The organism is Agrobacterium sp. AGB01, assembly GCF_014851585.1.
GTDB lineage: Bacteria > Pseudomonadota > Alphaproteobacteria > Rhizobiales > Rhizobiaceae > Agrobacterium.
The window spans coordinates 1-57,671 of sequence record NZ_JACVAB010000006.1 but is presented as its reverse complement, the minus strand read 5'-3'; the positions used below and the strand labels follow the sequence as shown (position 1 = coordinate 57,671).

Sequence of the window (57,671 nt, the reverse complement as noted above, 5' to 3'; positions counted from 1 at the left end):
GGCTGCGGCCTGTGCGTTGCCGCGCAATGAAATGTCGGCGCCATCGATCAGAAGCCGTGCCTGACCACCATCCATCGGCAGGCGGAAATCAACCGGGCCATTGGTACCAATCAAGTTGGCGCTCAAGTCGTTCATGCCTTGCGGATCAACGGTGCCGGAGGCTGCCAGCAGTAACGCGCCGGTTGTCAGATTTCCGGTTTCGATATCGATACGGCCACTTGGATCGAGCGCAACGTTGAAATCGATCTGTGTTTCGCCGTTAAAAAGCTGGCGGTACAGTGGGGGCAATAGCATGTCGGGCTGACCGCCACCTGTCAGTGCAATACGGCGCACGCCGGTGTCGGCAAGTTTATGCTGGCCGGTCAGGCTCAGGATGCGATTGCCATCGACGGCGCCGACCAATTGGCCGTTCCAGTCAGACAGCGGACCCTGACCATCAATGTCAAGTGAAACAGCGGGAGCGCCGGGCAACGCCAGAAGGTTTGCCAGCATACCGCCCTGTGGTTCGCTTAAATTGGCCTTGAGTTGCAGAACATTCTGCTCGGGCACATAGGTAAAATCGGCTGTGATGCCCGCCTGTGGCACATCCTTACGGTGAACGGCGATGTTGGCGGCCATGTCTTTGGATGACGCTTTGGCACTGCCTGCCGCCGTCAATTCAAACGGGCGCCCGGCCAAGGCTTCGCCCAGCTTGATATCATCGAAAGCCAGATTTTTGATATCGACCGCAATCGGCAGCGAGAAACTACCGCTTTCCTGTTTTGCCGGTTGTTCAGATGGCAAGGGAGTGCGGTCAAATTCGATTGTGCTGGCCGAGACCAAATCTGCACGGAAGGTGCCGGTGAGCAGCGCGGTTGGAGACCAGTCGACGGCAATGCCATAGATACGGGCGTAGACCCCTTCGCGGTCGGACAGCACGACGCTGTCAAGGCGCAGATTGCCTGTTAGGAGACCCTGTGGCGCAGAAATCTCAACCTTTTGATCGGCTGTGGATGCAAGGGATGAAATCTGGCGGGCCGCAAATCTTGAGCCCGATGCGGTAAAGCCTATGAACGATACAAACAAAACAATAAACAGCACCAACCCTGCGGCGATGTATAAAACCCATTTTAAAGGTTGAAGCAGTTTCTTCATGGTGGTGTTTTGCCTTGTTTCAGACGAACTGCAGCACGATCAGAACGATTGACCGATACCGGCATAAATGCCGTAACTGTTGCCGCCATCATATTTGTCGAGAGGCATTGCAACATCCAAACGCAAAGGACCGAAAGGAGTTGCATAGCGTAAGCCGATGCCTGCGCCTGCTCTTATATCTGAAAAATCCGGTGTCATGCGGGTAGAAACCGCAGCCGCGTCGATAAATGGCACAAGACCAATTGTTTCGGTGATCTTGATACGGGCTTCTACGGAGCCAAGAACGTAAGAGCGACCACCTGTCGCATCGCCATTGGCGTTATAGGGCGAAATTTCCTGATAGCTGTAACCGCGCACCGAGCCGCCGCCGCCGGCATAAAAACGTCGAGTTGCAGGTACATCCTGAAGGTCACTTGCACCCACCAAAACGCCCGCGCCAAGTTTACCGGCAAGCACAACGCGATCTTCCTGTCCAAGTCCCTTATAGGCGGTGGCTGAGCCTTCAAAGGTCGAGAAGAATGTGCCGTTCATTGCTTCATAGCTGGGCTTGGCGGCAATGGCTGCACGGAAGCCGGTTGTCGGATCAAGCTTGTTGTCACGGGTATCCCGCACATATTCCAGCGGTATGGATGTCGTCAGATACTTGTTGTTGCCATAGGCATCATCGGTATCCGTCCAGCTGACCTCAAGTCCGGCCGCTGCAGTATCGGTATCATTGACCTCATAACTGAAGCCTGCAGCACCTGTAATGGTCTTGGCTTCATAGGTGTCAGGATGCTCGGTCTTGGCGATAAGGCTTGCTTTGAATGTTGCCGAGGGATGGAAGACGCCTGGCTTCGTGAAGGTAATGCCTGCGGAATAATCCATGCCTTCGACGCTGGATGCCTCACCCAGTCGCGAAACAGAACCTTCGATGCGCAGGGTTTCCGCCTTGCCAAACAGGTTGCGGTGGCCCCAATAGCCTTGCAGGCCGGCACCTTCGGTTGTCGAGAATTGCGCACCGAGGCCGAAATAGCGATGTTTGCCTTCGGACACTTCGATGGTCAGCGGCAAGGAGCCGTTGGCCGCGAGTTGCTCGGATTCGCGAACTGTGACGCTGGAGAAGACACCAAGCTGGCGCAGCCGCTCGGATGCCTTGCGCAGGCTTTCTGGCGAATAGGGCTGTCCGGCATTCAGTCTGGAGTAATAACGGATAAAGTCCGGATCAACGCTTTGCTGACCCTTGATGCCGATCATGCCAACCGGTGCAACTGGCCCTGCTTCTGCCGCCATGGTCACATCAACGGTGTTGGTAGCGTGGTCGGCGACCGCCTGTCTTTTGGTCAGCTTGGCCAGCGGGCGGCCTTCGGATTTCAGCTGCTCAATCAGCTTTTCGCCACCACGGATAATATTGAGCGAGCCGGCCTTGCCGCCGCGCACCAGACCAAACTCTTCCAGGTTGCGCCCTGCGGCGTCACCTTCCAGAATTATATTGCCGAGTGAAAACTCAGGGCCGGGGGTGATCTGGATATGCACAGGAACCGGCTTTGAATGATCAAACACCGGATTGGGCGGAAGATTTTCAATGTCTGTGCCAGCGATGCTGACTTTGACGACGCCGGAATAACGGGCATTTTCATAAAGAGAGGCGACGAGACGGTCACGGTCGTCGCGCGCCTTTATGACGAGGCCAAGATCGCCCGATACGGGTTTGTCCTGATCGGAAATCAGAAATGACGCGTTTTCCAGATTTTCGTAGAACTTGGGATCGACGAGCGGAACATCCATGGTTGCGCTGTAGCGTACCGGATTGATGATCTCGAGTTCAGGTTCGTCTGATCCCCAAAGTGTAATGCCAAACAGCTTGAAAGCGTTCGCTTCCCGCACAAACGCAGGGTATAAAACCACTGTTGCCGCAACCGCCAGTGCGGTGCCTGCCTTCCGGTACGCAATACTCAATCTCGGGTCAGTCCGTTTTGTCGGCATCTGCTACTTTATGGTTGAGCATTTATTATCGCTCTCACCGGTTTCCCGTTCGTTAATATAATAACCTAAGCATAAAAGACCGATTTTGATACGCAGAATCAACTTTTCCGATGTTAAAATGCAAAAGCCCCGGAAAACCGGGGCCTGCATTCTGCATAAATCTGCAATCGAGATTAGCAACGGTCTACGTAGCGGTTACCATAACGGTCACGGTAGTAGCATTTGCCAGGTTCATTGGCATTACCAATGAGTGCGCCGCCAACACCGCCGATAGCAGCGCCAACTGCTGCGCCGCGAACGTTGCCGGTGATTGCGCCACCGAGAACAGCTCCGGAAACGGCACCGATTGATGCGCCTTTTTCAGTTTGTGTGCAGCTTGCGAGCGCTAAGCCAACCAGTGCAAATACGATGGCCTTCTTCATTTACTCTCTCCAACGTTACAATGAGCCTCAGCTCCGATAGGCGTCCCAGTTTTTTATGCGGTGACTGCTTGTCCTCCGACCGCTACGGATTGCTTTAACAATTCACCGTCATTTATGGAAGCCTGATTAGCTGGCTGATGAACCGGAATTGCCGACAGGTTTCAAACGCATGCTGCCGGTTTTCGTTCCAATCTTTTTCTGAATTTGATGTGAATCAAGTTCAGGCCATCGCGAAAGCGCTAAAAGAAGTATATTGGAATCGTTCAAAAGAGTAGGCGAATTGCCGCAGGCTATGTAAAGTTGGTCTGTCGGGGTTGACGGTTCGAAGGGGAGAACTCAAAACTCCCTCAAGAATTCTGGAGCAAGGCATGGATTTCGAGGCATATTTCAAGGGCGAACTGGACAGCTTACACACAGAGGGGCGGTACAGGGTTTTTGCGGATCTGGAACGCCATCAGGGGCAGTTCCCGCGGGCCACTCGCTACAATGCAAATGGTGAAAAACGCGACGTAACAGTCTGGTGTTCTAACGACTACCTCGGAATGGGGCAGAACCCGAAAGTTATCGAGGCCATGAAAGCGGCGATCGATCACTGTGGCGCGGGTGCGGGAGGCACCCGGAATATTTCTGGTACCAGTCACTATCACGTCCTGCTTGAGCAGGAACTTGCTGACTTGCACGGCAAGGAAGCTTCACTGATCTTTACGTCGGGCTATATTTCCAACTGGGCAACCCTTGGAACGCTCGGACAGAAAATTCCTGGTCTGATCATCTTCTCCGACGCGCTGAACCATGCGTCGATGATTGAAGGTATTCGGTACGGCAAGTGTGAAAAGGTCATCTGGAAGCATAATGATCTCGAAGACCTCGAGGCAAAGCTGAAGGCTGCTGATCCGAAGGCGCCAAAGCTGATCGCTTTTGAATCCGTCTATTCGATGGATGGCGACATTGCCCCGATCAAGGAAATCTGTGATCTGGCCGACAAATATGGCGCAATGACCTACCTGGACGAAGTGCATGCCGTTGGCATGTATGGTCCGCGCGGCGGCGGCATTGCCGAACGTGAAGGTCTGATGCATCGCCTGACCATCATCGAAGGAACGCTTGGCAAGGCATTCGGCGTAATGGGCGGCTACATTGCCGGTTCCACAGCACTTTGCGACTTCATCCGTTCGTTTGCTTCGGGCTTCATTTTCACGACTGCGCTTCCGCCATCATTGGCTGCGGGTGCCGTGGCGTCCATCCAGCACCTGAAGTCCAGCCCGTTCGAGCGTGCACGTCATCAGGACCGGGTTCGCAAATTGCGCGCGCTCCTGGATGCCAGCGGGATTCCACATATGCCAAACCCAAGCCATATCGTGCCCGTCATGGTTGGCGACGCTGCCAAGTGCAAATGGATTTCGGATATTCTGCTGGATAACCACGACATCTATGTCCAGCCGATCAACTATCCGACGGTGCCGCGCAAAACAGAGCGTCTGCGCATTACACCGACGCCGCTACACAGCGATGCGGATATCGAGCATCTGGTGGGTTCGCTGCATCAGCTGTGGGCACGTTGCGCACTGGCACGTGCCGTCGCGTAAGATAAGGCTCAGCCTTAACTCGCTGAAACATGTGGAATGGCCGCCTCTCAGGCGGCCTTTTCTGTTTGGGCGATATAATCTTCAGCCAGAAGACGGGCATGCTGGTCTGCTGCAATAATGTCATCCATGTTATCCGCCGTGCGCCCGTCAGACATCCGGTCCATCGCAAATTCGACCGCTTCAGCCATGTGCAGGAAACCGATTCGGCCTTCAACAAAGGCATGGAAAGCAGTTTCATCAGCGGCACTCAGCACAGCGCCCTGCACGCCACCACGTTCCAGAGCGGTGCGGGCCAGACGCAATGCCGGGAAGCGTTGTTCATCGGGTGCTTCGAAATCCAGCTTGGCAAGTTTCGCAAAGTCCAGACGATCAACGTTGAGCGGCGCGCGCTCCGGGTAGGTCAGAGCATAAGCAATGGCGGTGCGCATATCCGGGCAGCCGAGCTGAGCAATCACCGAACCATCGTGGTAGCTGACCATCGAATGTACGATGGACTGCGGATGGATAATCACCTCGATCTGTTCAGGCGAAACATCAAACAGGAATTTCGCTTCAATCATTTCCAGCGCCTTGTTGAACATGGTGGCGCTGCCAATCGAAACCTTCAGGCCCATTGACCAGTTGGGATGGGCTTTGGCCGCTTCCACTGTCACGCCAGCCATTTGTTCCTTGCTCCAGGTGCGGAATGGTCCACCGGACGCAGTCAGCAGAATACGCTCCAGGGATTGGCGTGGATTTCCTTCAAGGCACTGGAAGATAGCACTATGTTCGCTATCGACAGGGATGAGCTTGCCGCCGCCCTGCTTGATAGTGCGAATGAACACATCACCTGCCGACACAAGGCATTCCTTGTTGGCAAGTGCGATGTCAGCGCCGCGTTTTGCTGCTGTGATCGTTGGGGCAAGACCGGGTGTTCCGGCAATGGCCGCCATAACCCAACCGGCATCCATCTCGGCTGCTTCCGTCAGGCCATTTTTCCCAGCCGCAACTGCAATGCGGGTGCCGGCAAGCGCCACCTTAAGCGCTTCATATTTTTCCTCATTGGCAGTAACGGCCAGCTTTGCACCAAATTCCTTTGCCTGCGCTGCAAGCAGCTCGACATTGTCTGCTCCGGTTAACGCCAGTATGTCGAATGCGTCACGGCCGCCGAGTTGGCGCAGAACATCGAGAGTGCTGGTGCCGATAGAGCCTGTCGAGCCAAGTATTGTCAGGCTGCGTGGTGTGGTCATGCCGGGTATCATCGTTGCAATCCGGTATCTTTTACGTTGTGATGGCTCTACCTGCGAAAACAGGACGGAACAAGAAGAAACCATCGCCATTGTTTTCCTGAACGGCGAAAGCCATATGCTGAAGAGCGGTAAGGTCAGACCAACAGGAGTTGCATGAACAGATTTATTGTTTCCAGTGGTTGGGTGTTTCTGGCCTCTATTGTTCTGGTTCTGGTTTTCATGCCGTTTGATGCCTCTCTTTCCGAGAGAGCGCAGGGTTTGCCGGGCAGGGTTGTCGGCTTCAACAGCGCCATTACCGATCTTGGTACATTTCGGTGGATGCTTTATTCGTCGGGTTTGGTGATCATTATCGCCTTCATTGCCGGGAAGGTTTATCGCAACACGACCTATGTCGGAAAATTGCGAACGGGTTACCGGCTGTTTTTGTATTTCTTCCTGACAATTGCGTCTGCCGGAATTCTGGTCCATCTGCTCAAGTTTCTGATCGGTCGGGCAAGGCCGGAACTGTTCAGTGAACTCGGTGCCTTCAGCCTCACACCTTTTGCAGGTCAATGGTCTTACGAGAGTTTTCCATCCGGCCATTCGACGGCTATCGGAGCGCTGTGTGGCGCGCTTGCCATGCTGACCCCGCGTCTGCGGCCGGTCTTTCTCTTGCTTGCCCTCATCATCGGAATTTCACGTGTCATCGTTGGGGCGCATTATCCAAGTGATGTCGCTGCCGGTCTGTTGCTTGGTGTGTGGACGGCTATGGCCTTTGCCTTTATCTTTGCGCGGTACAACTGGTTGTTCCGGTTTGATGACAAGGGCTGGCCACAGCCCAAATCAGTTTTTACTGCGAAAACGGCCGATAGGGTGCAGTGACTGGCAACAGGTCTGGGGAGTGGAATGAACGTTCAGCAGAGCCTTTCCGACAATCCTCCAGCCGTGCGGCGTTTGGAAACCACTGTTGCGATTGCCGGCGGCGGACCTGCCGGCATGATGCTGGGTTTGCTGCTGGCGCGTGCCGGCATTGATGTGACAGTCATTGAAAAACACGGAGATTTCCTGCGTGATTTTCGTGGCGATACCATCCATCCATCAACGCTTGAGGTGATCGAGCAGCTTGGTTTCATCAAGGAATTTCTGGAACTGCCGCACACCAAGGCAGAAAAACTGCATGCGCAGATCGGCGATGACACGATCACCATTGCCGATTTCTCATGGTTGCCGGTCAAGAACCGCTTCATTGCTTTCATGCCGCAGTGGGATTTCCTGAACTTTCTTGCAGGCAAAGCTGGGCAATACGAGAACTTCCGCTTGTTGATGAATGCGCCTGTGACTGGCCTATCGATAAAAGACGGTCGCGTTTGCGGGCTGGAGATCTCAACACCGGAAGGCGATGTTGTCATCGAGAGTGCGCTCGTCATTGGTGCGGATGGTCGAAACTCCGTCGTGCGAGACAAGGCCGGCCTTGAGGTTGAACAGTTTGGTGTGCCAACCGAAGTCTTGTGGATGCGACTTTCCAAACAGCCGGGTGATCCCAACGAGACGATGGGACATGCCGGCCCCCAACAAGGTCTGGTGTTGATCGATCGCGGTGACTATTGGCAATGCGGTTTTGTGGTGCGCAAGGGTACATTTGCCGAGCTGCAACATAGGGGTATCGAAGCATTTTGGGATGCAGTTGCGTCTGTCAGTCCTCTGCCGAAGGACAGGATGCGGGAAATTGCGTCATGGGATGATGTACATCTGCTGACCGTGCGGATCGATCGTCTGAAACGCTGGTGGCGACAAGGTCTGCTTTGTATTGGTGATGCCGCCCATGCCATGTCGCCGATTGGCGGTGTCGGGGTCAACCTTGCCATTCAGGATGCGGTTGCTGCCGCCAATATTTTGACACCTGCACTCAGGACCAGAGGTACCGTTTTAGATATTGACCTTGTAGCTGTTGAAGCACGACGCTCCTTCCCGACCAAGGCGACGCAGAAACTTCAATTGATGATGCGCAGCCGGCGAAAGGCACCGAAAGCCAATGCGGGCAAGCCATCGGGACCGCCAGGTTTTGTAAAGGCGATCATCAAATTCCCGCTTCTTGCCCATTTGGCCGGCCGCTTGATCGGCCTTGGTTTCCGGCGGGAAAAGCTGAAATAGGCTATATCTGTCAGCGTGATTGATAGAGCTTGTGCAGAATTGCAGCGGTGCCTTGCGCGCCATTGAGATCAAGGTTCTGACTATCAGGTGATGGAAGTGCCAGGGCCTGTCTGATGGCATCTGCCATGGCCGGGCCGGAGATTTGGTCTTCCTGCAGGACATGGGCTAGCTGTAACTTCGCCAGCCGCTCGGCACGGGCACCCTGTTCGGTTTCACCGCCGACAGCGAAGGGAATAAGAAGCGAGCGGCATTTTGCCCGCAAAATATCGCAGACCGTATTATAGCCCGCCTGAGAGACCGACAGTTTAGCCGCTGACAGCAGGCTTGGAAAATCCTTGCGGAAACGGAAAACGGAAACCTTGTCATTGGCCTGAGCGGAAATCGCGTCGAAGTCGGGCTGCGGCATGTTGGGGCCTGTTATCAAGCACCAGCTGTTTACATCGTCAACGATGTTTGATGCTTCTAATGCACTTTTGATGAGCTGCGCACCGACGGCGCCACCACCTGCGGAAACGACCACGTCATACTGCTCCGTTGGTGCTGGCGGTGGTTCCGGGGCAACGAGGCCAGTGTAAACCACGCGTGCAGAAATCTCGTGCGCGAGCGGGAACGTGTCCTCAAGCTTCACGAAATTCGGGTCGCCATGCACCAGAATGGTGTCAAAGTGCTTCTTCACCAGTTCGATTGTTTCTTCGTCGCGGCCAGGTTTGTTGCGTTCCTGTAAGATATCGCGCAGCGACGTCATGAGCAGTGGGCGTGGCCGTGATTGTTCGATGGCTTGCAGCAAGGGCAAAAGCTCAAACCGCACCTGCCGCCGACCGAACGGGAAGGCCTCGATAATAACGATATCCGGTTTCACCTCTTCAAAGGTGTTTAAAAGCAGTGTGGTGCGCAGCTGCTTGAAGCTGTCATCGACAGCCTTACCGTTGATATCGACCAGACCGGAAAATCCGCTGTCGCCAACTGCGATCGGCGGCAATGCCACGTGCTTCAAACCGTCAGCCGGAAAACCGGGGACCGGCAGACCACCGGTTACCAGCGTGACATCAAAACCGTCTCTCTGCATGGCATTGGCGACGCGGCTTGCCCGCGCAATGTGACCGATACCGAGTAGATGCTGGACGTAAAATAAAACGCGTGGTCCCGGCGTGGCGGTTTCTGTGGTCATACGCCTTTTCCCCACTCTTGTTCGAACAGGGATTTGAGATGGGCAATGCTGGTATTGTTATCGAATGCGGTGCGCACTTTTTGCTCGGCGGTAGCACCAAGTCTTGTGCGCAGGGCGGGATCGGTGATCAAAGTATGTAGTGCTGTGGTGAACGCGGCGACATCTTCCTGATTGGTCAACAGGCCGTTTTCACCTGAGATGAAGAATTCCGGGATACCTGAAATGTTGGTAGACAGACAGGCGAGCTTCTGGCTAGCAGCCTCAACCAACACGTTCGGCAGACCGTCGCGGTCACCATCCTGCGTGATGCGACAGGCAAGTGCGAACAGGTCGGCTTTGCGGTAATGGTCCAGAACCTCCTTCTGATCCATCGCGCCTTTCCAGGTCACCCGGTCAGCAAGGCCAAGCGAGTTTGACAAAGCCTTGAGGCTTTCCAGCTTCTCACCTCCGCCGATGTGAACGAGTTGCCAGTGCAGAGATGGGGGCAATGAGGCCAGCGCTTTCAGCAGAATATCGATGCCCTTTTTCTCGACGGCGCGACCTACACTCAAAATGGTGATCGGCTGGGCAGCATCCGAGCCGTCATTGGCTGGACGGTCGGCATCAAAATGCGGAAAACGTGTCAGATCCAGCCCGTGATAGCTTAAGTGAACCGTGTCCTTCTGCCGGGCCAGATTACGCAAATGCTCATAACCGCTGGCGGTGCAGGTAACCGCCCAGCGCGCGCTGTTGAGCTTGCCCGAGAGATCGCGGTCGTTGGACGTCCAGATATCCTTGGCATGGGCAGAGATTGTCCAGGGAATATCCGTCAGTAGGTGAGTATAGGCGGCGACGGAGGCGGGCGTGTGTATGAAATGCACATGCAGCCATCCGCCATTGTCTGGCCACTCGGCAGCAAGAACGGCTGCCTGACCAAAGCGGCGAATGCGGTTGCGGTTCACGTCATGGCGAAAATCGCACAGAAAGCGTTTGAAGGCTTTGCCAAAACCAGGCCGTTTGCGGCAGGCCCAAAGCGCCCGCAAAACCCTTATCGGTTCTTCATGCAGATATTCTGGCAGGTAAGAAACCGGAGCCTTGATTTCATCATGGACGGGATGGCGTTTCTTGTCGGTAGGACGCCGCATGGCGACCAGTTCCAGCTCCAGCCCGGCTTTCTCCAGCCCAAGCAATTCCTGTGCAATGAACGTCTCAGAAAGCCGCGGATATCCCTTCAAAAGGACGACGATTTTTTTCTTGTCGCTCAAGCTCTTACAATCTCTTTTTTCTCGGAAGGCTATCGGCTGCTTTGTGGTGTTCAAAAGCGCTTAGCCTGTCGCCTTGGCGGCGTTGATGTCTTCGCTGGCATGCAGCCATTCTGCTATTCTGCGCGAAATGTTGTGCAAACCATCGAGCTGCAAGTTCTGGGAGTTTGCGGAGGGCGGCTGTCGGTGTGGCAGGGCCTTCAGCGCCTCTGCCATAAGCTGAGGATTTTCTGCTTCTTCCGGCAACAGCATGTCCAACAGGCCCAGTTCCTTAGCACGGCTGGCGCGGATCAGCTGTTCTTCGCGGGGCACGACGCGGGGCACGATGAGAGCCGGTTTGTCGAACGAAAAGATTTCGCAAACGGTGTTATAGCCACCCATGGAAACAACGGCCTTCGCGCCGGCAACCAGATCTTCCATACGGTTGTCGAACTGGATGATTTCCAGATGCGGAATGTGGGCAGCCTTGCTCAACAGCCTGTCGCGTTGCTCGGTCGGCATGTAGGGGCCGAGAACAACAAGAGCCTTGTGGGTCAGTGTCTTGTCATAGTCATAGGCGTTCAGAACATCATCAATCAGTTCGCTGCCATCACCGCCGCCGCCGGTAGTAACGAGGATGTAGTCATCCTTGGGGCGAGGGTTGTCGATTTCACTTTGCGTTTGTGATCGTTGCAGGAAGCCAACGAACTCCATGCGATCGCGTACAGCTTGGGGAACATCGAGGCCATTGAGCGGATCGTGGAAATCGGGCGGCCCGTAGACCCAGACATTGTCGTAGAATTTCGCAATCTTGTTCATCACATCATTGCGTTTCCATTCGGCATCAAGAAGCTGTGGCGCATCCATGACGTCACGTAGGCCAATGACCAGCTTCGTGCCTTGCGATTTCAGATATTCAAGCGTTTCCTCGACTTCGCCGCGCAGGCCCATAGGCTCCTTGTCGACGATGAAAACATCCGGCTGGAAGCTTTCTGCGGTGTGGCGAATGATCGACCGGCGCATTTTCAGCGTGTCCTGAAGGTCGATATGACGATCCAGCGAAGTGTATTCGCCATTGCGCAGCTTGATGATACTGGGAATTTTGACGAAATCGACGCGGGCGCGATAATCGAAAGCCCCGGCTATCGTGGCGCCGGAAATGATCAGCACGTTTAGGCCACGGTAGTCTTCTACCAGCGCATGGGCAATCGTGCGGCACCGGCGCAAATGGCCAAGGCCGAACGTATCATGACTGTACATCAGGATGCGTGCATCGTTCAGACGGGATGTCACTGAGAATGCCTCATGGTGTTTGGACAGATGATGGCGAGGTGCCGGACTACCGGTTTTTGCTTATTTGAAAGGATCTGCAGCATCTCGTAGACCGTCACCCAGAAAATTGAAAGCCAGTATCACAAGGACAACCGGTAGCGTTGGTAGCAGGAGCCAAGGATATAACGCAATAACGCTGACACTGCGCGCCTCAGTGAGCAGAATTCCCCAACTTGTGATCGGAGGGCGCAAACCAAGGCCGAGGAAGCTGAGGGCAGTTTCGCCCAGGATCATGCCGGGGATAGTCAGTGTTGCCGAAGCGATAAGATGCGACATGAAGCCGGGAATAAGGTGCAGGCCAATAATGCGGCGGGTGCTTGCACCCATCAATTGCGCAGCAAGAACATAGTCTTCCTCGCGCAATGCCAACAGTTTGGAGCGCACCGCTCGTGCAAGTCCCGTCCAGTCCAGCATGCCGAGAATGACGGTGATGCCGAGATAAACGAGGATTGGGCTCCAGGTGACTGGCATGATTGCGGCAAGCGCCAACCACAGCGGAATGCTTGGAATGGACTGCAGAACCTCGATGATGCGCTGAACGATCAGGTCGAATACGCCACCGCGATAACCGGCAAGACCGCCAATCACAATTCCGAGAATGAAGCTCATGGTCACGCCAAACAGGCCGATTGTGAGCGAGATGCGTGCGCCGTAGATGATGCGCGACAGCACGTCACGACCCAGCCGGTCTGTTCCCAGGAAAAAGAACTCGCCATCTTTGGCAGGGCAGACCAGATGCGTATTTGACTCGAAAAGCCCCCAGAACCGATAGCTGTCGCCACGGCAGAAGAACCGTAGCTGCTGAATGTCGTTGGGGTTGTCAGTATAGACGCGTTTTAAATCTTCCATTTCCAGCGACATGGTCCGTCCGTAGACGAAGGGACCAATAAATTTGCCGTCATGGAACAAATGCACGCTTTGTGGTGGCGCATAAATCTGCTCAACATTTCTGGTGTGCAGATTATAGGGTGCAAGAAACTCCGCAATGATGATGGCGAAATACGCCAGGATCAGAAAGATGCCGGAAAACAGCGCCAGCTTGTGCTGTTTGAACTGCCACCACATCAGCTTTAGCTGTGAAGCCCGTGCAATTCCTGCCATGCCGCTGGTGTTCGGTTCGACCAGATAGGGGTCGAATGGCGCGGTTGATACATAATGCTGCAACGGTTCACCGGGACCGGGAATAGGCGCGCTCATTTATGGCTCCCTCCGCCCAGGCGAATACGCGGATCAAGGATGGCAAGCGCAATATCCGACACCAGGACACCGATGACCGTCAGGAATGCCAGGAACATCAGAAATGACCCTGCCAGATACATGTCCTGACTTTGCAGCGCTTTGATGAGCATCGGTCCGGTGGTTTCCAGAGACAGCACGACGGCGGTGATTTCCGCGCCTGATATGATCGATGGCAGGATGGAGCCGATGTCGGAAATGAAGAAGTTGAGGGCCATGCGCAGCGGATATTTGGTGAGAACGCGAAACGGGTGCAGGCCCTTGGCGCGGGCGGTGACAACATATTGTTTCTGCAACTCATCCAACAGGTTGGCGCGCAGTCTGCGGATCATGCCAGCCGTTCCGGCGGTGCCAATGATCAGAACCGGGATCCACAGATGTTCAAGAATGGATTTGAACTTGGCCCAACTCATCGCCTGACCGAGATATTCGCGGTCCATCAGATGGCCGATCGATGTGCCGAACCAGATATTGGCGAAATACATCAGAATCAACGCGAGCATGAAGTTGGGAATGGCAATGCCAAGCAGACCGAGGAATGTCAGGCCGTAGTCACCCCAGCTGTATTTGTGGGTTGCTGAGTAGATGCCGATAGGGAATGCGAGAATCCAGGTGACGATAATGGTGACGAAAGAGACGAGAACCGTCAGCCAAAGACGGTCGCCAACCACGTCACTGACCGGCAACTGGTATTCGAACGAATAACCGAAATCACCAACCAGCATGCCCGATACCCAGCGCAGATAGCGGATCGGGGCGGGCTGGTCAAAACCGTAGCGGATGCGAAGGTCTTCGATTTCTGCCATGTCGGCGGTCTCGCCCATGGCGCGGACTTCTGCGACATAACTTTCGAAATAATCGCCGGGTGGAAGCTCTATGATCGTGAAAACCAGCATGGAAATCAGGATCAGCGTCGGGATCATGAATAGGATGCGGCCGAGAATATAGCGCAGCATATTATGCCCCTTCCCCGTACCAGAATGTATCGGGCATATAGACACCAAGGTAGGATGTCGGGTCGTAACCGAACAATCCCTTCGGCGGAATGTTGTTCAACCTCGATGAATGCACGAGCGGTTGCAGCGCGCCATTCACGGTGCCGATCGAAAAGACCTGCTGCGAATAAAGTGACAACATCTGCTGCCAGATTGCGGTGCGGTCTTCGAGCGTGGTGCTGGTTCTCCACTGCTTGAGAAGTTGCAGCAACTGGTTGACCTCGGGTAGATCCGGCGCTTTGCCCTCGCGGCCGCCAGACAGGTAGTGCACGCCCCACAGTGGCCATTGCAATTGATCTGTGTCGGTGGGAGCAAGACCTGATGGCAGCATTTCCGCTGTCGGAATGCCATTGTCCATGCCCATCCACACGGCCATCGTCACTTCGCCACCCATTGCGCGGCTGCGGAATACGTCGCGCTGTGTAACGCGGACAGAAAGTGAGATGCCGACGTCTTTCCAGTGATCGGTCACCAGTTCCATCACGTCGGTTTCGAGCGTGCTTTCACCTGAGGATTCGACAACGATATGGGCAGGACGACCATCGGGCAGCAAACGTATGCCGGATGAATTTCTGGCTTGGAGACCCGCTTCATCAAGTAGTGCATTTGCTGCCTCTGGATCAAACTGGGCCCAGGCTTGCGCAAATTCCGGCTTATAAAGCGGGCTTTCCGGCAGCACTGTGTCAGAGCTTTCTGTGCCCAGACCATAAAAACAGGCCATATTGATTTCGTGGCGATTGATGGCGATCGACAAGGCGCGCCGCACCCGAACATCCTGAAACAGCGTGCGCCATTGGCTGTCACCGCAGGTCAGATTTGGCAACAGGGCAATTCGCGATCCTTGGGTACGCTTCCACAGGTTGACCTTGAGAGGGTAGCGGTTTTCCGCGTCCTTCAGGAAGGTGTAGTCGGAGAAGTCCAGGCCGAGCAGCTGCAGGTCACTGTCACCCGACGCTGTTTTGGCTGCGATGATTTCGGACGAGGAAACGTTGAGGACAAAACGGTCGAGATAAGGTAGCTGTAAGCCGTTTTCATCGATCCGATGATAATAGGGATTGCGCTCAAAAACGAACTGTTCGGCTGGCGGCGCAGTCAGCGGACGCCAAGCGTCAAGCGTCGGCAGATCAGGGTTTTCCGGTCTGTTCTGGCGTGACATCTTGATGTGGAGGCCACTCCAGTCATCAACTTTGTTCTTCTTGATAAGGGCCGCAAGTTTTTCAGGTGTCTGGTACTTGCTGTGGAACTGCTTCATGTAGGCGGAGGGCAGATAGAGGCGGGCCGGTGAGGGAGCTGCAAGCTTGGCCAGAAAGTCTGGATTTACCCCCTCCCAGGTATAGCGCACCGTCAGTTTGTCGATAATTTCGACGGTAGGTGGCAGATCATGCACCTTGAGGTCGATGGGCGGACCGCCCTTATGGATTTCCTTGTTCAGCGCTACGTCTTCCCAGAAATAGCGAAAATCTTCGGTCGTAAAGTCACTGCCATCGGACCATTTGTGGCCCTCGCGCAGACGCAGGGTGAAAATACGTCCTTCGGATATATCGTAGCTTTCCAGAATATCCGGCTGGAAACTGAACTTTTCGTCGTAACCAACCAGACGGGCATAGGCATTGATCGGCATCAGGCGGGTATCGCGTTGCCCACCAATTAGCATTCGCACCGAACCGCCGTGTTTTCCGGGCATGCGACCAAGTGATTTTAGGTCGAGGACGCGGGGATTTTTTGGTAGACGATTGGCAATGTCAGGCAGTTCGCCGGCCTGTACTTTTTGCTTGAGGCTTTCCGGTTCCACCAGCGCGGCACGGGCGGTCGCCGGGACAAGAGCCGAAGCAAGCAGCATCAAGGTGGTGCGCCGGGTTATCATGAGCGCAACTCCGTTACGTCGACATTGCGGTTGGCAAGCACGACATGTCCATTGCCCAGGTCAGCGGGCGCGAGACTGTGGCTGCCTTCCGACTGGAACTGGCGGCCCCAGCTGGCACGGTTGGTAAAGCCCGATTTTCCAAGTTTGGCATAATCCAGCGGACGATCCAGATCAGGGAAGGGAACCGCTGTCAAAAGTGCCCTGGTGTACGGGTGAACCGGGTTCTGCATCAGGATTTCACGGGGCGCGATCTCAACAATGCGGCCGTCGCACATTACGGCAACGCGGTCAGCCATGTAGTCGACCACAGCCAGATTGTGGGAGATAAACAGATATGTCAGCCCCAGATCCCGCTGCAAATCTTTCAGTAGATTGAGGATCTGCGCTTGTACGGAAACGTCAAGCGCTGAAACAGGCTCGTCGCAGATCAGCAGTTCAGGCCCAAGTGCCAGAGCGCGGGCGATGCCAATTCTCTGTCTTTGGCCACCGGAAAAACTGTGCGGGTAACGATTAAGGGCGCTGTCACCAAGTCCGATGGCTTTCAGCAGCGCACGCACGGCTTCTTTCCGGGTGCTGGCATTGCCGCGATTGTGGATTTCCAGCGGTTCACTCAAGATATTGCCGACAGTCATGCGTGGCGACAGTGAGGACACCGGATCCTGAAACACCATTTGGATTTTGGTACGCAATGTCTTGAGGTCATCGCCGGCGGCATTCAGCACATCGATATCGCCGGCATCATCATGAAAGGTGACGCTGCCGGCATCGGGCTTTACGGCACGCATCAAAATCTTGCTGACCGTGGTTTTACCACTTCCGCTTTCCCCAACCAGACCGAGGCACTCTCCACGACGAATATCGAAACTGACATTGTCGACGGCGAGGGTCTTGGTCGCAGAGGCTTTTTCAAACCAGCCGGCTTTGCGGATGGTGAAAGACTTTTCGATGTTATCCACCGAAAGCAGGACGCCGTCCTTCTTGTGTTGCTTTGTGGTGCTGCGCCCGATCAGGCTGTGTTTGTCGATAGTGACTTCACGCAACGCCTTCAGCCGTTCTCCCGGCTTCATATCAAAATGCGGAACGGCCGCCATCAGTCCCTTGAGGTAAGGATGGGACGGTGAGCGGAAAATCTCGTTGACCGGGCCGGCCTCCATGATCTCACCCTGATAAATCACGGCAACTTCGTCGGCTATATTGGCAACGACGCCGAGATCATGGGTGATGAGCAACATGCTCATGTTGAGACGTTCCTGTAGGTCCCTTAGCAATTTGAGGATTTGCGCCTGGATCGTCACGTCGAGAGCCGTCGTGGGTTCATCGGCGATTAGCAAAGCCGGGCGGCAGATCAGTGCCATGGCAATCATCGCTCTTTGCCGCATGCCGCCGGATAGCTCGAACGGGTACATGTTGCAGACTTTGGCCGGGTTAGAGAAACCCACCAGATCAAGTGTATCGAGCAATGTTTCGTAACGCTCTTTTGGCGAGAGCGTCGTGTGAATTCTCAAGGCCTCATCTATCTGATTGCTGATGGTGTGCAGGGGCGAGAAGGATGTCATCGGCTCCTGAAAGACCAGGCCGATACGGTTGCCGCGGATGGAGCGCATTTCTCGCCCATCCTGGGGAAGCGATAACAGATCGACCGGGCCTGCCGATTTCTCAGTGTCATTAAACAGGATACGGCCGCTGGTGTGTGCTGTTCTTGGGTGCAGACCCATGATGGTCTGGCCGAGAACGGACTTTCCGGAACCGGATTCTCCGACCAGTGCGGTGACCTTGCCTGGCAGAATACGCAGGCTGACATCGCGAACGGCATCTATGGTTCCACCCATCAAAGAAAACGAGACGCGCACATTTTCAACGCGCAGCAAATCGACGCCTGTTTTCATGCCAATGGGTTCCCTGTCTCGATCCTTTTGTTTACCTGTAATACGAATGGGTAATCAGGATGTTACAGTCACGTTATCGCAGGGCCATTGGTCTGTCTATGCTTGCGTATGGGCAAAAGCGGAATGACGTTACATCCGCATTTGAACGGGACCAAAGGAAACATGGCGGACAAGACCTATTATGACGCTCTGCTCGCCGATGTCAGAAGATTTCAGAAGGAAAATCGCCTTGATGAGGCGAGGTCTCTGCTGCGAGACTTGCAAAAAGAACCAGATAACGGCCTGATGGGTCCCAAAACCGTGTTTGGTTTGCCGCGCAGGCTGCATGCGGCCTTGCTGCGGCAGGCCAAAGTGGAAAAAGACGCACTCAAACGCATTGGTTATCAATACACTCTCGTTCCACCACCTGAGGTGCTGGCTCCCTATGGTCTCTTTGATGTTAGCGGACATCGCGCGCTTGCAGAGGCAAACCGAAAGCCGGTCCCGAAGATCATTCACCAGATTTGGATTGGATCAAAAGAGCCTCCGGTCAGCATCGAGGCGTGGCGTAAACACGCTGAAGACCATGGCTACGAATTCAGGCTGTGGCGCGAAGCCGACATTGACCGTGAGGGTATTACGGATAATCCGGTCTTTGCCGACATGTTGAGACGCGGAGATTATCCCGGGGCGGTTGACGTGGCTCGTTATGTCATTCTTGAGCGCTTTGGTGGGATCTATCTTGATTGTGACTGGTACCCGGCGCGCGATGATATCAGCTTTCATGACCTGTTGCCGCTGCAGGGCCTGACCGCTTTTGCCGAAGAGGTGCCACGCGATACGGGACGAGGAAGTGTGCTTCTGGCCAACTCTTTTATCGCCGCACCGCCACAGCATCCGGTGTTCACCCGTATGCTGACAGCCATTCCGGCGGCGTTACAGGATATGCCACGGGCACCAGCTTGGTGGGCAACGGGTCCGTTGCTGTTTACAGTTGTTGCGCGCGCGGCATCGATCTGCCTTGCAGGGGCGGATTTTGTCGCCGGTTCGTTGCCGGACAAGGCACCACTTGATGACGTGCTGGCAGTGCGCGCTGCAATTGATGAAAACTCGTCCGGTCTGCTTATCGCCTGGAAATCATGGTGACAGTGTCGCCATCAGCTGTCGTGAAGCGCGCCAGTTGCAGGCAGGATGGTTGGCGGTAAGCTCAAACAGCTTTTCCAGAAACGCCCAGGCACTCTCATCATGCACAAGGTGATGGGTCAGAATACCGGTGATACTGCCACCATGCGGTTCTGATCGCAGCCGCGTGGCGATTTCCTCAAACAGCGCGTGGTGTGGTCGTCCGCCGCCGGTGCCGTGCCAATCCATCAGATCGATATGGGTGTTCAGAAGCGGCAAACTTGCCGGTTTGTTTCGCCCAAACACCGACAGTGTCTGATAGCCGATATCCGGCAATCCATCGACGATACCGTCATCGATCCGGTTCCACGGCGGTACCAGCATGGAAATGAACTGGTTGGAATAGAGGTCGTGCAGTTTTTCAAAGCCATCGCTCAGTTCGGACAGAACGATTTCTTTCGGCCTGTGCAGACCGAGTTCGCGCTTTTTCTCAGTTTCTGCCGCGTAATTGCGGTGCGACCAGCCATGCACTGCCACATCAATATGTCGGTAATCCCGCAGATAGGTTGCCAGTCTCTCGCCGGCATATTCAGGAATCACCGCCAGCGTCAGGGGAACAGCATACTGCTGCGTCAGACGAACGAGTTTTTCCAGAGCGGCTGTCGGTTCAATCGCGTCGTCATCCCTTAACCACAGATCAACCGATTTTCCCTGACTTGCGAATTCATCCAAAGTTTCACGAAGGGAGATGGCTGTCATCGGTGGTTCCAATATCGTTCGTGAGAATGGTGTTGAGGTTCTGGCTTGCACGATCAAGCGAACGTTCCGTCGTTGCGAATAAACGTGCATTACTTGCCAGCGTTTGCCTGTCGTCGTCATGACGTAGCAGATGTTCTATTGCCGCAGCATAGGCATTCACATCATTTGCCGGCGTCAAAAAGCCAGTCTTGCCATGCTGGACCACTTCCGGGACACCGGCTGTGTGTTCTGCGACAACAGGAAGTCCCGCCGCCTGCGCCTCCAGATAGGCCAGGCCATAGGCTTCGCCATGACCCGGCCAAACATAGATGGCGGCATTGGCCAATATGACTGCGATGTCTTCGGGCTTTTTTTCGCCATGCCAATGAAGACGTGACGGGTCAAACCCATTAAACAAAACCTCGACGTTTTTACGCTCCGGACCATCTCCAATGATATCCAGTGTCCATGGCAGGTTGGGCGGTAGTTGTGCCAGGGCGCTTGCCAGCGCAGCATAGCTTTCCAGCTTGTCGCCAGCGCGCATCATCGCCACCGTTACCAGCCGGAAAGGGTGAGGTGCCGGTTTTTGTGCAAGGAAAATGGCGGGATCAATAAATGGCGGCAGCATCGCCAACCGGGCGTCAGGTGCGGCCGTCAGCAGGCCGTCATGATCGCGTTTGGTAAAGCAAAGATTGACGGTCGCACGCTTTATACCATCCAGCAGACGGCACTGGTTTTCAGCCCAGTTGCCGATGTTGCGCCGGTTTGAATAGGACGCTTCCGATGTGATGTAGGCAATGCCAAATTCATCACACAGCAAAGGACCAAGCAGGTCCGGCGCCTTGTAATAGGGATGGTAGCAGAACCAGACGTCCGGTTTGCCACTTGTATGCCATTGCTGCCTGATCCGGCCAATTTCCTCCCTCGCACTTTGCAGCAAAGTCTCGTAATCGGGGTCGTCGGCATTTCGCAGAAAGCTGCGCAGCTCCGAGACCACAGATACATCATGGCCAGCCATCGACATGGCTTGCATGAGTAATTGCGCCATCAGCCGGTCGCCGGAGGGGACGGGATGATTGGGCGATTTGAGCGGAGCGTAGAAAGCAATTTTCATAATGGAGACTGGATTTACGCCGGAGTTGGCAGGAAACGAGCACTTTCCTGCTCCGAGATAACATAAACGCGCATTTGGGACGACCGTCCGCGCACTGTGATATCGTGTTTTTGCAGATCGCTTATCGGCGCGCCTGACTGGACGATAGCGGGTTCCGAGACAACGATGGTGGCATTCAATTCCTTTGCCACACTTTCCAGGCGGCTCGCGACATTGACCGTGTCGCCGATCGCCGTCAGCGATTTGGCCTGGCCATATCCCATTACGCCGACGATGGATGGGCCGGTATGAACGCCAATGGCAATACGAAGATGTACCGAGAATTCTTTCTCCAGTTCCTCATTCAGACGCTCTATGTCCTGCACGATCGTCGCTGCTGCTCGCATGGCATCCCGGCAGGCGTTTGCCGAATTACCATCGAGGCCGAACAGAGCCATTGCGCCATCGCCGATAAATTTGTCCAGCCTGCCACCGGATTGCTCGATGGCCTGGCCAACAATCGCAAAATAGCGGTTGAGCAGGAACACGATGTCATAGGGAAGGCGGGCTTCCGTCAACGTCGTAAAGTTCCGCAGATCACAGAACAGGACAGCAATTTCCTCTTCGCGACCTGGACGGATTGGCTCACTTTCGGCTGGGGCGACCTGCTGGTGGTTTTGCGAAAGAAGCAGCGCAACACGAAGGTTGGACTGTGGTCGCAACTGACAGCCAAGTCGAATATCCTGATCTGCATGGATACGTTGGAGAGTGGCTCTCTCAATATCACCGGGTGGCGGGAGGGGGGCGTCACTTTCGAGAATTCTCACTCGGCAGGTGGAACAGCGACCCCGTCCACCGCAAACCGAATAATGAGAAATGCCATTCAGTCGGCTCGCCTCCAGCAGTGTCATGTCCTTTGGAGCGCGAACCGTTGCGCCATGCTCATAATGAATATCGATCGATGTCGAGTTCTGCCGCAAAGTGCGTGCACCACGCAGCAGGAACACTGTGCAGACCATGCCGACGAATGTCAGTTGGATGGATTTGACGATGTTGTTGATGTTGTCATCAATGCTTGCCTGCCGGGGGTCCAGACGGTGCAATTCATTCGGCGCCGCAATGATGGGGTTGGGCAAGGCCCTGTAGCTCTGGGCGCTTTCAAGCTCGCGTCCGGCACTGCTGAAGCCGAGCAGTGCCATAACCGGTACCAGAACGGCGATTGTCAGGAAATAGGGTGCGACACGCGGATACCAGGAGCGGTATCGCAGCCAGAAAAACAGGCCGATACAGCCATGGCTCCAGATGACAACAACAGCCACGCTTTGCCGTACGCCCGCCACAGGCGCATTGATCCACAGACGGCGGATGACATTCTCATAGGTAATGGGAATGCTATAGAGCATGCTTGAAAATCTGAGACTTGCGGCATGCTCGATAATCAATAGTGGAATGAGAAGCCCGAATATCAGCTGCAGGGCCTCACGCATCGGCATGTTCAGGGTTCTGCGTTTATAAAGCGCATGCAGCACGAGCAGAACATGGGTCAGAACTGCGCCATAAAAGACGCTGAGACTGACTGGGTTCATCCAGACAGCAGAGAACCAGCGTTTTCCGTGCTCGGCCGCTTCAATGGAGATCAGGCCAAGCGCGTGATTGAGCAAATGCATGCTCAAAAACGAGAACATAATCAGTCCGCTGAGCAGACGCAGTTTTTGCAGTTGTAGCGATGCAGGAAGATTATCGGAGTTCATCTGCTGTTGCCCGATGATAAACGGTCTTTTGGGTCATGACGGGAACAGAATATTCCTGGTGTTTCGGTTGCCGTTTGTTGCCCAAAGATGCCGACTTCCTAAAGACAGTATGACTGATGGTGTTGAATAGCAAACAGCATTGCTGTGCGCCTCGAATATGAACCACAGTGAACAGCATAGTGAGGTTATGGTGGCGAAAAAACAGCAGGCACGTTTCATACCTGCCAAATCTGCATCACGGCCCATCACATGATTGGCATTAAAAATACTTAGAGTTCAATGGTCTGGCCATCAAGGGCAGCAAATGCGCCATTAAATTCCAGTCTAGCTTGCGTATCGATCTTGTCGAGATCTTCGTCACTGCGCCACGGAGAGTGATGGATGAAACCGACACGGGAAGCATTGGCAAGTTTTGCCAGACGAATGGCCTGCTGCCAGGACGAGTGCCCATAGCCCTTGAACTGTTGCATTTCATCATCTGTGAAAGAACAGTCATAGAGGAACAGATCAACATCCTTGATCAGTTCCAGAACATTGGGATCATTGATGCCTGGCGTGTGTTCGGTGTCGGTGATGATGGCCATTGTCCGGCCTGCCCATTCGATACGATAGCCGATGGCGTTACCGGGATGGTTGAGCATGCCGGTCTTGATGACCAAGCCCGGTCGAACATCAAGCGTGTCGCCAGCCTTGAAATCCTGTGGGTCGATCTTGGCGCAGCATATGTCGAGCGGTGCCGGAAACCACGGCGGGCTCATGAATTCGTTGAGCATCTGGCGCGTAGTCTTGATGCCGGCCATATGGCCCGACCAGATGGCAACCTTATTGGCCTGATTGAAGAACGGCTTGAAATAGGGGAAGCCGACAATATGGTCGTAGTGACAGTGGCTGAAAAACAAATTTATGTCGGAGACACCCTCAGCCTTCAGCGACATGCCGGCTGGCATGATGCCCGATCCGGCATCAAAAATGAGAACGTGCTCTCCGCAGCGAACTTCGATGCAGATGGTATTGCCGCCATATTTGGAGAAATTTTCGCCTGATACGGGCAAGGTGCCTCGTGCACCCCATATTTTCACGCGGAATAAGTCTGCACTCTTTTCCCGACTTGTTTCGCCGGAACTCGCTACCATGATCCACCTCTACTCACCACGGTTCCCATGATACTCTGTGTTTCATGGTGCCGTGCCGCAAGCTCCATCCTGATGATGCCCTGCGGTTGAAATGCTGTCTCTTTAATTCAGTCAGCATTTCAGTTTTATTACAACAAAAAATATTCTTCCTTTTTAATTGTTCCGGTTATTTTCTGCCTCAAAGCGCATGTGAACGAAAATATCCGGTGAGGATAGGGTGCGTGTCACGCAATAAACTTAATGTTCGAGCCGTGCTCTTGCCTTGCCCAGCTCCGTTGTGGTGCTCGTAAGACGTTCTGCGAGAACGCGCATGACCTTGATGGTTACATCCGGGAAGTCTGACATCAGCTTGAAGAATTGTTCCTTGCCGATGCGAAGAGCTTCAACCGAGGTTGATGCGCGAACCGTTGCTGTTCTGACACCGTCACACAGAATGGCAATTTCACCGACGATGGCATTGCCGCTCATTTCGGTCAGCTTGATCTGGCCGGACGGCGAATCCACGAGAACATCAACCTTGCCGGTCAGAAGTACGTAAGCGGCATCACCCATATCGCCCTGACGAAACAGATCTTCGCCAGCCATATAGCTCACACGGTCGGATGAAAAAGCGAGAAGCTTCAGCTTGGATGGCTCCATTTCCGAAAAAAACGGAACACGCCGCAGCATCTGTATTTCATCTTTGAAAAGCATTGCCTTGTCCTATCCGGTTCTTTGTCAGCTTTCGGCTGTCATGCGCTTAAGTCGCTACCATCTTTTGAAATATAGCGTTTTCTTCGTTAAGAGTCTCGTATGTTCCATCTGCCGCCAGAGCGCCTTGATTGAAGACAACCACGCGGTCAAACATACGCGTTAGTGAAACATTCGACAGAACCCATATGATCGCTGGCTTGTCATCTTCGCGGTGCAGAAAGGTCATGACGCTTTCAACGATTGCTTCTTGCAGGCGGTGGTCGAGACCTGGCAGCGGGCGATTGAAGATATAATAATCGGAACGTCGTATCAGCGCGCGTGCCAGATTGAGTTTCTGTCTTTGTAGTGGCGACAGACGTTTTCCGCCCGCACCGACATTAAAGTTCAAACCAACTGCCAGAACACGTTCATAAAGACCTTGATCATGCAGCACATTCGCGACGATGCTGCGAATACGTCGCGATGCATCTGTGTGTCGGTGGCTAATCTTGCCAAACAGAATGTTATCCAGCAGGCTTGTAGAGCTTAGATAGCGATCCGGGTCATAAAGTTCAATGAGACTGCGCAAGTCGTCCGGCAGGCCATCATGGAACTGGTGACGCACCTCGACGATCTGCTTCATCAGATCAGGTGTCAGCAAACCAAAACGATGGCGTGGTTCGATGTAGAAAAAGCTCAAACGCAGCATGGCGCGTTTTTCAGTGTCAGTTGCGCCGTTGTATTTGTCTTCGCCAACGTTTTGCAGACGCTGCAGTATCTGCTGATAGGCCGGAATTTCTTCCGCCGTCAGGAAGGTCACCTGCTGGAAGAATGGGTGGTCTGCCGGCAGATCGCCGAAGATTTCGATCAGGTTTTCCGCAATCGTATAGCCCATGTCGAACAGCGTGCGTGACAGGCCGGTTTCGATCATCAACTTGCGGAAATACTCACTCTCGACAATCGTGCGGCCTGTCAGGGTGGTATCACGCATGGTGCCGAACAGCAGGTTTTCACCGACCGTTGCTTCTGTGTTGTAGCTTTCCAGCTCAAACGGCACGATGATGTTGCTGAGATTTTCGCGCTGCAATTCGCCACGCAAGGCCTGACGCATTTCAACAATTCGGGCAGCAAGATGCAGGTCAGACAGCGGGTCGATGGATGAGCGAAGCGCAAACTCGAGAATGTCCGACGAAAGCTGAACTTTCTCGAGAACCGTGAACATGTCATGCGCTAGGCTGCCCGGCTTATCACTGCCGCTAGGTGTGGATTCGTAATCGATCCAGTCTCCGCGCAGATCCATGTCGGTGTTACCGGCAAGCTTGGCTTCCAGAATTTCCCATTTGCGGGTGTCCGCTTCCTTGCCAACATAGGACTTCGACTTCAGCGGCGCATGTTTGAGACCGTAAAGCAGGTTGTCCTTCAGGCTGCCGTGGAAGAAGTAGGTGTCGGAAGAGACATAGGAAATGCGCCGCCCAGTGGTGGATTCGGGTATTTCGAGTATGTCGTCCGAAGCGATACAGATCTTGCCGCTGGCGGGACGAATGGTGCGTCCAATTGCTTCGGCAAGTGCTTCAGCCGCCGCACCGCCGACAATGGCGATTTTTTCGCCGCGCTCGATACTAAGTGAGGTCGGCTCGAGAATGCGCGCACCGCTGTCGTCGTCGAGAACCAGCTTGTCGATGGTGATGGCAGCCGTCAAAGTGCCAGCCGCCGCCAGCGAAACTGTCTGGATTTCCGGCGGGATCATGTTCGACGAATCGAATTGTTCGATGACCTGCTCGTATTTGACCTGCACATCCTGGCGTGCCTGATCCCAGTCGATCAGCTCCTTGAGCGGTCCCGGCAGTTCCTTATAGGCGTTGATGACGGCAACCAACTGACCGACGTCAAGGCTACCCTTGAGGGTCAGATAACCACCGATCGCGTAGAAAAAGAACGGTGTCAGCTGTGCCAGGAAGTTGTTGATGAACTTGACCAGAAACTTCCATTGGTAGAGGTCATAACGAATCCTGAAAATCTCACCAAGCCGATGGGCAGCGTCGGCGCGTTCATAATTCGATGTGTCGTAGGCATGGATTGTGCCAATACCATCAACGATTTCACCGATGCGGCCGGCCAGAAGACGGGCGCTCAACTGGCGCTGACGACCCAAATCGATCAGGCGACGACGCATCTTTGGAATGATGCCGACCTGTATCGCCGCCATAAAAGCAGCAATCAGCCCGAGCCACAGGTTCTGTACAAGGATGAAGAACAGCGCCGAAAATGCCTGTCCGCCAAGAAGGGCGGGCTGCACGAAGGCGTCGCCGGTAAAACCACCCAGCGGCTCCACTTCGTCTTTCACCATACTTGATATTTCCGACCCCTTCACTCGCTTGAAGTGAGAAGGCGGAAAACGCAGGATACGGTCGATCAAGTCAAAACGAATGCGGCGAAGCAGACGCTCGCCAAGCCGGCCCTTAAAGGTGTTGATGTAATATTTGAACAGGCCGTTGATGATGACGAGGACGAGGAAGGTAAAACTCAACCCCATAAGGGTCATCATTCGGTTGAGTTCGACGCCGGGAAAAAGCGTCACGGTACCCCAGAATGGAAGATCGACTTCCAGATGCATGAACAGCTGGGTGGCGTTTACGCCTTCAAACCCGCCGCCCTGAATCGGACCGTTGACAATCTGCTTTGGCAGATCAAAAGACAGGAAGTATGGAATCATCGACAGGGCGACGATGAACAAAATCCAGAGTTGCTGCCGCCTGGTGTGGGTCCAGATATAGCGGGCGAGGCTTTTTTCCATGTATGCTTAAATGCCCTGTCGGAGTGAAGGTGACTATAATTAATGCCTTGGGTGGCGTCAAAGCCATCCTCGCAAACATGTGAGCTTTATTGGTTGAGGAAATAGGTTCTGAGCGGTGAGATTGCCAGAGCAAGATATTATTCTCGGTGAACTAACTGCGATGCTGATTAACTGCAAGCGTGACGCGGTTCAAATTTATGTAAGCGACCGGTGTGATGATTTGCGTGCATATTACCCTAAGATTCGCGCCAGGGTTTTATGCTTTGAAGAAACACACTATGCAATGTGCTAATATTTAAGCTATTTGCGGCAAGGTATGTGGAAATCAGAGCGGTACGGTTTGGATATGGTAGACACCTCGCAGATCAAGACTGATCTTCCTCAGAATATTGATATTCAAGCGAAAAGCAGGCTGCTTGTTTCCTATGCCGCGAGGCCGGTGGTTTTTTCGCAGTGCGCAGGCATTTTTCATTTTCCCGATGAAAACAATCTCACGGATACGGCTGTGCTTTTCCTCAGTCCTTGGGGAATGGAAGAACTGTGCACGCGCAAACTGCAGCGTATCATGGCGGAGCGCCTGTCGGACGTCGGCATCGCAAGTCTGCGTTTTGATTATCCGGGCACGGGTGATTCCCTTGATCCTGATGGGAGCGATGCGGGTGCTGAGGTCTGGATCCAAAGTGTTGTGGATGCTGCCCAAACCCTTCAAGCTTCATCCGGCTGCCGGAAACTGGTGGTGATCGCGCAGGGCCTTGGTTGCATCATGGCCTGCGAAGCCTTGACGAAAGCGGGTAAAATCGACGCGTTGGTCATGATGGCGCCGGTTGTTTCCGGTCGCAATTATCTGCGTGAAACAGCCATGTGGTCTTCAATGATCGATGACGGGCTTGGTTTGCCTGCAGATCAGCGGTTGAAAGATCCCGGTTCCATAGCAGGTCTTCTAATGCCGGCTGGCGTTGCGGATGCGATCAAAAAAATCAATCTGCTCAAGCTTGAAACCATCCTGTCCTTCGATTGTCTGTTTGTGACGCGGCCCGAGCGCATTGCCGAGGACGATCTTCTTAAACATTTCAAGGCTTTGGATGCCAAAGCCGACGCCATTGCGTTTGCCGGATATGATGCGCTGGTGTCCTCTCCAACCCAATCCATCATTCCCGATGGTCTCGTTGAGAATATTGTCTCATGGGTGAAGGAGCGGTCAGAACCTTGCGCTGACGGACCTATCCATGCAGATCAGCCACAAAACGCGGTGCTGACCGGGCCTGGATTTACCGAGACGCCGGTTCAATTCGGTGAAAGAGGTCGTCTGTTTGGGGTGGTGTGTGAGCCACTTGGCCAGCCGCGAGGCGCCAATGTCGTCTTCCTCAACTCAGCCTATGACCGCCATTCTGGCTGGGGACGGCTGACTGCGCGCATGGCCCGCGATCTGGCGAAAGAAGGCATAACCTCCTTGCGATTTGACGGCGCGAATATTGCCGACAGTCCACCGCTACCGGGTGTTCCGCAACAGGTTCTCTATGAAGAAGCGCAAAATATCGACGTGATCGAAGCGGTCGATTTCATGCAGAGCCGCGGCAAGAGACCGGTGATTGCGGCTGGGCGGTGCAGTGGTGCGTTTGTGGCCTTTAGCAGTGCACTGGCCGATGAGCGCATCAGGGGGGCCATCGTGGTGAATGCGGATTGTTTCCGCTGGGAGAAAGGGCGTTCTGTCGAGGATAGCCTTGATCATAAACCGCGGTCGTTTGGCGAATATCGCGAACGCATGTTGAACCGGGGCACCTTTACCCGGATCCTGAAGGGTGAAGTGGATTTGCCGAGTGCTGCCATTAACATTGGCAAGGCGGTCGGCAAACAGATTGGCGTCAGGACAGCACGACTGTTCCGCTCACATAATGAGTTTGGTCGTTCGGTCTATGCGGCGTTTGATACTTTGAAGGCCCAGAAAACCAAGGTGGCGCTTCTCTACAGCGAAAATGATGCCGGACTTGATCACTTCAATTATTATTTTGACGTGAGCGGGCGGGGGCTGAAGGCCTACCCCAATGTGTCCTTCGCAATCATGCCAAATGCAGATCACAATCTTTCGCCGGAACATGCGCGCAAGATTTATCTCGACAAGGTCAGGGAGCTGGCGCTGGCGGCGGATTAAAACCGCAGCACCTGTTTTGAGGACAGTGTGGTGATTTCACCCGATGGCAGCATTTCGTCACCGCTTCTGGCGACCAGTTCAATCGTCTTGGCGGCACCCGGTGCGAGATGGAACCAGTCGTCCGAGGCGCGGAAATTATCCACCTGGACACGAACGGACTGTGCCAGCCGATTGGTTGTCAGTTTCAGACACCAGTTTCCCTTGTCGTTTCGCAGCAGATGGACCTCGATATCGGGCGCGTGCATCGCCCATGACCGGCCCAGCGGGAAATGAAACGCTTCTGACATGACCTCCTCGTCAGCAGCATTTTTGAGCCGCGCTACAGTGACATCATGGGACGGCGGACCGAAGCGATAGGCATAGGTCGTATCAAAAAATGCCCCGAACAGATCGCTCGCTGCGATGGTTGTGGTCTGTCTTGCCGCAAGATGTAACTCTCGCCGTGCGCTTACGACCGGCTGGCTGCCATCTCTCAGGCAGGTCAGTTCAACAATCAAATCCTGCGCAGCTGAGGTCTCGTTGATGACGTGGACGTCCAGCCCATTGGTGCCTTCATCGCTCAACAGCAGTTGTACCGGGCGGAATGCTCTTTTCAGACCATACCAAGCCGGTTTTGGTTCGCCGGTTGCGTCAATCACGCCCCAGCCGGCACCCGGCATCAGGTCTTGCAATGTCCAGACGAGGGCACCGTTGCAGGATGAACCGGGCCGGCGCCATTCAGCAAATGTCGCCTCCATCACGTCAGCGGTGACGGCGCGGGAGTAGTCGAGATAACGGCTTGGATCTTCACGGCGCAATCGGTTTGGAACGACGTCATAAAGCTCTGTCACGTAATGCTCACGGATATCTTCAAAATCCCAGGATGCGCTGCGGTCACGGGGGACTTGCTTTTTCCATGTGGGGTCAATCACTGCTGGCACCGATAGATGCCGATCAAGCGTCTGTTGTTGCGGCACGTTGGAAAATGCTAGGCATTCGGCTGCAAAACGCACATTGGCGCGACGGGCATCGTCCAAAGGGCGGCAGTACGCGCCGACACCGTAATAATGGGCTATTCCAGAATTCGGATAAAACGGTAATGCACCGCCGCTGGGTGAATTGGCAACCAATGGCACATCAGGACGTTGGCGGGTTGCCAGTTCCGGCAGGATTTCCTGTGTTAGCGAGCCATTCCAGATTGTTTCCGGCAGGCCAAGCATGGCGCCTTGCTGGTGCATTTCACTGCCACCGCAGAGGATGGTCAGCGAGGGAGACGAGGCCGTTCCCGCAAGAAATTGCGACACTTCAGTTTTGACGTGCTCGCAAAATGTTTCATCCTTTGCCGGATAATCAAAATTCGCAAACATCAGATCCTGCCAGACCATGAGGCCCAATTCGTCGCAGAGTTTGAAGAACTCAGGCGTTTCATAGGTCATGGTTCCGCCGATGCGGATCATGTTCATGCCGGCATCTGCAGCCAGTTTCAGCCATGGCTCGTAATCGGTGCGCGCTCCGGGAAGCCGCATGATATCGGCATTGGTCCATACGGCGCCACGGCAGAAGATGCGCTCACCATTTATCTTGATGGTAAAGTCATTGCCGTCAGAACCGCTATCGACCTCAATGCGGCGAAACCCCGTCTGACCCAGAGGGTATGTTTCGCCACCGATCTTCAGTGTGACGTCATGCAGTTGCGGTGTGCCATGCGTGTGTGGCCACCATTGCGCAACGCTGGGAATGGTCAACTGGCCAGCGATATCGCCGTCGTCGTTCTGTTGCAGCGTCAGCGAATGATCGGCACAATGAACTGAAATCGTATCAGTGCGGTTTTGCAGTTTGAAGGCGATCGAGAGAAGGCCATCACCTTTGTCTGAAAGGTCGGATCTGAGCACCAGATCCTTGATTGCCTGCTCGGCGGGGCGCGAATAGCTGATTGGCCGCCAAGGACCTACGGCGTGGATCTCCGGGCACCAGCCGGGCATATAACCGAGCGCCGTGGTTCTGATTAGCCGTAACCCTTGTGTGTTCATCATTTGCGGCCGCCAACTCGCCCTTGGTCCCTTGCGGGCAAGGTGTGGCGCGAGGGCGCGAAAACATATCGCCAAATTGTCGTTACCGCTCAAATGGACGGAAACATCGTGACTTTCAAACATGCTTTCGGATGACAGGATCAGCGTGTCGTTCAGAAACACCTCTGCCACGGTGGCAAGGCCAGCAAAGTGCAGCATGACATCAGCCGGCGCATCAGTTTTCAGGGCAAGCCTGTACCACGCATCGTGCGTATCAAGTGGGTGCGGGTTGTTTCGGTCGAACATGCCGGCATTTTCCAGCGCTTCGGCAACGGTGCCGGGAACACATGCCGTGATCTGCTGTGTCTCTGCGGAAATGTCCGATGGTTTCTCGAAAGCGTTGGCAGGTGTGGTCGTCAGCATCCATCCATCTGAAAGGAGGGTATGAATCATGCTTTCAGTCAGGATTGGGGGTGTCACGCTGCCTCGCTTGCCGCACCGACGGATCTTGTCAGATCCTGCATCAGCAAATCCCAGGCATCGACTGCAGGATCAAGGACGGTGGTGAGAGCATCAAATTTACGGCGAGTAATGGCGCGAGCAAGCTGGAATTGCACAGTCTTGGAGATTTCTGCGATGCGCAGCGCATGTTGTTGTGCTTCGCCAAAACGGACTTCTCCACCCAGCCATTGTAGATGGCTGGCGGTCAGTTCGAAGTTGGCGCCAAGCTGCCGCAGGGTATTGAACGCGTACTTGTGGAAAAAGCCGAACGGCCTGTCGGCCATCGCTTCAACCTGCGCAGGGAATACCTTGGCAAAGGCCCGGACCGGATTTTTGGACGGACGCCGCGCAAAGTGGTGTCGCAGCAGCTGCTCGGCAACCGTGCGAATATGATGCTGCGAAACAGGTGCGTCCGGAAATTTGGCAAATTCCGTATAGGGCAGAAAGGGTGGTGCAGTCTCTTCGAGATGATGCTGGAACAGCCCTGAGAAATCATCGCCCTCCAGGTGGAAGAAACCGGCATTGTGGAAATAATCGAGAGAGCGATTTTTGACGTCGAGCCGGTTTATCGCAACGGTGGTCTTGCCATGCTCCTTGCCATAACCGACCCCCTGGGTATCCGGCATGTAGAAACTGTCCATTTCCAGCAGGCACAGACGGCCACGCTCAATCTGGGCCAGCACATGATTTTCCACGTTGTCGAAGATCGCAAGTTCGGACACGCGGATGCCGTAGAGCGCCTCAAGATCCTCAAGGGGCACCTTGAAGAAGGTGAACTGGTCTCCTTCGAAGTCTTGCGACAGGGTAAAACCGAGCATGGCTTCCGGTGGCAGGCCAGCGGCTGACAAGACCTCGATCCACAGATCGACATAACAATTGGTTTCCGGCCACATGCGCTCGGACGCGTGCAGCGGATGCTGGATGTAACCATCCGGATTTATAGCCGGAAAAACCTTTGTCATGTCATCAGCCCCAGAGCGTTTCACGAACCGTTGCTGGCCACTCCTGAACGTCGAGACCATGTTTGGCGAACAAAGCAAGCGCAATACGCTCCAGTCCGAAGCCGACACAGGCGGTGTGCGCAACTTGTCCATTGTCGAGGTTGAGCCCCCATTTCGTGCCGAATGCATCCTGATGGTAATTGAAGCTCATGCAGGCAGTCTTGTTGGCTGCCGACGTAACCGGGATGAGCAGTTCAAATTTCAGGTTCTGGTCACGCTGGTTGTTGGCCAGCATTTTACCGGCACGACCAAAGAACGGATCGTTGGCAACGTCAATTTCAACGTCCAGGCCAACGGCTTCCATCATTTTCACACCGCGATCCATCCAGGTCTGACGGAAATCGGTCACGTCTTTTTCAGTGCCCATACGGACATATTCGCGCATGCGGAACAGTTGCTGACGGGCCGGGTCCTTGGAGGGCTCATGCCGGAAACAATAGGACTGAATATCGTAGAGACCGCCGTCTTTTGGCAGGTTTCCGCGCTTGGCGATGGTAGGGTACAGCGGATAGCAGGCCGCTGGTGTCAAGACGATATCGGTCGCCTTCTGTTCCTTTGTCCAGTCATCACCCTCATCCATGCATTTCAGCAGGTTGATGTGATCCAGTTCACAGCCGCAGAACGAATGAACTGTGCCCGCCAGTTGCGGGAAACTTTTCATGTAGCCACTTTTTTCAAAATGGGCGCGGTTGATGCCGGGCGGAAAACGAATGGCTTCCGCACCATCAATGCCGCCGGTGCGGTCAATCAGACGTTCAAAAGCGGTGATGACATCCTCGAACTGGCCGCTTCGGCCATAGAGACCATCAACACCCGTATCAATCAGCAGGCCCTTCTCGAAGAGACGGTCCAGAAATGAGGTTTGCATATCCATTTTTTTATCCCAACAGGCTGGTGTCTTGCTTGTGAACAAGCAACAGATTTGCCGTATTGCCCAAAATACGATCGTTCGAGATCATCAATTGTGCGGAATGTGCATCGCGCAGATGGCGTCCGACACTATAGGGCGTACCGTTTTTGTAACCCATGATGCCGCAGATCAGCAGGGCATGGTTGATGATGTCGAGTATGGTCTCCGACGAGCAGATCTTCACATTGTTCATGGTGACCGCAAAACCCATGGACATCAGTGCGTCAGGGTCTTTTTTGGTCTCGGCATAGGCTCTAAGGCCGGCAATGACGTTAGAGCGAACCGTTTGCAGTTTGCTCGATACTTCTGCCAGCCGGATGGCGCCGGGCGGTACGATGCCGGGTGAACGGCGTGCTGCGGCGCGGACAAAGCTTTGTGCCCGCATGACTGCGTCGGCTGCGATGCCGTGCCAGACGGCACTCCACAACAAGTGGGAGGTGGCCAACATGGACTGGGCGGCGATTTCGGCAAAAGGCTTGGCAAATATCTGTACGGCAGGCGCTTCTGCCTTGAACAGGAAGCCATCCGAACAGGTGCCACGCATGCCGAGCGTGTCCCAGACATGGGTTTTTTCCAAGGAATACTGATCTTTCAAAAAGACCGTCATTACCTGATCGGAAGAACTGGCTTCTGCATGGGCACGGGACGTGACGAGAATGGCATCGGCGTCACTGCCGTAGGAAATAACTGTCGCGTCTTTTTGCAGGCGGCAGATCGTTCCCTCGCGCTCAATGGCGCAGATGGAATTACGCAGGTTTCCGCCGATACCGCCTTCGGTGGTTGCGGAGCCAAGCAGCAGTTGTTCTGCCGCGATGCGGCGCATGAATTGTGTATGCCATTCACTTTCTTCGCCATGTTCCACAAGGCTGGATGCCTTGATCTGGTGCATGGCAAAAATCATGGCGACGGCCGAGCACGCCTGCCCGAGTGTCGAGCAAACTTCGGCAATCTGTTCAAGGGAGGCGCCTTCGCCACCCAGATGAACCGGAATCTGAATGCCAAGCAGCCGTTCAGCTTTCAGCGCGTCAACGGCTTCCTTGGGAAAACGTCCGGCATGATCGACATCATCGGCATGTTTGGCCGCGATAACTGCCACCCGCGCAGTCCGGGCTGCAAGCGCGGTTTCCGGCAGGGCAACAGAAACGTTCATCAGGCTGCCTCTTGGTCCTTGATAATAAGGGTCACTGTGTCTTCGATAGCCTTGATGCTCGCAAAGGATTTGCGGTTCAAAAGATTATCAGGGAATTCGATATCGAATGCTTCTTCAATTCCAAGCATCAGTTGAACCGACGCGAAAGAAGAAAGCCCGGCTGCATAAAGATCAGCTTCATCGGCAATCGTATCAACGGAAACCGGCAACTGGCCGAACTTTGACAGTATTTCACGGATCTTCGCGTTCATCTCGACTGTATCTCCCTTCAAACTTCTGGATATCCTAGTCATTTGGATAATACTGAAAACATAAGATTCACCTAAACCATTAGGTTAATTGCTGATAACCATGCAGCCAAACAGGGGAATCTCAGACCGGCTGTAGACCTGTATATTGATGTTACAGGGCGGTGCAGGATGGCTGAGACAAAGAGGATATCATGGCGCAATTGCACAATTTGCTGACAGATGTTGCAGGTGTCCGTGTCGGGCATGCAACGGACCTCGCGCTTGGGTCCGGCGTCACGGCGATTGTTTTTGACCAACCGGCTGTTGCATCCGGTTCGGTTCTCGGCGGTGCGCCGGGTGGCCGTGATACCGATCTGCTCAATCCGGCAATGACCGTTGAAACTGTTGATGCTTTTGTATTGTCGGGTGGCTCTGCATTCGGATTGGATGCGGCGGGTGGCGTGCAGGCGGGGTTGCGTGAACAGGGGCGCGGTCTGCAGGTTGGCACAACACGGGTGCCGATTGTTCCGCAGGCGATCCTGATGGACCTGCTCAATGGCGGCAACAAGGATTGGGGTCGGCATTCGCCCTATCGCGACATGGGTTATGCGGCCTTCACGGCTGCTGACGACACGGCATTTTCGCTGGGAACGGTTGGTGCTGGCACAGGTGCCACCACTGCGACTTTTAAGGGTGGTCTTGGCTCGGCAAGTGCGGTGGCGTCAGGTGGATACGTGGTTGCGGCACTGGTTGCCGTCAACGCGCTCGGCTCAGCAACGGTCGGCGATGGTCCGCACTTTTGGGCCGCACCGTTTGAGCAGGCGGGCGAATTTGGCAACAAGGGGATTCCGAGCGGTTTTTCAGCGTCTGATACTGCCATGCGCTTGAAAGGTGTTACCCTAACGGCAACCACTATCGGTGCCGTTGTTACGGACGCGACGCTGAGCAAGGCGCAGGCGCATCGGATGTCGATCTTGGCCCATGACGGCCTAGCTCGGGCCGTATTGCCCGCACATCTTTCCAGTGACGGCGACACAATGTTTGCAGCGGCGACCGGTTTGAAACCGTTGGAAGCCGGGGCTCATTTTGCCGAGATTTGTCATCTTGCCAGCATCGTCATGGCCCGGGCGATTGCCCGGGGTATCTATGAAGCGACGGCGTTGCCAGTTGCCGGGGCGCAACCGGCCTGGCGTGATCGGTTTGCATGAAACCGGTCACACCTCCGAGGCAAACAGCCGCAAACGCCGCAGTACGATTTTTTCGATCTCCAGAACGATCATCAGCACGATGCCTGTTGAAACCACGACCAATCCGTCAAGCAGGGACAGCGGCGCCGTTTCGAACATTGTCTGCATGAACGGCGTGTAGGTGAACAGGAACTGCGCCGCAGTGACGGCGATAATCGCCAACAGCACCGGAGGTGTGCCCATTGCTCCGCGCAGGCTGAAAGACGTCATGTGCAGATAACGCACGTTGAACAGGTAGAAAATTTCCATCACCACGATGGCATTGACCACCATTGTCCGTGCTGCGGTTTCTCCCAGTCCACGCCATAGACCAAACTGGAACATGGCGAACACACCAAGCATGAATAGGATTGATACAAAAATCATCCGCCATAACAGGAATGGCGAGAGCATTGGTGCATCGCGTTTTCTTGGGCTCCGCTGCATGACACCGGGTTCCGGTGGCTCAAACGCCAGCACCAGCCCCAAGGTTATCGTGGTGGCCATATTGATCCAGAGAATATGGACCGGTGCCATTGGCAGGGTCAGTCCGAAGATAATGGCGATAATTACCGACAGGATTTCGCCGCCATTTGTCGGCAGAGTCCAGGAAATAACCTTGCGAATATTGTCGTAGACCGTACGTCCTTCATGCACCGCCGCCACAATCGATGCGAAATTGTCGTCCAGCAGCACCATCTCGGCGGCTTCCTTGGCGGCCTCGGTGCCCTTATGACCCATGGCGACGCCAACGTCGGCCTGTTTCAAGGATGGCGCGTCGTTGACACCATCACCGGTCATGGCGGCAATGTCGCCGTTTTCTTGTAGAGCGCGCACGATCCGCAGCTTGTGTTCCGGGCTGGTGCGGGCAAATACGCTGACGGACTTGACGGCTCTTTGCAGGTCCATGTCGGAAAATGCATCAACCTCAACGCCCGTCAGCACCTCAGGATTGTCGGCAATACCGAGTTGGCGGGCAATTGCCAGTGCCGTTGCGCCGTGGTCGCCGGTGATCATCTTGACGGAAATGCCTGCCGACCGGCACTGCGCTATTGCGGCAAGTGCTTCCGGGCGAGGTGGATCGATCAGGCCGGTTATACCCAGAAAAACCAGACCGGAGGCCATATCGTCAGGGTTTATGTCTTGTTTGTCCTGCGGCGCCGGTTTGGTGGCAAAGGCCAGAATTCTCTGTCCCTGCGCTGCGGCGGCGTCAATTTTTTCCTGCCAGTAGCTGATGTCGATTGGCTGGTCCGTATTGAGAGCGGCTTGTTTTTGGCAGAGAGAAAGCAGTGTTTCCGGCGCTCCCTTGACGAAAATGACCCGTTCGCCTGACGGTATGGTATGGAGTGTTGCCATGTAACGATGGCGCGCATCGAAGGGGATTTCATAAAGACGCTGCCAACTGTTTCGCTGTTCTTCCTGCGCAAGGCCTGATTTCAGCGCAAGCGTCACCAGCGCACCTTCCATCGGATCACCCAGCGTTACCCAATGGGTATCTTCATGCGTCAGGACAGCGTCGTTACACAACAGAGCGGCGTTGACGAGCTGGTCGCGGGCGGGGTCGTTTCTCGCTGGCGTTTCGTTACCGGCTTCAACCAGCATGCCTTCTGGCTGATAACCTGCTCCCGTCACATCGACTGTCGATGACGCCGTGACCACGCAGGCGACGGTCATTTCATTTTTTGTGAGAGTGCCGGTTTTGTCTGAGCAAATGACCGAAGTGGCGCCAAGTGTTTCCACGGCTGGCAAACGGCGGACGACAGCGTTTCTAGCGGCCATACGCTGAACACCGATGGCAAGGGTGATGGTGATAACGGCAGGCAGGCCTTCCGGTACAACACTGACCGCCAGCGCAACAACCAGCATCAGGGCGTCGGCCCAGTCATATTGATGGACAAGCAGCGCGATCAACAGCAGCACGGAGGCCAGAGCCAATGCTGCCCAGGTGATCAGTTTTCCGAAGCGGTTGATTTGCTCAAGCAAAGGCGTTGTCAGGCCTTGGACCTGGCTGATCAGCGAAGAAATACGGCCGATCTCCGTTGTGCTGCCGGTTGCCACCACCAGTCCGGTGGCTTGGCCTGTGGTGACTATGGTGCCGGAAAAACCGAGTGAGCGGCGTTCTGCAAGGCTGGCATCTGGTTGCGATGGGCTTTCATGCTTTTCAGCAGGAACCGATTCCCCGGTTAGAATAGCCTCGTTGATCTGCAGATTGCGTGCACGCATGATGCGAATGTCGGCGGGAACCTTGTCTCCAGCCTCCAGCAGAACCACGTCCCCCGGCACGATCTGTCTGGCATCGATATTCTGCTTTTCGCCGTTTCTTAAAACCGTGGCATGCGGCGCAATCATGTTGCGGATGGCGTCAAGCGCGCTTTCTGCCTTGCCCTCCTGAATGAAACCGACAATCGCATTGATCGTAACCACTGCAACGATCACGGCAGCATCGACAAAATGCCCAAGGAATGCGGCGAAGGCGGCAGCAACCAGCAGGAAATAAATCAGCGTATTGTTGAACTGGGCAAAAAATCGCAACAATTGGCTGGTTTTGGGAGGTTCAGGAAGCTGGTTTGGTCCGTGGGTTTCCAGTCGCCGTTTTGCTTCATCCGGATGCAATCCGGCTCCATTACTATCCAGCTTGTTAACGGCGTGCGGAACTTCCAATGCGTGCCAGGGAACTGGCTGGCTGTCGGAGTTCGCGTCGGTTTTTGGCGGCGCTGAAACAGTCATGAATACCCCTGATTTTAGATAGACCGAACGGGGCGGCATATCTTGTCTATTCACAGGATAGGGGAACGATATGCGCAATCATTGATTGAAATCAATTCTACGGTCAAAATCGACCCTATGATCCTGATGACAAAAGCGTGCGCGCTTGGTGAGATTGTCGGGTGCACGCAACGGGAGGTCAGTCATGACGAGCAAGATGCTTCTTACCTTCAATGCCGGTTCATCGACCGTGAAGATTGGTCTTTTTGCGGTCGAGGCGGATAAAGCCACCCGTATTGGCAAAGGCATCATTGATTTTCGGGAGCGTCCGTTGGTTTTCCATTTGATGGAAGGTCCGGAAGATTTTGAAGTGCCATTGACAGCGGATGGGCAGGATGTCCTGCATGATGTGCTGGAAGAAACCTTTGGCTGGCTCGCCAAACATTTCAACCTGGATGATGTCTATGCGGTGGGGCACAGGGTGGTGCATGGTGGCGACAGGTTCGGAGGCCCTGTTGTTCTGAGCCACGAAACACGTGTCGGTATTGAAGAGCTGACACCTCTTGCACCTTTGCATCAGCCACAAAGTCTGCGGTTGATCCAGGCGATCACTCATCTTTTCCCTGATATGCCGCAGACGGTTTCATTCGACACCGCGTTTCACAGAAGCCAGCATCCGTTGGCGCAACGTTTTGCGCTACCTTCTGCCCTGCATGATGAAGGCGTAAGGCGCTACGGTTTTCATGGCCTGTCCTATAAATTCATTGCCAGTGCCGTGAAGCGCATCGCACCTGAGCTTGGCTCCGGCAAGGTTGTTGCCGCGCATCTGGGAAGCGGGGCAAGTCTGTGCGCACTGGAGGAAGGCATTAGCCGTGACACCAGCATGGGCTTTTCGACACTGGATGGCATTCCAATGGCAACCCGGTGCGGAGCGCTTGATGCCGGGGTTCTTTTGCATCTTCTTACTGAAAAGGGCATGAAGCCTGTCGATCTGCAGGAGTTGCTTTATCACAGGTCCGGTCTGCTTGGCGTTTCCGGCGTCAGTGCTGACATTCGTGATTTGCTGAAGAGTGAAAATCCCGACGCCAAACTTGCGCTTGATCTGTTTTCTTTCCGGATTGCCGGCGAGGCTGCACGGCTTGCGGCAACATTTGGGGGGCTGGATGCATTTGTGTTTACGGCCGGTATTGGTGAACATCAGCCGTTGATGCGCAAAAGCATAGCCGAGAGGATGATGTGGCTGGGTGTTGAGATCGATGATGCCGCCAATAATGAAAACCGCAGGCTGATCAGCAGTGAGGCCAGCCGGGTCGCGGTTTATGTTATCCCAACCGACGAGGAACAGACGATCGCAGATGAAGCTCTCTCTGTTCTTTCGGAATAAGGCATGAAATAACAGCGACCATAGTCCTGCTGAATGTGTCGAGATAGTTGATGGAAAACTGTGATGATGTCTTGCGACTGGTGTTGCGGATCGATTTTCCGCCAGACAACCGGCTGGGTCATGGCAAGATCCGTCTGCTGGAACTGATTGCCTCGACAGGATCCATCTCTGCCGCAGGACGCGCGATGGATATGTCCTACCGAAGGGCTTGGCTGCTGGTGGATGCCTTGAACAGCATGTTCAGCAGGCCGGTTGTCGAATCCCAGCGGGGCGGCAAGCAGGGCGGTGGTGCTGCCCTGACGGAGTTCGGTAATGAACTGCTGCACACCTACCGGCACATGCAGGAAAAGCTTGAAAAGGCTGTCAAACCAGAGTTGGACTGGTTGGAGAAAAACCGCAGCCAATCATCTGATGCCGGTCAGTAGCGGTCGAGTGCTGCCGACTTGACGATCGCAAAAACCGGCTTGCCCGGTTCAAGCCCCAGCCTTTCCTGAGACAGCGTGGTAATCCGTGACAGGATGGTATCGCCACCACAATTGACGCTGACGGTGACCATGCCATCGGTGGCGTCGGATATGTCCTTGATGGTGCCCTGCAGAATGTTCAAAGCACTCAAACCATTGGGATTTTCGGTTGCAAGCATGACGTCGCGGGCAGGAATGTGCACACGCACGGTTTTTCCGATTTCGCCTGCCTTGGCAGGTATGGTGAGGCTTGTTTGTTTGAGGCGGACGGTCAGCAGTCCATATTTATCGTCAACAGCTTCGATCTTGCCGGAGAGAATACTGCCCATTTCACGGCGTTCGAGTTGGTTGGAAAAGGCAGATTCACCGAGAACTTCGCTGGCGGGACCTGCCGCTTCCACCTTGCCGTCCTTCATCACGATGACCTTGTCGGCCAGACGGGCAACCTCGGCAACCGAGTGGCTGACATAAACGATCGGCAGGCGCATTTCGTCGCGCAGAAGTTCCAGATAGGGCAGGATTTCCAGCTTTCGGGCTTCATCGAGCGCCGCAAGCGGTTCATCCATCAACAACATGCGTGGTGAAGACAGCAGTGCTCTGCCAATGGCGACACGTTGTTTTTCGCCGCCTGACAAGTTGTCCGGATATCGCGACAACAGCGCGCCGATGCCAAGCATTTCAATGATGCGGGCATCATTGGTCTGCCGGTTGGCCTTTGGTGTAAACCAGCGGCCATAGTCCAGATTTTGCTGCACGGTCATGTGTGGGAAAAGCCGTGCTTCCTGAAACACATAACCAAAGCGGCGTTTGTAACCCGGCACGAAAAGGCGCCTGTCGGAATCCGCCAGCGTCGTGTCATCAAGAACGACCTTGCCGCTGTCGGGTTTCGTCAATCCTGCAATGATACGGATCATCGAGGTTTTGCCGGATCCTGAACGGCCGAAAAGTGCGGTCACACCGCGTTCGGACATGAAGGATGCGTCCAGGTGAAAAGACTGAAAACGGTGATTGATGCTGACAGTGAGGCTCATTCTGCGTTCACCCGTTTTCCGACGAAGCGTGCCATGAATTCCGAGGCAAGAAGTGCCAGCATGGAAATGACAATGGCGACGATCGTCAACCGCAGCGCGCCGAGGTCCCCGCCCGGAACCTGCGTGAATGTATAAATGGCGGCCGACAATGTTTGTGTTTCGCCAGGAATATTCGACACGAAAGTAATGGTGGCACCGAATTCACCCATGGCTTTGGCAAAGGCCAGAATCATGCCGGCAATAATCCCGGGCAATGTCAGCGGCAAGGTAACCGTGAGGAACACCCATAATGGGCTTGCACCCAAGGTTCCGGCTGCCTCCTCCAGCTTGCGATCGACGGATTCGATCGAAAGGCGGATCGAGCGGACCATAAGCGGAAAGCCCATGATGCCGCAGGCAAGCGCTGCGCCCGTCCAGCGGAAGGAAAAAACGATGCCAAAATATTCATCAAGATAGGAGCCGATGAAACCGCGTCTGCCAAACAGAACCAGCAGGATGAAACCTGTCACGACCGGTGGCAGGATCAGAGGCAGATGCACGATGCCGTTGAGCAGCGATTTTCCCCAGAAACGGCCCCGCGCCAAGGCCAGTGCGGTGATGATGCCAAAGGGCAGGCTGACCAGCATCGCGATGGCGGAAACCCATAAGCTGAGGCGAATTGCGATCCATTCGTCAGGGCCAAGTGTTAGCCAGTCCACTGCGGGTTTCCTTTGTTCTTTTCAGCGAACGCCCCGGCCATGACCGGGGCGTGTATGTCGTCCATCCAAGTGGATGAGGATTACTTTACGATTGTAAAGCCTTCCTTTTCGAAGATCGGTACAGCTTTGTCCGACTTCATGTATTCGAGGTAGGCTTCAGCTGCCGGTGTCTTCGAGGAAGACAGGACTGCAACCGGATAGATGATAGCTGGGTGGGTATCTTCAGGGAACATGCCGACAATCTTTACCCCTGGGTCAGCAGCGGCATCCGTCTGGTAGACGATACCGTAAGGTGCTTCACCGCGCGATACCAGCAGCAGCGCTGCGCGAACGCTTTCTGCTCCGGCAACCTTGGGTTCAACCGCCGACCATACGCCGAGCTTTTCCAAAGCGGCCTTGCCGTATTTGCCGGCTGGAACGGAATCAACGGCACCCATCGCCAGGCGGCCATCGCCCAGCAGACCGGCCAGGTCGAAACCTTCCTTGATTTCAACGTCCTTTGCCTTGTCAGCTGGAGCTACCAGAACGATGCGGTTACCGAGAAGGTTGGAGCGGGTGTCTTCCTTGATCAGCTTCTTTTCAGCGACGTAGTCCATCCATGCCAGGTCGGCGGAGATGTAGATGTCGGCAGGTGCGCCAGCTTCAATCTGCTTGGCTAATGCAGAGCTCGCTGCATAGGAAACAGTGGTTTCGTTTTTGGTTTCCTTGGCCCATTCGGCGTTGATCGCATCCAGCGCATTCTTCATGCTGGCAGCGGCAAAAACCGTTACTTTTTCTTCAGCAGCGGCTGTGCCGGAAAGCAAGGCTGTGGACAGGAATACGGCTGCAACGGAAGCCGCGATTGTTCTGAACATGTGGCGTCTGAGAAATTTCATGGCGGTTCCTTTTGGTCATCCGATATGTTTGGTTGTATATGGCGGTTTGGCTTAACCGAGAATGGATATGTTTTCAAGAATACATCGATTTGCACCAACGTCGTATGCTGATGTCAGCCAGTCTTGTCCGTATTTGCGGCAAATAAAAACCGGACCTGCGGCGGCCGAGCACGCAGATCCGGTCAGAGAAGACTTTTCCGGCAACGGCATAGTTTACGGGTGCTAGAAACGTGCCCCGGCAATATGGGCAATCTGTGCGCCCGCTTCGTAGTAAGTTTCTTTGACGCTGCGCAGTTTCTGCTCTCTCGCTTTGGTCAGAGGCAAGGGCATGTTGTCTTCGGTGATATCACCGCTGACATGGCTTGCTATTGTTTTGCCGAAGATTGTGCCCGGCGCGATGCCGCGGCCGTTATAGCCAGAAAACCCGACGACATTGGGTGCGAATTTATGGAAACGTGGCAGGGCATTATCCGTCATGCCGATTTTGCCGTACCATTCGGCGTCAAATTCAATTTTGCCGATTTGCGGGAAGAGCTTTTGTAATGAGCGGATTGCCCAAGCCCGGTGAATGGCAAGGCCAGTGTTTCGCAATGCGCCGACGCTGCCGAACACCAGGCGGCCTTCCTTGTCCAACCGGAAAGATGACAGGATTTCGCGTGTGTCCCAGCATCCTTCCTTGCCGGGCAAAATGGTGTTCAGGACGGCTTTGTTCAGCGGTTTCGTCGCGAAATTGAAGTAGGGAAGATAGACCTGTTCCTGGCGAACGACTTCCCAGGGGCCGGTGCTATAGGCTTCCGATGCAACAATAATCCATTGTGCCGTGACGGAGCCTTTTGCAGTCCTGACGATCCAGTTTCCAGCCTGCCGTTCTGTCGATAAGACCGGGCTTTCAGTGTGTAGCTGGGCGCCTGCATTTTGTGCGGCGCGGGCAAGGCCGCGTGCATAGGCGAGCGGCTGTAAGGTGCCAGCCCTGCTGTCGTGAAGAGCGCCAGCATAGGCGCGGGTTCCAACACGTCTGGCGGTCTCTTCCGCATCAAGAATTTTTACCGGCGCGCCGCGTGCGCTCCATTGACGGCAGCGTTCCTCAATTTCCTCAAGGCCTGACTTGCCGACAGCACAATGCAGCGTACCGTTTGTCTGTAATTGGCAATCGATGGCGTGTTTTTGAATGAGTTCGCGCACAACCAGCGGCGCACCGCCCAGCAAATCCAGCAAGCGTTCGCCATAAACAGGACCAAGCACGGTGGGCAGTTCCTTGGGCATGGTCCACATGCCGCCATTGATCAGGCCGACATTTCGGCCAGCGCCGCCAAAGCCAAATTGTTTTGCCTCCAGCAGGGTTACCCGCGTGCCGCGTTCTGCCAGATGCAAGGCTGCCGAAAGGCCGGTATAACCGCCACCCACGATGACGACATCTGCCGAGACATTGCCTTGAAGCGGCGATGTTGCAGGCGGTGGGGGAGCTGTCATTTCCCACAGGCCGTGGGAGCGTGGATCGTTGTACATGTTCGCCATCCGGAAGTGGGTTTATCCCGTTGACCGGGACTGATTATGCTTCGAGCTTAGCGAGTGTGAAGGCTGTTGGATATCGACATATCGTCAACAGATCATTCCCTTAGGGAATAATGCCGATCTGCCCGGTTTTGTGCGAAGGCAGCAAGACAATGGTCTTTGCCAGAGGGCACAAAATGGCCAATGGACTTGCAACACAGGCACGCCTCAGCCAATAGTATTGTTGAAAAGAGGTGTGCCACCTCATCGCATTTCAGGATATCGACCAATGAAGCCAATCTTCGTTCAATTGCAATGCACACCGGGCAAGACCTACGAGGTCGCGGATGCAATCTACAAAACGGAGCTGGTGTCCGAGCTTTATTCGACCAGTGGTGAATATGATCTGCTGCTGAAGATTTACCTCAAGGAAGATCAGGATACCGGGAAATTCATCAACGATAATATCGTCTGCATCCCGGGCATCGTGCGTTCACTGACGACGCTGACATTTACGGCATTCTGAATTTTGTGAGCTTCGGACCTTTGTCGAAATCACTCTCTTTTCCTGAGAGAGTGATGACGTCGCTTTTTCGACATCATACTTTCAGCGCAGGGTTTCGTGCCGGATTTGTCTTAGGGGTTTCTGACATATAAAAAGCGCGGAGCGGTATGGAATACTTGGCTTCGCGCTTTATCTGTCGTGAAATATCGTTCAGCGTTTATGGACCGCACATCCGGCTCTGCGTGATATTTCACGCGACAGCAGCGATATTGCGATTGTGAACGAGATTGCGAATAGCCAGTTTCACATCATCTGGCGTATCGAACCGCTGTTCATCGAGATCGTGAACGTGGAATTTCACCGCAATGAACTTGAAACGATCATTATCCGGAATGACGATGCCGACTGGTTCACCGGCGAATTCTATAACTTGCTTTTGCATATGCGTACTCCCGCTACAGCTCGATTGCTGTGGCTTTGTCGAATGAATTTTGAAATGAATTGAACGGTGTTCAGGTCACATTCGACAGAAGCAGGAGCACGAAATTGTGCGCTCGTGTTTAAGCACAGTGCGACCAAGGGTGGCGGCATTGAATGTTAGTTTAAACATGTCACTCTCCTTCGTTCGCGTGTTGCACTAAAACCGGAGTCTAAACTCCAACAAGTTGCTTCGTAGCCGAATTTTAAATCAAAATCAACGTAAATGATTATGCGCAGAATATTTTTCTTTATGATGACAGATTTCGGGCGGAATTGTGAAATTTTGTTTTCGTGTAGTCTCCATCGGGCCTCCACCCGGGTAGCACAAATCTGCTTTTGGTGAACATCCGCGTTGAAACGTCGGGCATACCGATTGGTTCCGGCGATTGTGAAAAAATACACGCTGCCGGATCAGGAAAATGTGATTGGTATCAATTGCACGAAAAAAATTATGCCGGAGGGTATTTGTGGCTCTTTCCGGTAAAGTCGGACACCGAATAACAGCCATCGCCCGTCTGGCGGATCACCGATTCGCCAACTGGCGCTTTGCCGTAGCCACCTGGAATATCCAGAATATATGTCGGTTGGCAGAGGCCGGAGATATTGCCACGCAATTGCGCGACTATTTTCTGACCTTCCTCGATGCTCAGACGAAAATGTGATGTACCGGGCGCAAGATCGGGGTGATGCAAATAGTAAGGTTTGATTCGAGTTTCGACGAAAGCGCGCATCAAGTCTGCCAGGATGCTGGCATCATCATTAATGCCCTTCAGCAGAACGGTCTGGCTGATCATCACAATGCCCGCATCAACCAGTCTGTTACAGGCAGCGCGTGCTTGTGGGGTCAGTTCGTCGGCGTGATTGGCATGTAGTGCCACATAGGTGGTCTTGCCACTGGCTTTCAGTGCATCGACAAGAGCGTCGTCAATTCGTTGCGGCTCGACGACAGGGACGCGCGTGTGGAAACGAACGATTTTAACATGGTCGATTACTTTCAGCGCCAACATGATTTCGCTCAGCCGGCGCGGTGATAACACCAGGGGATCACCACCGGTCAGGATGACTTCCCAGATCGTCGGGTTGTCCCTGATATAGGCGATGGCCGTGTCCAGTTCTTCGCGGTTCAATGTGCCGTTGCCATCAGGCCCGACCATTTCACGGCGAAAACAGAAGCGACAGTAGACCGGGCAGATATGAACGGCCTTCAACAACACACGGTCAGGATAACGATGCACGATGCCTGGAACTGGGCTGTGCGCCTCATCACCAATCGGATCTTCGCGTTCAGTATTGGTGATGGTCAGTTCGGCCAGGTCCGGTACGAACTGACGGGTTATCGGTCCGTCACCATTTTCGTGCTGTATCAGGGCTGCGATATCAGGGGTGATGGCCACCGCATAACGCTCTCCAACCGGCGTCAGGCGATCAGACGCCGGTGCGTCGATCAACCCGGCCTCGTTTAAGGCCTTTACCGATTTGAGGCTGCGGGTAATCGTTGTCATCTCCCGTATTCCGCGACTGGTGCCCACATGACGAGATCGATACGCGGCGCGCCGGTTGCCAGCATGACAAGACGGTCAAATCCAAGCGCGATGCCGCTGGCAGCCGGCATCAATTCCAGCGCTGCCAAAAGGTCTTCATCCAGCGGATATGTCTCGCCATAGACACGTTGTTTCTCAATCATTTCTTGCTCGAAACGGATGCGCTGTTCTTTGCTGTCGGTCAGTTCTCCGAAGGCATTTGCCAGTTCCACACCGCAGGCATAAAGCTCAAAACGTTCGGAAACGCGGCCATCTTTCGCTGTCCGGCGGGCAAGTGCGGCCTCGCTCGACGGATATTCATCGAGAATTGTCACTCGGCCATAACCAAGTTCAGGTTCGATACGTTCGACGACGACTCGGCTGAACAGATCTGCCCACGTGTCGTCAAATGATGTGCGGATGCCGGCATTGGTCAGTGCGGCTTTCAGATGGTCGCGATCTGTTTCGCCATTTTTATCAATGCTAGCCAGAAGGTCGATGCCCGCATAACGCTCGAATGCTTCAGCGACACTTATTCTTTCCGCCTCCAAAAATGGATCAACACTACGACCATTGTAGGTGAAATGTTTGGTCTTGCTGGTTTCGGCAGCAAGGGCAAGAATGTCTGCGCAATCGGCCATCAGCATTTCATACCCGGTGTTGGCGCGGTACCATTCCAGCATGGTGAATTCCGGATGGTGCAACGGGCCTCGTTCCCTGTTGCGATAGACATGTGCGAAACAGGAAATGCGTTGTTCGCCCGCTGCCAGCAGCTTCTTGCAGGAAAATTCAGGAGATGTGTGCAGGTAAAGCGGAAAATGTTCGCCAGCCGTCGTTATGCCCTGCGTTGCAAAAGCATGCAAATGGGCCTCATTGCCCGGAGACACCTGTAGTGACGGTGGATCAACCTCAAGGAAGTCGTTTTTGGCGAAATAGGCTCTGAGATTTGCCTGTATCGCATTGCGCCCCAAAAGAAATGGCCTGCGGTCGGCATGCACATCCGGCGTCCACCATGGGGAAGATGTCTTGGCTGACGGGTTCATGGCTGGCTTTCTTTTTGGTCGATACAGTTGAAGGCTGGCTATTTGCGTGAATTTAAGGTACTTGCGCCCGGAAAACAGATTAAACGTCTACCGGCAGGCGCAGCCGCGCTGTCCTTTACGACGCATTTTACTGAGTTACAAGGAAGTCATATGGTCAAGGTTATCGCCTCATCTGTCCGTAAGGGCAATGTTCTCGAAGTCGAGGGCAAGCTTTACGTCGTTCTCACCGCCCAGAACTTCCACCCAGGCAAGGGCACGCCTGTTACGCAGGTGGATATGCGCCGCATCGTTGATGGCGTGAAGGTTTCCGAGCGCTGGCGCACGACCGAGCAGGTTGAGCGCGCATTCGTTGAAGACCTGAACTTCCAGTATCTTTACGAAGACGGCGAAGGCTTCCACTTCATGAACCCTGAAAACTACGACCAGGTTGTCGTAGACGTTGAGACCATGGGTGACCAGAAGGCCTATCTTCAGGAAGGCATGACCTGCGTTCTGTCGATCTATGAAGGCAACCCGCTGGCTCTCGAACTACCACGCCACGTGACGCTTGAGATCGTTGAGACCGAGCCAGTCGTTAAGGGCCAGACAGCGTCTTCGTCCTACAAGCCTGCTATTCTGTCCAACGGTATCCGTACAATGGTACCGCCGCATGTTGACGCTGGTGTTCGCGTTGTTATCGCCACCGAAGACAATTCCTACGTTGAGCGTGCCAAGAACTAATCAGCTCGAACCGAGTTGGCAGCAAAAACCTCCGGCCAAAACCGGAGGTTTTTTATTGTCTCGCCAACAAAAAAGCCCGCAACATGTGTTGCGGGCTTTTGCTTTGGGATGCGCTGGCAGGCAGCTTACATGGCTGGCTTGGCCGGTGTCGCGCCAATGGCGTAACCGCCACCGATAGCAACGCTGAGGGCCACGTAGTCCTGAGCTGTCTGCTGTACAGCCTGAGCAAGGCTTGCCTGGGCTGTCGAAACGGAACGCTGTGCGTCCAGCACGTCGAGCAGCGAAGATGCGCCGTCACGGTAGCTGGCGGTCGAGAGCGAAAGCGCTTCGTTGTAAGAGTTGACGGTTGCACGCAGGGCACTGGCCGTGCGCTGGTCACGGTTGATGGCTGCAAGTGCATTTTCAACTTCTTCAACGGCGGTAAGGACTGTCTGTTTCCAGACAAGGTACTGTTCGCGTGCGGAAGAGTTGGCAATGTCAACGTTGGCGCGCAGGCGGCCACCGTCAAGAATTGGCAGAACGAGCGACGGACCGAAAGACCAGGAGTTGGACGAACCACGGCTGCCACCGCTTATGCGCGAGTAGCTTGGTGTGATTGTGCCGCCAAGCTCGATGCTTGGGTACAGCTGCGCTTCGGCAACGCCGATCTGAGCGACCGCCGCTGCCAGTGTGCGTTCGGCTGCACGGACGTCAGGACGGTTGCGGATCAGGTCCGCCGGAATGCCGGTCTTTGGAATGGAGCGGGCAACAGGCTGGCGTGCGCCGCGTTGCAGTTCCACAACCAGCGACGATGCAGGCATGCCAAGCAGCGTTGCAACGCGGTGTGCTGCACGACGGAAGTTGGTTTCAAGGTTCGGAATTTCTGCGAGTGTCGAGTTCACCAGGCCTTCGGACTGTACAACGTCCAGACGGGAGGCTGCACCGGCTTCAAGCTGCAGCTTGGTCAGGTCGAGTGTTTCGCGACGCGATGTCAGGTTCTGACGGGCAATTGCCAGACGCTCCTGATAGTAGCGCGCATCGATATAGGCCGAAACGAGCGAAGAAAGCAGCGAAAGCTTTGCAACATCGGCGCTTGCGTAAGCCGCGTCGAGGTTTGCATTGGCGGCTTCCTTGGAACGGCGATACTGACCAAACAGATCCAGCAGCCAGGACACGTTTAGCGATCCAGCCGATGTATTGGTGACACTGCTGTCTGCCGTTGGCAGGCTGCCCTTACGGCCGCTGGTTGTGTGCTGGCCCTGGGTCGTGAGGCTTGGCAGTGCACCTGCGCCCGCAACAACCACGCTTGCTTCAGCCTGATTGATGCGCTCAAGTGCCTGAAGCACTGTCAAGTTCTGCGCCAAACCGGTGCTGACGTACCCATTAAGACGGCTGTCGTTAAAAGCATTCCACCAGGCAACTGTTGAAACATCGCCATTGCTCGTCTTGCCGCCCTCAGCAAATTTTGTTGGCAATTGAATTTCTGGTGCCTTGTGGTCTGGTCCCACAACGCAGCCGGAAAGCAGCAGCAGGGCCAGTGGAATGGAAGTCCGAATGGATAGCATCATAATACCCTAAAAGTTTCGAGATCTCACGGCTGCCCCGAATACTGGCCCCGATCAGCATTTATGGTGAATCGTAGCATAAGGTTTGCTACGATTCGTATATTTTTTAACAATCAGAGAAGTGCAGGCACAACGTTTTTTCTGTCAGTGTGACCGTTTTGATATCTTTCTGATGATTACGAAGAAGGACGGTACGAAGAATACGCCCAGAACCGTCGCTGCAAGCATGCCCCCGAGAACGCCGATACCGATGGCGTTCTGAGCTGCGGAACCAGCACCCGTTGCGATTGCAAGTGGTACCACGCCAAGAATAAACGCCAGCGACGTCATGATAATTGGGCGCAGACGCAAGCGTGCTGCTTCCAATGTCGCATCGAGCAAGCTTAACCCATGCTCCATTCGTTCCTTGGCAAATTCCACGATCAGGATCGCGTTCTTTGCCGCCAGACCGATGGTCGTTAGCAGGCCAACCTTGAAGTACACATCGTTGGACTGTCCAAAGAAGTGTGCTGCCGCCAGAGCACCCAGCACGCCAACCGGAACGGCCATGATGACCGAAAACGGAATGGACCAGCTTTCATAAAGTGCAGCAAGGCAAAGGAAGACGATGAGGACCGAGAGAGCATAGAGGGCAGGAGCCTGCGAACCGGACAGACGCTCCTGATAGGAGATGCCCTGCCAGGCCACGGTGTAACCACCGTTGAGGCTTGCCGTCAGTTTTTCCATCTCATCCATGGCAACACCCGAGGCAATGCCTGGTCCGGCCGTACCTTCGAGCGAGATCGCCCCTGTGCCGTTGAAGCGTGCAAGGGTTGGAGCGCCGCTTACCCAGGATACTTCCGAGAAGGACGAGAATGGCACCATTTCACCGCTGCTGTTACGGGCGTACCAGAACTTCAGGTCGTCCGGTTGCATACGGTATTGTGCGTCGCCCTGAACATATACCGGTTTCAGTTCACCATTCAGCGTGAAGTCATTGACGTCACGACCGGCAAAGATGGTCGAGAGCATCAGGTTGACCGAGGCAAGATCGACACCCATGGCACCCATCTTTTCCTGATCAAGGTTGATCTTCATCTGCGATTCGTTATCGCGGCTATTGCTGCGCAAAGAACTGATGTTCGGGTTGGACCCGGTCATCTGGATCAGTTCCTTCGATGCAGCCGTCAACGCGTCATTACCGTTACGACCACTGTCGACCAGATACATCGAGAAACCGCTCGATGTGCCCATGCCCTGAATAGCAGGCGGAAGCAGCGGGAAGACCTGGGCATCACGGAACGTGAAGAAGGTTCCCATAGCACGCTGGACGATGGCTGCGGCATGTTGCTCAGGTTTGCTGCGAAGTGGGAAGTCCTTCAGCTTGGTGAACACCATCGCGTTGTTCTGGCCGGAGCCGGTGAAGCTGAAGCCGAGAACGCCGAATACGGAATCGACATTGTCTGCTTCGTTTTCGCGGAAGTATGTTTCGACCTGTTTTACGACTTCATTGGTACGCTCTATCGTAGACCCTGTTGGCAGCTGAACGATGGTCAGCAGAACGCCCTGGTCTTCCGGAGGAAGGAACGAGCTTGGTAGCTTGGTGAAGAACCAGGCACAACCGCCGATGACGATGGCAAACATCACCAGGACGCGCAGCGGACGCTTCAACAGATAACCAATGCTCGAAACATAGCCGTCGGTTGTCTTGCCAAAGCCGCGGTTGAACCATGCGCCAGGACCACGCTGTTTTTTGTGGTGGTCGATCGGCTTGAGGATCGTGGCGCAAAGAGCCGGTGTCAGCACGATGGCCACGACGGCCGACAAAAGCATGGCCGACACAATGGTGATCGAGAACTGGCGATAGATAATGCCGGTGGAGCCGCCGAAGAAGGCCATCGGAATGAACACGGCCGTCAGAACCAGAGCGATACCAATGATCGCACCGGTAATTTCACCCATCGACTTTTCGGTCGCCTCGAGAGGCGGAAGCCCCTCATCGGACATGATACGTTCGACGTTTTCCACCACCACGATCGCATCATCCACCAGAAGGCCGATGGCAAGCACCATGGCAAACATGGTTAGCGTATTGATGGAATATCCCGCCAGCGCAAGAATGCCGAATGTGCCCAGCAGAACCACGGGAACCGCGATCATCGGAATGATCGTTGCTCGCAAATTCTGCAGGAAGATCAACAGAACGACGAAAACGAGAATGATCGCTTCGATCAGTGTGTGAACAACCTTCTCGATGGAAAGTTGAACGAATGGCGTGGTGTCATACGGATACTCAATGACAACACCCTCAGGCAAACCTCCAGAGGCAACGTCAAGCGCTGCTTTCACGCGGGCTGCGGTATCAAGAGCATTGGCGCCGGTCGCAAGGTTTACGGCAAAACCGGAGGAAGGACGGCTGTTGGAGCGGGAATCGCCACCATAGCTTTCTTCACCAATTTCAATGCGGGCAACATCGCTCAAACGAACGGTTGCGCCGTCCTTTTCGACCTTGAGGATAACCGATTCAAAGTCTGCAACTGTGGTCAGCTGGCTCTGAGCCGTAATCGTGACGTTCAGCTGCTGACCCTGTACGGCTGGCAGTGCACCAAGTTGACCAACGGAAACCTGGGTGTTCTGGCTCTGAATAGCCGTGGTGACATCGCTGGTCGTCAACTGGTATTTGTTGAGCTTGAACGGATCGAGCCAGACGCGCATGGCGTAACCGGAACCGAAGATGTTGATGCTACCAACACCTTCAAGACGCTTGATCTGGTCTTCAATGCTGGTCGAGAAAATGTCACCCAGATCCACCGATGTACGTTTGCCATCGGTGGAAATCAGGGCGCCGACCATCAGAATACTGGAGGTCGAGCGGCTGACTTCGATGCCGGCCTGCTGCACGACATCCGGCAGCTGGGTCTGGACGAGCTGCAGTTTGTTCTGCACCTGCACCTGAGCAATATCCGGCATGATGCTGTTACCAAAGGTCAGCGTAACAGAGGAACTGCCGGTTGAAGAAGAGGATGTCATGTAAGTGAGGTCATCGAGACCGGTCATGCCGTCTTCGATAACTGTCGTCACCGATTTCTGTACTGTTTCCGCGCTCGCGCCATTGTAGCTGGCGCTGATGCGAACCGTTGTCGGTGCGATATCTGGATATTGCGAGATAGAGAGTGTGTTGATGGCCAGCAAGCCGCCAAGCATAATCACAATCGCTATCACCCAAGCAAAGATTGGGCGCCGGATGAAGAAGTGGGCCATATGTGTTTCTGCGCCTTCGTTGTTACGGTCGTCGGGCGATTGTCGCGATTATCAGTTTGCGGGAGCGGCTGCTGGAGCCGCTGGCTGGGTTACCACCAGTCCCTTGTCGTCAATTGTTACTTCAACAGGTGCAATCGGTGCGCCGTCGCCAATCCACTGGAAGCCATCCACAATCAGCTTGTCGCCGTCCTTGACGCCTGTGGTTACAAGCCAGGAATTGCCGGACTGGCTGCTTTCAGCAAATGTGCGCGTTTCAACGGTGCCCTTTTCGCTGACAAATTTTGCGGTTAGTTCGCCGCTCGGGTTTCTGTCGGCAGCACGCTGCGGAATGAGGAAGCCTTTTTCCTCGCCGATGGTCAGCGTGGCGCGGACGTACATGCCCGGCAGAATGAGGTCATCCGGGTTGTCGAACTGGGCGCGGATGTAATAAGTGCCGGTTGTTTCGCTTACCGCCATATCCGACATGTCGACCTTACCGGCATGAGGATATTTCGTACCGTTTTCCAGGGTCAGGTGGAGGTCGGCCTCGGCATTGTTCGGTCCCTTTGAGCCTGCGGCAACTGCCGTGCGAAGACGCAGCAGATTGGCACTGGATTCAATCAGGTCAATGTAGATCGGATCGATACGGCGCAGTGTGGTCAGCGCGGCGGACTGGTTTGCAGTCACAACGTTACCGATGCTGAAGCTCGTCGATGTGGTGATGCCGTTGAACGGTGCGCGGATTTTCGTCAGGTTGAGATTGATATCAGCCGCCTGAAGCGCCGCCTTTGCCTGCGCAACATCTGCTTCGGCCTGAAGCAAGGTCACCTTGGCATTTTCATATTCAATCTGCGTTGCTCCGCTGTTAACCAGACGCTCATAGCGGGCCAGGTTTGCCTGAGCACTTGGAACACTGGCTTCAGCCTTTGCAAGGCTGGCGCGGGCCTGCGCAACTTCGGCGACATAGGTGTCGTCTTCGATTTGGTAGAGCAGGTCGCCCTGCTGCACTTCGCTACCTTCCTTGAAGGTGATCTCGCGAATGATGCCGGTGACGCGCGGGCGGATTTCCGCAGTCTGGAAGGCGCTGGCACGACCGGGCAGTACCGTCGTCAACGGCTGCTCGGATTCTTTCATGATAACAACGCTGACAGGAGCAGGTGGACGTTCTGGCGCTTGCGCCTGTGCACTCTGCTTTTCATCGCTGCAGCCTGCAACCACGCCAGCCACGCACAAGGCGGCAAGAACCGGAAGGATACGTCTTGTCATTCGTGTTTCCCACATAAGAGCCAGCTCTGCGGACAAAGAGAGCTTTTTCTGATGATCCGCAAGCCGGAGCTGATTTCAAGCAATTATCAATAATGAACCAAAAACATCCGGCTTATTGGATACAATGAGCCGGATGATTGAATTTCGTCAGTTGTTATCAAGTGACGTAAAATTAAAAGCGTCACTTTGCAAGTGTATTTCGCAGCGCAGCATCCATCATATTGACGAGTTTCGTGCAGCGTGTGGCTAAAATATCCGGGTTCTCACCTGCGATGAGGACAGGATGGATAACGCTGACGAGGGCGTGATTGATGGTATCGGCGGTTCCGTCGAGATCGTCTGTCTGGTAAATTCCAAGCTTGATGCCGGCTGCGATGATTTTGCTGACATGCGCATTGAGCACCTGCAGATACTGCTCGCCGCAATCCAGTTCCTGTTTGGCCATCAAAACCAGCATCTCAAACACATAAGGTGTTTCTTCCAGCGTCACGACATGTTTGCGCATCAGTGACAGCGCCATCTGGTGCAGTCGCTCATAGGGGGGCAGGGTGGTGTCCATGGCATCCAGATCATTTTGCAAAGAGGTGATCTGTCTGAGGACGATGGCGTCAACCAGCGCGACCTTGGAGTGAAAATGCTTGAATACATTGGCTGGCGACATCGACATTGCCGCGGCAATGTCGGCAATCGTCACAGTCGAGAAGCCGCGCATGCTGAACAGCTTCTCGGCCGTGGCCAGAATTTCGCTGCGGGTTTCTTCTGCAGGCCGCCGCAGCCGCTTCCGGGGAAGCGCGGTTTTTGCTGTATTGCTGACGGTTTTTATGGATGCAGATGAGTTTACCACAATCAGGCTCCGGTAAAATAGGGCTCCAAATTCTTGCGAACACGCTCCAATGGTGTGTTTTCGCTATTATCAGGAACGAATGTTTTCCCCGTTATTTGCTCATATGCTCTTATATACACATCCGATGTCTCCATGACGAGCTTTTCCGGAATCTCCGGAATGTCATCCTTATAGGGATCGCAACGTTCAACCACCCATGCTCTGACAAAGTCCTTGTCAAAGCTCGCTGGCCGTGTGCCATTTTCGAAGCTTGCGCCATAGGATTCTGCAATCCAGTAGCGGCTGCTGTCAGGCGTGTGAATTTCATCGGCAAGAATGATGTTGCCTTCGGCGTCCGTGCCAAACTCATATTTGGTGTCGACCAGGATCAGGCCATGTTTGGCGGCGATCTCCTGGCCGCGCTTGAACAGCTCTAGCGCATATTTTGACAGAGTCTGCCATTGCTCACTGGTGAGCAGCTTCTTCTCAACGATTTCGTCGGGTGTCAGGGGTTCATCGTGTCCGCCGTCAAAGGCCTTGCTGGTCGGGGTAATGATCGGTTCCGGCAGTTTCTGGTTGTCGCGAAGGCCATCCGGCAGAGTGATGCCATACACCTGGCGCTCGCCCTTCTTATAGAGAGTAAGGATGGAGGTGCCTGTTGTGCCAGCCAGATATCCTCTGACAACGATCTCAACAGGAAGAATATCGAGACGTTTACCGATCACCACATTCGGGTCCGGATAGCTGATAACGTGGTTCGGGCATATGTCTGCGGTTTGCTCAAACCAGTAACGTGCGGTATGGGTCAGCACTTGTCCCTTGTAAGGAATGCAGGTCAGGATGCGGTCAAAGGCGCTGATCCGGTCCGTCGAGATGATGATGCGCGAACCGTCTGGCAAGTCGTAATTCTCGCGTACCTTTCCGCGATAGTAATTGGGAAGTTCGCGAATAACGGCTTCTTCTAGTATGCGCACGGCTGCTCCAATCCTTGTATCAAACGGGCCTGTCGGTGGCCTCAGTCGAATAGTGCTGGCAATTCCTATGGCATTTTTCAAACGACAGGGCCAGCATATGCTTTTAAGCCGCCAAAATCGGTCAAAATCTGTAAACGTCATCATTTCTCTAATAAAAACAGTAGTTTGTATGATTTTATTATAAATATGAAAAAGGGCTGTTGACTTGTTTGGGAGGTTAGATTTATAAGTCCGCTCACTGAACGAGGGCGGCGGCGCTGCTAGCGACGGACTGCTTCGTTTTGGAGAAATCACGATAGATTGGCTTTTATGGCTGGTTTGTTC

At 54.4% G+C, this 57,671-nt stretch carries 45 protein-coding genes (1 of these 45 running past the window's edge); 10 read left to right on the top strand and 35 right to left on the bottom strand.

Going from position 1 to position 57,671, the window contains the following annotated elements; genetic code table 11:
- The 3 genes from IB237_RS19485 to IB237_RS19475 form a co-directional block, all read right to left on the bottom strand.
- Positions 1-1,134: the 5' end (the start) of a translocation/assembly module TamB domain-containing protein gene (locus IB237_RS19485; protein ID WP_192490379.1), read on the bottom strand. The gene continues 3,024 nt to the left of window position 1, outside the view; the window shows 1,134 of its 4,158 coding nt (coding positions 1-1,134); its start codon is at positions 1,132-1,134; the stop codon falls past the left edge of the window.
- 39 nt (positions 1,135-1,173) lie between these two features.
- Positions 1,174-3,099, bottom strand: a complete 1,926-nt coding sequence (locus IB237_RS19480; protein ID WP_192490378.1) for an autotransporter assembly complex family protein — start codon at positions 3,097-3,099, stop codon at positions 1,174-1,176.
- Positions 3,100-3,272: 173 nt separating this feature from the next.
- On the bottom strand, positions 3,273-3,521 hold the full coding sequence (locus IB237_RS19475; RefSeq protein ID WP_192490377.1) for a YMGG-like glycine zipper-containing protein: 249 nt from the start codon (positions 3,519-3,521) through the stop codon (positions 3,273-3,275).
- Between the two features lie 368 nt (positions 3,522-3,889).
- On the opposite strand from IB237_RS19475, the gene hemA reads away from it, so the two are divergent.
- Positions 3,890-5,107, top strand: coding sequence for a 5-aminolevulinate synthase (hemA, locus tag IB237_RS19470; protein WP_192490376.1), 1,218 nt, complete (start codon positions 3,890-3,892; stop codon positions 5,105-5,107).
- 47 nt (positions 5,108-5,154) lie between these two features.
- Here hemA and IB237_RS19465 read toward each other — a convergent pair whose 3' ends face one another.
- On the bottom strand, positions 5,155-6,348 hold the full coding sequence (locus IB237_RS19465) for a 1-deoxy-D-xylulose-5-phosphate reductoisomerase (RefSeq protein WP_371815372.1): 1,194 nt from the start codon (positions 6,346-6,348) through the stop codon (positions 5,155-5,157).
- 141 nt (positions 6,349-6,489) lie between these two features.
- Between IB237_RS19465 and IB237_RS19460 the strand changes: the two genes are divergently transcribed.
- The gene (locus IB237_RS19460; protein ID WP_192490374.1) at positions 6,490-7,197 is read left to right on the top strand and encodes a phosphatase PAP2 family protein; all 708 of its coding nucleotides are present in this window, start codon (positions 6,490-6,492) and stop codon (positions 7,195-7,197) included.
- 24 nt (positions 7,198-7,221) lie between these two features.
- Positions 7,222-8,466: an FAD-dependent oxidoreductase gene (locus IB237_RS19455; protein WP_192490373.1), complete on the top strand. Its 1,245-nt coding sequence runs from the start codon at positions 7,222-7,224 to the stop codon at positions 8,464-8,466.
- A gap of 10 nt (positions 8,467-8,476) precedes the next feature.
- Here the strand turns inward: IB237_RS19455 and IB237_RS19450 are convergent, their stop codons facing one another.
- Genes IB237_RS19450 through IB237_RS19420 form a run of 7 tightly spaced genes read right to left on the bottom strand, consistent with a single transcriptional unit; the run spans position 8,477 to position 18,167 of the window.
- Positions 8,477-9,634: a glycosyltransferase family protein gene (locus IB237_RS19450; protein WP_192490372.1), complete on the bottom strand. Its 1,158-nt coding sequence runs from the start codon at positions 9,632-9,634 to the stop codon at positions 8,477-8,479.
- Positions 9,631-10,878: a glycosyltransferase gene (locus IB237_RS19445; protein ID WP_192490371.1), complete on the bottom strand. Its 1,248-nt coding sequence runs from the start codon at positions 10,876-10,878 to the stop codon at positions 9,631-9,633. Before IB237_RS19445 ends, IB237_RS19450 begins: the two co-directional genes overlap by 4 nt.
- Before the next feature lie 60 nt (positions 10,879-10,938).
- Positions 10,939-12,147 carry a glycosyltransferase family protein gene (locus IB237_RS19440; RefSeq protein WP_192490370.1) on the bottom strand — a complete coding sequence of 403 codons (1,209 nt, stop codon included), beginning with the start codon at positions 12,145-12,147 and terminating at the stop codon, positions 10,939-10,941.
- Positions 12,148-12,207: 60 nt separating this feature from the next.
- A complete protein-coding gene (locus IB237_RS19435) occupies positions 12,208-13,383 on the bottom strand; it encodes an ABC transporter permease (protein ID WP_192490369.1) in 1,176 nt (391 codons plus the stop codon).
- Positions 13,380-14,378 carry an ABC transporter permease gene (locus IB237_RS19430; protein ID WP_192490368.1) on the bottom strand — a complete coding sequence of 333 codons (999 nt, stop codon included), beginning with the start codon at positions 14,376-14,378 and terminating at the stop codon, positions 13,380-13,382. The genes IB237_RS19435 and IB237_RS19430 overlap by 4 nt, the downstream gene beginning before the upstream one ends.
- 1 nt (position 14,379) lies before the next feature.
- Complete coding sequence (locus IB237_RS19425) at positions 14,380-16,281, bottom strand: ABC transporter substrate-binding protein (protein ID WP_192490367.1); 1,902 nt, start codon at positions 16,279-16,281, stop codon at positions 14,380-14,382.
- On the bottom strand, positions 16,278-18,167 hold the full coding sequence (locus IB237_RS19420; RefSeq protein WP_192490366.1) for an ABC transporter ATP-binding protein: 1,890 nt from the start codon (positions 18,165-18,167) through the stop codon (positions 16,278-16,280). The genes IB237_RS19425 and IB237_RS19420 overlap by 4 nt, the downstream gene beginning before the upstream one ends.
- A 162-nt stretch (positions 18,168-18,329) precedes the next feature.
- Here IB237_RS19420 and IB237_RS19415 point away from each other — a divergent pair, with 162 nt between their 5' ends.
- Entirely contained in the window at positions 18,330-19,292 is a 963-nt protein-coding gene (locus IB237_RS19415; RefSeq protein ID WP_192490365.1) for a glycosyltransferase family 32 protein, read from the top strand.
- Here the strand turns inward: IB237_RS19415 and IB237_RS19410 are convergent.
- From IB237_RS19410 to IB237_RS19385, 6 genes are all read right to left on the bottom strand, one after another.
- Positions 19,284-20,027 carry a polysaccharide deacetylase family protein gene (locus IB237_RS19410; RefSeq protein ID WP_192490364.1) on the bottom strand — a complete coding sequence of 248 codons (744 nt, stop codon included), beginning with the start codon at positions 20,025-20,027 and terminating at the stop codon, positions 19,284-19,286. The two genes, IB237_RS19415 and IB237_RS19410, sit on opposite strands and share 9 nt — an antisense overlap.
- Complete coding sequence (locus IB237_RS19405) at positions 20,005-21,120, bottom strand: glycosyltransferase family 4 protein (RefSeq protein WP_192490363.1); 1,116 nt, start codon at positions 21,118-21,120, stop codon at positions 20,005-20,007. The genes IB237_RS19410 and IB237_RS19405 overlap by 23 nt, the downstream gene beginning before the upstream one ends.
- A 14-nt stretch (positions 21,121-21,134) precedes the next feature.
- Positions 21,135-22,850: an adenylate/guanylate cyclase domain-containing protein gene (locus tag IB237_RS19400; protein ID WP_246788121.1), complete on the bottom strand. Its 1,716-nt coding sequence runs from the start codon at positions 22,848-22,850 to the stop codon at positions 21,135-21,137.
- Positions 22,851-23,119: 269 nt separating this feature from the next.
- Positions 23,120-23,983 carry an MBL fold metallo-hydrolase gene (locus tag IB237_RS19395; RefSeq protein ID WP_192490362.1) on the bottom strand — a complete coding sequence of 288 codons (864 nt, stop codon included), beginning with the start codon at positions 23,981-23,983 and terminating at the stop codon, positions 23,120-23,122.
- A 237-nt stretch (positions 23,984-24,220) separates the two neighbouring features.
- Positions 24,221-24,676, bottom strand: a complete 456-nt coding sequence (locus IB237_RS19390) for a cyclic nucleotide-binding domain-containing protein (protein ID WP_192490361.1) — start codon at positions 24,674-24,676, stop codon at positions 24,221-24,223.
- 46 nt (positions 24,677-24,722) lie between these two features.
- Positions 24,723-27,449, bottom strand: coding sequence for an ABC transporter ATP-binding protein (locus IB237_RS19385; RefSeq protein WP_192490360.1), 2,727 nt, complete (start codon positions 27,447-27,449; stop codon positions 24,723-24,725).
- Between the two features lie 346 nt (positions 27,450-27,795).
- Between IB237_RS19385 and IB237_RS19380 the strand changes: the two genes are divergently transcribed.
- Entirely contained in the window at positions 27,796-29,598 is a 1,803-nt protein-coding gene (locus tag IB237_RS19380) for an alpha/beta fold hydrolase (RefSeq protein ID WP_192490359.1), read from the top strand.
- Here the strand turns inward: IB237_RS19380 and IB237_RS19375 are convergent.
- The 5 genes from IB237_RS19375 to IB237_RS19355 are packed head-to-tail and all read right to left on the bottom strand — an operon-like array spanning position 29,595 to position 35,399.
- Positions 29,595-32,039 carry a glycoside hydrolase family 2 protein gene (locus tag IB237_RS19375; protein ID WP_192490358.1) on the bottom strand — a complete coding sequence of 815 codons (2,445 nt, stop codon included), beginning with the start codon at positions 32,037-32,039 and terminating at the stop codon, positions 29,595-29,597. The genes IB237_RS19380 and IB237_RS19375 overlap by 4 nt on opposite strands.
- A gap of 23 nt (positions 32,040-32,062) precedes the next feature.
- On the bottom strand, positions 32,063-33,049 hold the full coding sequence (locus tag IB237_RS19370; protein ID WP_192490357.1) for a DUF1839 family protein: 987 nt from the start codon (positions 33,047-33,049) through the stop codon (positions 32,063-32,065).
- A 4-nt stretch (positions 33,050-33,053) separates the two neighbouring features.
- On the bottom strand, positions 33,054-33,962 hold the full coding sequence (locus IB237_RS19365; protein ID WP_192490356.1) for an amino acid--[acyl-carrier-protein] ligase: 909 nt from the start codon (positions 33,960-33,962) through the stop codon (positions 33,054-33,056).
- Positions 33,963-33,966: 4 nt separating this feature from the next.
- On the bottom strand, positions 33,967-35,148 hold the full coding sequence (locus IB237_RS19360) for an acyl-CoA dehydrogenase family protein (RefSeq protein ID WP_192490355.1): 1,182 nt from the start codon (positions 35,146-35,148) through the stop codon (positions 33,967-33,969).
- A complete protein-coding gene (locus tag IB237_RS19355) occupies positions 35,148-35,399 on the bottom strand; it encodes an acyl carrier protein (RefSeq protein WP_192490354.1) in 252 nt (83 codons plus the stop codon). Before IB237_RS19355 ends, IB237_RS19360 begins: the two co-directional genes overlap by 1 nt.
- Before the next feature lie 191 nt (positions 35,400-35,590).
- Between IB237_RS19355 and IB237_RS19350 the strand changes: the two genes are divergently transcribed.
- On the top strand, positions 35,591-36,586 hold the full coding sequence (locus IB237_RS19350; protein ID WP_192490353.1) for a P1 family peptidase: 996 nt from the start codon (positions 35,591-35,593) through the stop codon (positions 36,584-36,586).
- Positions 36,587-36,592: 6 nt separating this feature from the next.
- Here the strand turns inward: IB237_RS19350 and IB237_RS19345 are convergent, their stop codons facing one another.
- A complete protein-coding gene (locus IB237_RS19345; protein ID WP_192490352.1) occupies positions 36,593-39,331 on the bottom strand; it encodes a cation-transporting P-type ATPase in 2,739 nt (912 codons plus the stop codon).
- Between the two features lie 184 nt (positions 39,332-39,515).
- Here IB237_RS19345 and IB237_RS19340 point away from each other — a divergent pair, with 184 nt between their 5' ends.
- Complete coding sequence (locus IB237_RS19340) at positions 39,516-40,694, top strand: acetate/propionate family kinase (RefSeq protein ID WP_192490351.1); 1,179 nt, start codon at positions 39,516-39,518, stop codon at positions 40,692-40,694.
- Positions 40,695-40,744: 50 nt separating this feature from the next.
- Positions 40,745-41,119 (top strand): winged helix-turn-helix domain-containing protein, encoded by a 375-nt coding sequence (locus tag IB237_RS19335; protein ID WP_192490350.1) that lies wholly within the window; start codon positions 40,745-40,747, stop codon positions 41,117-41,119.
- Here the strand turns inward: IB237_RS19335 and modC are convergent.
- The 4 genes from modC to IB237_RS19315 all read right to left on the bottom strand — a co-directional run bounded on the left by modC (position 41,113) and on the right by IB237_RS19315 (position 45,268).
- The gene (gene modC, locus IB237_RS19330; RefSeq protein ID WP_192490349.1) at positions 41,113-42,189 is read right to left on the bottom strand and encodes a molybdenum ABC transporter ATP-binding protein; all 1,077 of its coding nucleotides are present in this window, start codon (positions 42,187-42,189) and stop codon (positions 41,113-41,115) included. The genes IB237_RS19335 and modC overlap by 7 nt on opposite strands.
- The gene (gene modB / locus IB237_RS19325; RefSeq protein ID WP_192490348.1) at positions 42,186-42,887 is read right to left on the bottom strand and encodes a molybdate ABC transporter permease subunit; all 702 of its coding nucleotides are present in this window, start codon (positions 42,885-42,887) and stop codon (positions 42,186-42,188) included. Before modB ends, modC begins: the two co-directional genes overlap by 4 nt.
- 80 nt (positions 42,888-42,967) lie before the next feature.
- Positions 42,968-43,741, bottom strand: a complete 774-nt coding sequence (modA, locus tag IB237_RS19320) for a molybdate ABC transporter substrate-binding protein (RefSeq protein WP_371815371.1) — start codon at positions 43,739-43,741, stop codon at positions 42,968-42,970.
- A 243-nt stretch (positions 43,742-43,984) separates the two neighbouring features.
- Entirely contained in the window at positions 43,985-45,268 is a 1,284-nt protein-coding gene (locus tag IB237_RS19315) for an FAD-binding oxidoreductase (RefSeq protein WP_192490346.1), read from the bottom strand.
- 274 nt (positions 45,269-45,542) lie between these two features.
- Between IB237_RS19315 and IB237_RS19310 the strand changes: the two genes are divergently transcribed.
- Positions 45,543-45,779, top strand: coding sequence for an Lrp/AsnC ligand binding domain-containing protein (locus tag IB237_RS19310; RefSeq protein WP_192490345.1), 237 nt, complete (start codon positions 45,543-45,545; stop codon positions 45,777-45,779).
- Between the two features lie 229 nt (positions 45,780-46,008).
- Here IB237_RS19310 and IB237_RS19305 read toward each other — a convergent pair whose 3' ends face one another.
- From IB237_RS19305 to epmA, 3 genes are all read right to left on the bottom strand, one after another.
- Entirely contained in the window at positions 46,009-46,200 is a 192-nt protein-coding gene (locus IB237_RS19305) for a hypothetical protein (protein ID WP_192490344.1), read from the bottom strand.
- Positions 46,201-46,687: 487 nt separating this feature from the next.
- Positions 46,688-47,740 (bottom strand): lysine-2,3-aminomutase-like protein, encoded by a 1,053-nt coding sequence (locus IB237_RS19300; RefSeq protein ID WP_192490343.1) that lies wholly within the window; start codon positions 47,738-47,740, stop codon positions 46,688-46,690.
- Complete coding sequence (gene epmA / locus IB237_RS19295; protein ID WP_192490342.1) at positions 47,737-48,801, bottom strand: EF-P lysine aminoacylase EpmA; 1,065 nt, start codon at positions 48,799-48,801, stop codon at positions 47,737-47,739. Before epmA ends, IB237_RS19300 begins: the two co-directional genes overlap by 4 nt.
- 150 nt (positions 48,802-48,951) lie before the next feature.
- On the opposite strand from epmA, the gene efp reads away from it, so the two are divergent.
- Entirely contained in the window at positions 48,952-49,521 is a 570-nt protein-coding gene (gene efp, locus IB237_RS19290; protein ID WP_192490341.1) for an elongation factor P, read from the top strand.
- Positions 49,522-49,646: 125 nt separating this feature from the next.
- On the opposite strand, the gene IB237_RS19285 is transcribed toward efp, so the two are convergent.
- The 5 genes from IB237_RS19285 to IB237_RS19265 all read right to left on the bottom strand — a co-directional run bounded on the left by IB237_RS19285 (position 49,647) and on the right by IB237_RS19265 (position 57,347).
- Positions 49,647-51,065, bottom strand: a complete 1,419-nt coding sequence (locus tag IB237_RS19285) for an efflux transporter outer membrane subunit (protein ID WP_192490340.1) — start codon at positions 51,063-51,065, stop codon at positions 49,647-49,649.
- Positions 51,066-51,209: 144 nt separating this feature from the next.
- Positions 51,210-54,305: an efflux RND transporter permease subunit gene (locus IB237_RS19280; protein WP_192490339.1), complete on the bottom strand. Its 3,096-nt coding sequence runs from the start codon at positions 54,303-54,305 to the stop codon at positions 51,210-51,212.
- Positions 54,306-54,356: 51 nt separating this feature from the next.
- Positions 54,357-55,550, bottom strand: a complete 1,194-nt coding sequence (locus IB237_RS19275; RefSeq protein WP_192490338.1) for an efflux RND transporter periplasmic adaptor subunit — start codon at positions 55,548-55,550, stop codon at positions 54,357-54,359.
- A 181-nt stretch (positions 55,551-55,731) separates the two neighbouring features.
- Positions 55,732-56,394 (bottom strand): TetR/AcrR family transcriptional regulator, encoded by a 663-nt coding sequence (locus IB237_RS19270; RefSeq protein WP_259149615.1) that lies wholly within the window; start codon positions 56,392-56,394, stop codon positions 55,732-55,734.
- A 2-nt stretch (positions 56,395-56,396) separates the two neighbouring features.
- Positions 56,397-57,347 (bottom strand): phosphoribosylaminoimidazolesuccinocarboxamide synthase, encoded by a 951-nt coding sequence (locus IB237_RS19265; RefSeq protein WP_192490337.1) that lies wholly within the window; start codon positions 57,345-57,347, stop codon positions 56,397-56,399.
- Positions 57,348-57,671 lie beyond the last annotated feature (324 nt).

Coding starts and splice junctions, on each gene's coding strand:
- IB237_RS19480 (WP_192490378.1), bottom strand. CDS start 3,099: ATGCCGACAAAACGGACTGACCCGAGATTGAGTATTGCGTACCGGAAG.
- IB237_RS19475 (WP_192490377.1), bottom strand. CDS start 3,521: ATGAAGAAGGCCATCGTATTTGCACTGGTTGGCTTAGCGCTCGCAAGC.
- hemA (WP_192490376.1), top strand. CDS start 3,890: ATGGATTTCGAGGCATATTTCAAGGGCGAACTGGACAGCTTACACACA.
- IB237_RS19465 (WP_371815372.1), bottom strand. CDS start 6,348: ATGATACCCGGCATGACCACACCACGCAGCCTGACAATACTTGGCTCG.
- IB237_RS19460 (WP_192490374.1), top strand. CDS start 6,490: ATGAACAGATTTATTGTTTCCAGTGGTTGGGTGTTTCTGGCCTCTATT.
- IB237_RS19455 (WP_192490373.1), top strand. CDS start 7,222: ATGAACGTTCAGCAGAGCCTTTCCGACAATCCTCCAGCCGTGCGGCGT.
- IB237_RS19450 (WP_192490372.1), bottom strand. CDS start 9,634: ATGACCACAGAAACCGCCACGCCGGGACCACGCGTTTTATTTTACGTC.
- IB237_RS19435 (WP_192490369.1), bottom strand. CDS start 13,383: ATGAGCGCGCCTATTCCCGGTCCCGGTGAACCGTTGCAGCATTATGTA.
- IB237_RS19430 (WP_192490368.1), bottom strand. CDS start 14,378: ATGCTGCGCTATATTCTCGGCCGCATCCTATTCATGATCCCGACGCTG.
- IB237_RS19425 (WP_192490367.1), bottom strand. CDS start 16,281: ATGATAACCCGGCGCACCACCTTGATGCTGCTTGCTTCGGCTCTTGTC.
- IB237_RS19420 (WP_192490366.1), bottom strand. CDS start 18,167: ATGAAAACAGGCGTCGATTTGCTGCGCGTTGAAAATGTGCGCGTCTCG.
- IB237_RS19415 (WP_192490365.1), top strand. CDS start 18,330: ATGGCGGACAAGACCTATTATGACGCTCTGCTCGCCGATGTCAGAAGA.
- IB237_RS19410 (WP_192490364.1), bottom strand. CDS start 20,027: ATGACAGCCATCTCCCTTCGTGAAACTTTGGATGAATTCGCAAGTCAG.
- IB237_RS19405 (WP_192490363.1), bottom strand. CDS start 21,120: ATGAAAATTGCTTTCTACGCTCCGCTCAAATCGCCCAATCATCCCGTC.
- IB237_RS19400 (WP_246788121.1), bottom strand. CDS start 22,850: ATGAACTCCGATAATCTTCCTGCATCGCTACAACTGCAAAAACTGCGT.
- IB237_RS19395 (WP_192490362.1), bottom strand. CDS start 23,983: ATGGTAGCGAGTTCCGGCGAAACAAGTCGGGAAAAGAGTGCAGACTTA.
- IB237_RS19390 (WP_192490361.1), bottom strand. CDS start 24,676: ATGCTTTTCAAAGATGAAATACAGATGCTGCGGCGTGTTCCGTTTTTT.
- IB237_RS19385 (WP_192490360.1), bottom strand. CDS start 27,449: ATGGAAAAAAGCCTCGCCCGCTATATCTGGACCCACACCAGGCGGCAG.
- IB237_RS19380 (WP_192490359.1), top strand. CDS start 27,796: ATGGTAGACACCTCGCAGATCAAGACTGATCTTCCTCAGAATATTGAT.
- IB237_RS19375 (WP_192490358.1), bottom strand. CDS start 32,039: ATGATTCATACCCTCCTTTCAGATGGATGGATGCTGACGACCACACCT.
- IB237_RS19370 (WP_192490357.1), bottom strand. CDS start 33,049: ATGACAAAGGTTTTTCCGGCTATAAATCCGGATGGTTACATCCAGCAT.
- IB237_RS19365 (WP_192490356.1), bottom strand. CDS start 33,962: ATGGATATGCAAACCTCATTTCTGGACCGTCTCTTCGAGAAGGGCCTG.
- IB237_RS19360 (WP_192490355.1), bottom strand. CDS start 35,148: ATGAACGTTTCTGTTGCCCTGCCGGAAACCGCGCTTGCAGCCCGGACT.
- IB237_RS19355 (WP_192490354.1), bottom strand. CDS start 35,399: ATGAACGCGAAGATCCGTGAAATACTGTCAAAGTTCGGCCAGTTGCCG.
- IB237_RS19350 (WP_192490353.1), top strand. CDS start 35,591: ATGGCGCAATTGCACAATTTGCTGACAGATGTTGCAGGTGTCCGTGTC.
- IB237_RS19345 (WP_192490352.1), bottom strand. CDS start 39,331: ATGACTGTTTCAGCGCCGCCAAAAACCGACGCGAACTCCGACAGCCAG.
- IB237_RS19340 (WP_192490351.1), top strand. CDS start 39,516: ATGACGAGCAAGATGCTTCTTACCTTCAATGCCGGTTCATCGACCGTG.
- IB237_RS19335 (WP_192490350.1), top strand. CDS start 40,745: ATGGAAAACTGTGATGATGTCTTGCGACTGGTGTTGCGGATCGATTTT.
- modC (WP_192490349.1), bottom strand. CDS start 42,189: ATGAGCCTCACTGTCAGCATCAATCACCGTTTTCAGTCTTTTCACCTG.
- modA (WP_371815371.1), bottom strand. CDS start 43,741: ATGTTCAGAACAATCGCGGCTTCCGTTGCAGCCGTATTCCTGTCCACA.
- IB237_RS19315 (WP_192490346.1), bottom strand. CDS start 45,268: ATGTACAACGATCCACGCTCCCACGGCCTGTGGGAAATGACAGCTCCC.
- IB237_RS19310 (WP_192490345.1), top strand. CDS start 45,543: ATGAAGCCAATCTTCGTTCAATTGCAATGCACACCGGGCAAGACCTAC.
- IB237_RS19305 (WP_192490344.1), bottom strand. CDS start 46,200: ATGCAAAAGCAAGTTATAGAATTCGCCGGTGAACCAGTCGGCATCGTC.
- IB237_RS19300 (WP_192490343.1), bottom strand. CDS start 47,740: ATGACAACGATTACCCGCAGCCTCAAATCGGTAAAGGCCTTAAACGAG.
- epmA (WP_192490342.1), bottom strand. CDS start 48,801: ATGAACCCGTCAGCCAAGACATCTTCCCCATGGTGGACGCCGGATGTG.
- efp (WP_192490341.1), top strand. CDS start 48,952: ATGGTCAAGGTTATCGCCTCATCTGTCCGTAAGGGCAATGTTCTCGAA.
- IB237_RS19285 (WP_192490340.1), bottom strand. CDS start 51,065: ATGCTATCCATTCGGACTTCCATTCCACTGGCCCTGCTGCTGCTTTCC.
- IB237_RS19280 (WP_192490339.1), bottom strand. CDS start 54,305: ATGGCCCACTTCTTCATCCGGCGCCCAATCTTTGCTTGGGTGATAGCG.
- IB237_RS19275 (WP_192490338.1), bottom strand. CDS start 55,550: ATGACAAGACGTATCCTTCCGGTTCTTGCCGCCTTGTGCGTGGCTGGC.